42 protein-coding genes (1 of these 42 running past the window's edge) are annotated in these 57,671 nt (G+C 45.2%); 19 read left to right on the top strand and 23 right to left on the bottom strand.

Annotated elements, in window-relative coordinates:
• Positions 1–972: 972 nt before the first annotated feature.
• The 10 genes from VNM22_06835 to VNM22_06880 all read right to left on the bottom strand — a co-directional run bounded on the left by VNM22_06835 (position 973) and on the right by VNM22_06880 (position 10,489).
• Positions 973–2,319 carry an amidohydrolase family protein gene (locus tag VNM22_06835; GenBank protein ID HWP46861.1) on the bottom strand — a complete coding sequence of 449 codons (1,347 nt, stop codon included), beginning with the start codon at positions 2,317–2,319 and terminating at the stop codon, positions 973–975.
• 215 nt (positions 2,320–2,534) lie between these two features.
• The gene (locus VNM22_06840) at positions 2,535–2,948 is read right to left on the bottom strand and encodes a nuclear transport factor 2 family protein (GenBank protein ID HWP46862.1); all 414 of its coding nucleotides are present in this window, start codon (positions 2,946–2,948) and stop codon (positions 2,535–2,537) included.
• Positions 2,949–3,093: 145 nt separating this feature from the next.
• Positions 3,094–3,795: an ABC transporter ATP-binding protein gene (locus tag VNM22_06845; protein ID HWP46863.1), complete on the bottom strand. Its 702-nt coding sequence runs from the start codon at positions 3,793–3,795 to the stop codon at positions 3,094–3,096.
• A gap of 63 nt (positions 3,796–3,858) precedes the next feature.
• Positions 3,859–4,578: an ATP-binding cassette domain-containing protein gene (locus VNM22_06850; GenBank protein HWP46864.1), complete on the bottom strand. Its 720-nt coding sequence runs from the start codon at positions 4,576–4,578 to the stop codon at positions 3,859–3,861.
• A 72-nt stretch (positions 4,579–4,650) separates the two neighbouring features.
• A complete protein-coding gene (locus VNM22_06855; protein HWP46865.1) occupies positions 4,651–5,691 on the bottom strand; it encodes a branched-chain amino acid ABC transporter permease in 1,041 nt (346 codons plus the stop codon).
• Positions 5,688–6,557, bottom strand: coding sequence for a branched-chain amino acid ABC transporter permease (locus VNM22_06860; protein ID HWP46866.1), 870 nt, complete (start codon positions 6,555–6,557; stop codon positions 5,688–5,690). The genes VNM22_06855 and VNM22_06860 overlap by 4 nt, the downstream gene beginning before the upstream one ends.
• A 108-nt stretch (positions 6,558–6,665) precedes the next feature.
• Positions 6,666–7,931, bottom strand: a complete 1,266-nt coding sequence (locus tag VNM22_06865) for a substrate-binding protein (GenBank protein HWP46867.1) — start codon at positions 7,929–7,931, stop codon at positions 6,666–6,668.
• Between the two features lie 98 nt (positions 7,932–8,029).
• Positions 8,030–8,914 (bottom strand): nitrilase family protein, encoded by an 885-nt coding sequence (locus VNM22_06870; protein HWP46868.1) that lies wholly within the window; start codon positions 8,912–8,914, stop codon positions 8,030–8,032.
• A 160-nt stretch (positions 8,915–9,074) separates the two neighbouring features.
• Entirely contained in the window at positions 9,075–9,455 is a 381-nt protein-coding gene (locus VNM22_06875; GenBank protein ID HWP46869.1) for a PPOX class F420-dependent oxidoreductase, read from the bottom strand.
• A 272-nt stretch (positions 9,456–9,727) separates the two neighbouring features.
• Complete coding sequence (locus VNM22_06880) at positions 9,728–10,489, bottom strand: secretin and TonB N-terminal domain-containing protein (protein ID HWP46870.1); 762 nt, start codon at positions 10,487–10,489, stop codon at positions 9,728–9,730.
• A gap of 309 nt (positions 10,490–10,798) precedes the next feature.
• Here VNM22_06880 and VNM22_06885 point away from each other — a divergent pair, with 309 nt between their 5' ends.
• The 5 genes from VNM22_06885 to VNM22_06905 all read left to right on the top strand — a co-directional run bounded on the left by VNM22_06885 (position 10,799) and on the right by VNM22_06905 (position 15,914).
• Positions 10,799–12,418, top strand: coding sequence for a cation:proton antiporter (locus tag VNM22_06885; GenBank protein HWP46871.1), 1,620 nt, complete (start codon positions 10,799–10,801; stop codon positions 12,416–12,418).
• Positions 12,419–12,442: 24 nt separating this feature from the next.
• Positions 12,443–12,577: a hypothetical protein gene (locus VNM22_06890; protein ID HWP46872.1), complete on the top strand. Its 135-nt coding sequence runs from the start codon at positions 12,443–12,445 to the stop codon at positions 12,575–12,577.
• A 146-nt stretch (positions 12,578–12,723) separates the two neighbouring features.
• Positions 12,724–13,149, top strand: a complete 426-nt coding sequence (locus tag VNM22_06895) for an OsmC family protein (GenBank protein ID HWP46873.1) — start codon at positions 12,724–12,726, stop codon at positions 13,147–13,149.
• Between the two features lie 125 nt (positions 13,150–13,274).
• Positions 13,275–13,742 (top strand): (2Fe-2S)-binding protein, encoded by a 468-nt coding sequence (locus VNM22_06900; protein HWP46874.1) that lies wholly within the window; start codon positions 13,275–13,277, stop codon positions 13,740–13,742.
• Between the two features lie 3 nt (positions 13,743–13,745).
• Positions 13,746–15,914, top strand: coding sequence for a xanthine dehydrogenase family protein molybdopterin-binding subunit (locus VNM22_06905; GenBank protein HWP46875.1), 2,169 nt, complete (start codon positions 13,746–13,748; stop codon positions 15,912–15,914).
• Between the two features lie 168 nt (positions 15,915–16,082).
• On the opposite strand, the gene VNM22_06910 is transcribed toward VNM22_06905, so the two are convergent.
• Positions 16,083–16,376: a metalloregulator ArsR/SmtB family transcription factor gene (locus VNM22_06910; protein HWP46876.1), complete on the bottom strand. Its 294-nt coding sequence runs from the start codon at positions 16,374–16,376 to the stop codon at positions 16,083–16,085.
• A 517-nt stretch (positions 16,377–16,893) separates the two neighbouring features.
• On the opposite strand from VNM22_06910, the gene VNM22_06915 reads away from it, so the two are divergent.
• The 5 genes from VNM22_06915 (at position 16,894) to VNM22_06935 (ending at position 24,299) form a co-directional block, all read left to right on the top strand.
• Positions 16,894–17,253, top strand: coding sequence for a nitroreductase/quinone reductase family protein (locus VNM22_06915; protein ID HWP46877.1), 360 nt, complete (start codon positions 16,894–16,896; stop codon positions 17,251–17,253).
• Between the two features lie 251 nt (positions 17,254–17,504).
• Entirely contained in the window at positions 17,505–20,735 is a 3,231-nt protein-coding gene (locus tag VNM22_06920; GenBank protein ID HWP46878.1) for an efflux RND transporter permease subunit, read from the top strand.
• Between the two features lie 87 nt (positions 20,736–20,822).
• Entirely contained in the window at positions 20,823–22,244 is a 1,422-nt protein-coding gene (locus tag VNM22_06925; GenBank protein ID HWP46879.1) for an efflux RND transporter periplasmic adaptor subunit, read from the top strand.
• Between the two features lie 136 nt (positions 22,245–22,380).
• The gene (locus VNM22_06930) at positions 22,381–23,307 is read left to right on the top strand and encodes an aldo/keto reductase (protein HWP46880.1); all 927 of its coding nucleotides are present in this window, start codon (positions 22,381–22,383) and stop codon (positions 23,305–23,307) included.
• Positions 23,308–23,393: 86 nt separating this feature from the next.
• A complete protein-coding gene (locus VNM22_06935) occupies positions 23,394–24,299 on the top strand; it encodes a tetratricopeptide repeat protein (protein ID HWP46881.1) in 906 nt (301 codons plus the stop codon).
• On the opposite strand, the gene VNM22_06940 is transcribed toward VNM22_06935, so the two are convergent.
• The gene (locus tag VNM22_06940) at positions 24,265–26,598 is read right to left on the bottom strand and encodes a long-chain-fatty-acid--CoA ligase (protein HWP46882.1); all 2,334 of its coding nucleotides are present in this window, start codon (positions 26,596–26,598) and stop codon (positions 24,265–24,267) included. The genes VNM22_06935 and VNM22_06940 overlap by 35 nt on opposite strands.
• Positions 26,599–27,029: 431 nt before the next feature.
• Here VNM22_06940 and VNM22_06945 point away from each other — a divergent pair, with 431 nt between their 5' ends.
• A complete protein-coding gene (locus tag VNM22_06945; GenBank protein HWP46883.1) occupies positions 27,030–27,800 on the top strand; it encodes an alpha/beta hydrolase in 771 nt (256 codons plus the stop codon).
• A 95-nt stretch (positions 27,801–27,895) separates the two neighbouring features.
• On the opposite strand, the gene VNM22_06950 is transcribed toward VNM22_06945, so the two are convergent.
• A complete protein-coding gene (locus tag VNM22_06950; GenBank protein HWP46884.1) occupies positions 27,896–28,870 on the bottom strand; it encodes a dipeptide ABC transporter ATP-binding protein in 975 nt (324 codons plus the stop codon).
• 64 nt (positions 28,871–28,934) lie between these two features.
• Positions 28,935–29,912 carry an ABC transporter ATP-binding protein gene (locus VNM22_06955; protein ID HWP46885.1) on the bottom strand — a complete coding sequence of 326 codons (978 nt, stop codon included), beginning with the start codon at positions 29,910–29,912 and terminating at the stop codon, positions 28,935–28,937.
• 731 nt (positions 29,913–30,643) lie between these two features.
• Here VNM22_06955 and mrdA point away from each other — a divergent pair.
• The 5 genes from mrdA to VNM22_06980 all read left to right on the top strand — a co-directional run bounded on the left by mrdA (position 30,644) and on the right by VNM22_06980 (position 39,280).
• The gene (gene mrdA / locus VNM22_06960) at positions 30,644–32,500 is read left to right on the top strand and encodes a penicillin-binding protein 2 (GenBank protein ID HWP46886.1); all 1,857 of its coding nucleotides are present in this window, start codon (positions 30,644–30,646) and stop codon (positions 32,498–32,500) included.
• Positions 32,501–32,570: 70 nt separating this feature from the next.
• Positions 32,571–33,656: a rod shape-determining protein RodA gene (gene rodA / locus VNM22_06965; GenBank protein HWP46887.1), complete on the top strand. Its 1,086-nt coding sequence runs from the start codon at positions 32,571–32,573 to the stop codon at positions 33,654–33,656.
• 123 nt (positions 33,657–33,779) lie between these two features.
• Complete coding sequence (locus VNM22_06970) at positions 33,780–36,653, top strand: TIGR03960 family B12-binding radical SAM protein (protein HWP46888.1); 2,874 nt, start codon at positions 33,780–33,782, stop codon at positions 36,651–36,653.
• Between the two features lie 492 nt (positions 36,654–37,145).
• The gene (locus tag VNM22_06975) at positions 37,146–38,672 is read left to right on the top strand and encodes an Rne/Rng family ribonuclease (protein HWP46889.1); all 1,527 of its coding nucleotides are present in this window, start codon (positions 37,146–37,148) and stop codon (positions 38,670–38,672) included.
• The gene (locus VNM22_06980) at positions 38,669–39,280 is read left to right on the top strand and encodes a molybdenum cofactor guanylyltransferase (protein ID HWP46890.1); all 612 of its coding nucleotides are present in this window, start codon (positions 38,669–38,671) and stop codon (positions 39,278–39,280) included. Before VNM22_06975 ends, VNM22_06980 begins: the two co-directional genes overlap by 4 nt.
• A 303-nt stretch (positions 39,281–39,583) precedes the next feature.
• Here the strand turns inward: VNM22_06980 and VNM22_06985 are convergent, their stop codons facing one another.
• The 9 genes from VNM22_06985 to VNM22_07025 form a co-directional block, all read right to left on the bottom strand.
• On the bottom strand, positions 39,584–41,017 hold the full coding sequence (locus VNM22_06985; protein HWP46891.1) for an Nramp family divalent metal transporter: 1,434 nt from the start codon (positions 41,015–41,017) through the stop codon (positions 39,584–39,586).
• Between the two features lie 582 nt (positions 41,018–41,599).
• The gene (locus VNM22_06990) at positions 41,600–42,592 is read right to left on the bottom strand and encodes a PfkB family carbohydrate kinase (protein HWP46892.1); all 993 of its coding nucleotides are present in this window, start codon (positions 42,590–42,592) and stop codon (positions 41,600–41,602) included.
• A gap of 83 nt (positions 42,593–42,675) precedes the next feature.
• Positions 42,676–47,229 carry a glutamate synthase large subunit gene (gene gltB / locus VNM22_06995; GenBank protein HWP46893.1) on the bottom strand — a complete coding sequence of 1,518 codons (4,554 nt, stop codon included), beginning with the start codon at positions 47,227–47,229 and terminating at the stop codon, positions 42,676–42,678.
• A gap of 300 nt (positions 47,230–47,529) precedes the next feature.
• Positions 47,530–48,552 (bottom strand): dTDP-glucose 4,6-dehydratase, encoded by a 1,023-nt coding sequence (gene rfbB / locus VNM22_07000; GenBank protein ID HWP46894.1) that lies wholly within the window; start codon positions 48,550–48,552, stop codon positions 47,530–47,532.
• Between the two features lie 179 nt (positions 48,553–48,731).
• Positions 48,732–49,256, bottom strand: coding sequence for a DUF1264 domain-containing protein (locus VNM22_07005; protein HWP46895.1), 525 nt, complete (start codon positions 49,254–49,256; stop codon positions 48,732–48,734).
• A gap of 272 nt (positions 49,257–49,528) precedes the next feature.
• Positions 49,529–50,521 carry an NAD-dependent epimerase/dehydratase family protein gene (locus VNM22_07010; protein HWP46896.1) on the bottom strand — a complete coding sequence of 331 codons (993 nt, stop codon included), beginning with the start codon at positions 50,519–50,521 and terminating at the stop codon, positions 49,529–49,531.
• 205 nt (positions 50,522–50,726) lie between these two features.
• Entirely contained in the window at positions 50,727–51,629 is a 903-nt protein-coding gene (locus tag VNM22_07015; GenBank protein HWP46897.1) for an endonuclease/exonuclease/phosphatase family protein, read from the bottom strand.
• 133 nt (positions 51,630–51,762) lie between these two features.
• Entirely contained in the window at positions 51,763–52,842 is a 1,080-nt protein-coding gene (locus tag VNM22_07020) for a hypothetical protein (GenBank protein HWP46898.1), read from the bottom strand.
• Between the two features lie 314 nt (positions 52,843–53,156).
• Positions 53,157–54,146 (bottom strand): hypothetical protein, encoded by a 990-nt coding sequence (locus tag VNM22_07025; protein HWP46899.1) that lies wholly within the window; start codon positions 54,144–54,146, stop codon positions 53,157–53,159.
• Between the two features lie 221 nt (positions 54,147–54,367).
• Here VNM22_07025 and pilM point away from each other — a divergent pair, with 221 nt between their 5' ends.
• The 3 genes from pilM to VNM22_07040 all read left to right on the top strand — a co-directional run.
• Positions 54,368–56,110 carry a pilus assembly protein PilM gene (pilM, locus tag VNM22_07030; GenBank protein HWP46900.1) on the top strand — a complete coding sequence of 581 codons (1,743 nt, stop codon included), beginning with the start codon at positions 54,368–54,370 and terminating at the stop codon, positions 56,108–56,110.
• Between the two features lie 68 nt (positions 56,111–56,178).
• Positions 56,179–56,739 (top strand): type II secretion system protein GspM, encoded by a 561-nt coding sequence (gene gspM, locus VNM22_07035; protein ID HWP46901.1) that lies wholly within the window; start codon positions 56,179–56,181, stop codon positions 56,737–56,739.
• 140 nt (positions 56,740–56,879) lie between these two features.
• Positions 56,880–57,671 carry the 5' portion of a hypothetical protein gene (locus VNM22_07040; GenBank protein ID HWP46902.1) on the top strand. Its footprint extends 186 nt past the window's final position, so the window shows 792 of its 978 coding nt (coding positions 1–792); it begins with the start codon at positions 56,880–56,882; the stop codon falls past the right edge of the window.

Genomic DNA, 57,671 nt, shown 5'->3' on the forward strand with positions numbered 1-57,671 from the left:
ACCACAGCTCTGAGTTCGATAAAGTCAGTCTTGGTAACCTGTAGCTCTTCTTTAAGCGCATCCACCAGCCGGGCCATTGGCACCCGAAGCTCCGGGGGAAAAGATTCTAAAAGCTCTGTAAGGGTGGACATAGGTTATAAATCTTCTTTTTTCTTTCCGAATTTTCAGGATCTCGTGGAAAACATCAACCCTTAAAGCCCCCTTTTTAGGAGTGCACATGCATCAGTAAGGTGCTTTTACGGATCAACTCTCCTTCTTCCAGAGGTAACTTCCAGGGGTAAAATCGAAAGAGTCTAACTCCTGAAATAGGATTATCAGTTATATTATAAATCCGGATTTTGAACTTTAAAAGGGTGAAATTTGGAGGTGAAGGGTTAATATTATCCAGCCATAGATTTTATATTTCTGCTTGAGGTCGCTGAGGAGATCCTGAAATCGATCTTCCATAAGAGCCTCTGCCGAATTATTCAGCGCAAGCGAGAAAGTATCTGGATTATGATTTGAATGACTTAATGAACTCCACGATAGATGGAATAAATCAAGATAATAAAAGCTGCAATACTCCAAAACTCTCCAGAAGGAAACTTCTTTTTTCGTTCCCAGGCAAAGCTCTAATCTTTCATAATACCGGAGAAAAGTACTCGAGCAGTAGAAATTCTTTTGGAAAGTGGTTCGTATGGATTTGCTGCTGCTTGGGTTTATTTATGCCATGTTCTATGTGACGGAAGCCTTATTTTTTCTCAAAGGTTTATCATTCTCGAAACATAATGTGGTTATTTCAACAAGTAAAAGCATCAGGATGTCAAAGTAAAATTACCTCAACTAGATCCTTCCTTCTGCTTAGAAGTTAAACTTTAGCTTTTAATTTTGAGCTACAAGGAGAAGAGGCGGATGCAGAGCCTACTTTATCCTTACAGAAGGAAGGATCATCCTTCAGATTTTTATGCTCTCCAAGTTAAGTTTTTTACATCTTTAGCCCTTCTTCATCTGAGAAATCTTATCCCCCGCATTTTCCTTCTTTGTTGCTTCAACATCGATGTTCCAGAGCCTTGCAGCATTGAGTCCAAGGATCTTCGCTTTGATCTCATCGGTCAACTGAGTATATCCATAGCCCTCTATGAGGTTGTCAGGAATACGAAAGCGTCGCAGAGCTTCAATTTGCCATTGTGGAGACCCCCACCACAGGGAATCGGTTCCCCAGATTACGTAATCGGGACCTAAATAGGTGACGAGTTTTCCGAGCACGTGGGCAGCACGCTCGGGAGCACCAACTACATTCAAAGCGAAGGTACTTCCAAGCTCCCCATACAGGTTGGTGATATGTGGCTTTACATATTTGATATCCGTGATATCATCCACTCGGGGAAAGGCTGAGTGGTAGATGATAAAGTTAAGTTGAGGCCAGTCCAGGACAGCTTTTCCGACATCCAAGGCACGACAATATTCTTCATCTAACAAAGTTACCGCTAAACCTTTATGAATACAAAGATTCTTGATACCTAATTCCTGTGTGAATTTATAGAAGGGATAGGCTACTTTCTCATCATCCATCCACCACCCCCTCTTCCCGGCCATGCCATCGCCTGTATACATCTTCCAGGAATCGACCTTTAGCTTTTCCACCTGCCGCCTGGCTTCATCTTGATAGTTTGGCATATTTGGGGACATCAATCCATGGCAAATCATCCGACGGGATCCGGCCTTCTGGTTGATTTCATCCCGTGCTGAGGCCATATGATCAACGGGGATAAGTGGATTTGGTTCTGGGGGATGTGTTGGAAATCCACTCAGGATAGCTACGTTGGTTTCGCTATCAAGGAAGATTTCCTTAAAGTAGGTGTCTTTGTTAAGGTCTAACCAATTGCTGCCTTTGACAGATTTTTCCCGCCATCCACCCAGTGTGTCTACGATAACCTTGGCAATGGGGTCTTTGTCCTTCACATCCCACAATTGTCGAGGATTATCGATATAATGGGTCTGGACATCCATGATGAACTGATCCCGCGAAGTAGCCTCCGCCGCCGCTGCTTCATCGGCTGCTTCAATCTCCTGCACGTCAAAAAACCGGTTGCCAAAGACTTTGTTAATTGCTAACATGGCTGCAGCCATACCACTGAGCGTCCGAAAGAAGGTCCTGCGGGTCAAACCACGTTTTTTCCCGTATCGATCGGCATATTCTGTCAGCAGGAAGTCGATCTGTCGTTGCTTGTCGGTCTTAGGTAATGGAATATATTCCCCATTGGATACAACCTGAGTAGGAATGGGAGGTTTGGGAGGAAGGTCATCATTTAAATTCTTGCTAGGGGTATGAATAAACATGATAAATATTTTACAAAATCTACCTAAATCGGTAGCTTTTGAAGGACGCCTTTCTTCGTCCTGTTAAATCTCAGCCTAGACATCTCAGGATGAGGGCTTGTAAAATATTTTGCTTGAAAGATTCTCACCCCCCTTCATAAGTCTGGTAGGAGAAACCCTGACCCGGAACGCAATAACTTACCGAAAGGTTAAAACCCCTACAAGAGATAAGATCCCTAGTGTGCTCGGGAGAAATGTTCATGGACTATTCGCCATTGACCGTTTTGGTGCTCTAAAACATGAGTACCTCGACCGGTAATAATGTCTTCCTCGGTTCCTTCCAGAGGTGCCGTTTTCCAATAGAAAGTTGCTATGGCTGCTTCACCCCCTTTAAGCATCTGCACCTCTATATCCTGAATTTCATAATAAATACGTTTACTCTTCTGCAAGTAATACTCAAAGGTCTTTCGTAATGCTTCTCGACCCTTATACCGGTTGTTGTGGGTACTGGAAAAGCCATTAATATTTTCAGCAAAATAGCTCAATACTTTATCCAGATCAGGGATATTAAAAGCCTCTACATGGCCCCGCTCAACCTGTAAAATCTCGTTTACCGCCTCAGAGGTTTGGTTAATTGAAGGAGTACTCATAACTCACCTCCATCCTTACAAATAAAATACTATATTTTAGTTTGATCCTTCAGGGAAAACCTAACCCTTGCAGCAGGATTAGGTTCCCATTCAAAATACCTTTCTAAGTTTAAAATAAAAACACCGTACTCGGATATTTAGTCTCTTAAACTGCAAGATATTCTTTCATAACCGTGGAATTAGAGAGTTCGGCAGGGGTACCTTCGGCGACAATTCTTCCTTTCTCTAAAATGATACAATGATCGGTCATAGTAAAGACCATCGGTACGTTCTGCTCGACGATGATGATCATCATGTTTTCCCGGCGGTTGATTTCTTTGAGAATTTGGGCTATTTTTTTGACCAGAATAGGCATGATTCCTTCTGACGGTTCATCCAGCAACATGATGCGGGGAGAGGTCATAAGGCCACGACCAATAGCCAGCATTTGCTGTTCGCCCCCGCTTAGAGTTCCACCCGGCTGATTAAGGCGTCTGCCTAGTGGCTCAAAATAGTTCAAGACTTCGTCCATCCGATTACGTTGGGCCCGACCTGAGGCGATTCGACCCAGCTCTAAATTCTCCCGTACTGTCAGATCAGGAAAAATTCCTCGTCCTTGAACAACGGTAGTAATACCTAAATAGGCCCGTTCATGAGGAGACAGATGTGTAATATCATGTCCATCAAAAATAATAGAGCCTGTGATCGCCGGTAATAGTCCTGATAAGCAACGGATCAAGGTAGTTTTACCCATCCCGTTACGTCCTAGGACCCCCAAAATCTGTCCGTCTGATACTTGTAGAGAAAGATCCCGTAATACAACGGTACTCCCATAACCTGAAGTAATATGTTTGACTTCAAGACCCATTTTTGTATCTTCCCGATGAATCCTACCTTATGGGCAGGAAACAAATTTTTATGCTAAAAAGTCTTATTCTTCTCCCAAATACACATTACGTACCTGTTCGTTACGTTGTATTTCTTCAAAAGTTCCTTCAACCAAGATTCTTCCGAGATGAAGTACAGTAACCGGAGCTTGCAAGTTACGAATAAAATGGATATCGTGTTCTATGATAATAGCGGATAAATTCATCCCATAAACCAGATTTCGGACCAGTTCCCCGGTGGAGGCGGTCTCTTCTGCCGTCATGCCTGCAGTCGGTTCATCCAGAAGGAGCAGCTCGGCCTCATTGGCCAGGAGGAGACCAATTTCTAGCCATTGTTTTTGACCATGGGAAAGGGTTTGTACAGGTTGTCCAGCCGAGTCTGAAAGGCGTACAAGTTCCAATATCTGGAGGATCCGATTGTGCCGTTTCTTAGGAGGGCAATTTGTCCCCAGCACAGCCAGCTCTACATTTTCATAAACCGAAAGATTTGTAAACAGGCTGGGTGTTTGAAACTTTCGAACGATTCCCATCCGGGCGCGGGAGTAGACTGGGAAATGTGTGATATTCTGGCCTTTAAACCAGATGGTACCTCGAGTAGGTTTTTGGTGACCCGATATCAGACTAATAAAAGTCGTTTTTCCCGCACCATTGGGACCGATAATACAGCGAATGGTTCCGGCCTCCAGGATAAAATTTATATCCTGATTGGCAATCAAGCCCTGAAAGGATTTGGTTAAATTCTCTGTACGTAATAGTTCGGTCATCTTCTAGAAAACAGCTTCAAAATCCTTCTTAAACTTCCAAGGTTTTTAAAGCCTGGATCTGACAACAGATTTTTAATCCACCCGCATAGCTTGTTCGGCTCGAACTTCCTGAATCGATTTAAGGGGGGTCTTTCGATTAAAGAGAGTAAATTGGGTTAAAGCACCGGCAACTCCCCCTTTGAAATAAATGATAGTGGTTACAAATAAAATTCCAAGTACCAGTTGCCAAAATCTGGGTGTAATGGCGCTCAGGTAATTGGAAAGGGAAGCTACCATAACCCCCCCTAAAAACACACCCAACAAGCTAGTCCGACCTCCTAGGGCTGTCCAGACAACCACTTCTGTGGAAAACGAGACCCCTCCCAGGGAGGGAGCCACGAAACCTGCATGGGTTCCATACAAAGCGCCCGCCCAGGTAGCTACGGCCCCTGAGATGGCAAAGGCTGCCGTTTTATAGAGTGAAGTATTGAAGCCCAGTGAAATCGCCCGGTCTTCATTCTCACGAATTCCTATAAGGACCTTACCGAACTTCGAAGTTATTAATTTTCGCAGTAAAAAATAGACAAAGGCAACCAGAGGTAAGACAAAATAATACATGGGAACATCATTGAACAAGGAGATCTCTCTGCCGGAACCCAGGGTCAGGGACATCCGGTCGATAAAAAAACCATTCCATCCTCCGGTAATATCGGACTGACTTACCGCGATTTGCTCAACAATGATAGATAATGCCAGGGTTACAATTACAAAATAGGCGTCCCGCACTCCCGCACTGAACAGAAAATACCCTATTATCGTGGCAAGCCCGGCCCCCATAAAGGCACTGAGGATAATGCCTGCATACGCCGGATTGATACCAAATCCATTATATTTCATGCACAATCCCATTGTGTAAGCACCCAAGGCAAAAAAGCCAGCCTGTCCAAAACTTAGAATACCGGTAAAACCCCATAATAAACCCAGTGACATGGCCAGCGTGCCATATAACATATACTGGGGTAGAATGTAAATGATATAACCAGAAATGAACACGGGAAGCAAACTCAGAATGAGAAAGACTAAAACGGCAAACTTCTCCTCTGACCAGGATTTTTTCAAAAAATGCTTCATCATCTTCTACCTTGAACGGTCCAGAGACCAGAGGGTCGAAACCTGAGAACCACAATTGCCAGTGCAAAGACAATGGTTTGGGCAAAGGTCTGTTTGAACTGCAAGGCAGCAAAAAAGGTCTCTGAACCTCCTATCAAAAAGCTGCCCACCAGGGTTCCACCCAGAATTTGGCCGATCCCTCCCACAATTACAACAAAGAAAGATCGGGCCAGAAAGACCATGCCGATATAAGGATCCACACTTAATAGGGGACTGATTAAAGCTCCTGCCAGGCCTGCTATACAGGAACCTGCTACAAAGACCATCTTATACATGTAAGCAATATTGACACCGAGCAAGCTTGCCATCTCACGATTCTGAATAAGCGCACGGATCTTTATACCCAAAGAGGTATGATAGAAAACCACAGCCAGGGTAAAGATTAAGAATAACGAGATACAGGCCAGTAAGGATTGATAGGCAGGTAATTCGACAATCCCAAGGTTAATACTATCCGGTAGTGGATTTTTTACGTTCCGTAGGTCTGTACCAAAGACAATTTTGATTAACTCGGTCATGATCAAAAAAAAGCCCCAGGTAATCAAAAGAGTCTCAAAGGGTTTATCATAAAAATGTCGGATAACAAGGTGTTCCAACAGAAGTCCTATCACCCCGACTATCAATGCCGCCAAGAGGACAGAGAACACGAAGGGGATACCTCTGGAGGTAGCGGCCCAGGTTAAATAAGCCCCCAGGGTTAACATAGCCCCATGGCCCATATTGATCACGCCCATTAACCCGTAAATAACGGCCAATCCAAGCGCTGCTAAAGCCAATGTCAAGGTCAACAGCGCAGCATCAAAAAGAACACTTACGATTATACTCATCATGTTAGAGGTCTTTTATCGTTTTCTTTAAAAGGAGAAATCCCCCGTCATCCGTTTTTTTCTCCATAATTCGGGGGATTTCAAGTAGGGGCGTAAGGCCTTACGCCCTACTTATTGAGAAAGGGGTAAATCACATCGGGCCGGCACCGGTTCCACGGCCTGAAAGGACTGAATTTCTTCAAACATATCCCCAACCCCTGTCCAACCTTCTCGAACCCTCATAAGATAAGAAGGTACCACCAGTTGATGATCGTCGGCCCGCATCTTAACCGGTCCTTGCGGAGCGCCGTCAAAGGTCATCCCTCTCAGTCCTTTACGAATGGCATCGGTATCAACCGATTTTTCCTGGGCAATGGCTTTAGCAACCATATGCGCAGCATTGTACATGGCAACCCCTACAGTGTTCATCAGGGCATCTTGTCCAAATTTTGCCCGGAAACGTTCTAAGAATGGACCATTGTTGGGATGCTTGATGGTCATGAAATAATCAAAACTCACATAAGTTCCAGCCGAGACCTCAGGACCCAACCCACTGGTTACAACCTCTTCGTCATCCACCGTCCAGAGGATAAAATCTTTATGCATACCAGCGGCATGGAACTGACGGCGGAAGTTAACAGTATCACTTCCTGTCAGGGTATGGAAAATAATATTAGCCCCAGAACCCCGGATTTGCCGTAATACAGATTCGTATTGAGGAGTATTGAAGGGGATATAAACTTCATCGACTACTTCCCCTCCAAGCTCTAAAAGTTTCTTTTTGGTAACCTGGTTGGTCACCCGGGGCCAAGCGTAGTCAGATCCGATCATGAAGAACTTTTTTCCGAATTTGTTCATCATGTATTCCATATGCGGCCAGACTTGTTGGGTAGGTTCGGGTCCAAACATGAAAATGTTTTTGTTACACACTCCAGGATAATATTCTTTTTCCTGCCCCTCGTAGAAGGTTGGATAAAGGAGGATTTTGTTGGAAGCCTTCACTACAGGTCCTGCTGCATTTCGTTCTGCACTGCTGAACGTACCCGCCAGAAAGTCTACTTTTTCCTGGCGAATCAAGCGATTTGCCTGCTCGACCACGATTCGAGGTTCGGTTTTTGAATCCCCTATAATAACCTCTATCTTACGACCCAGCACACCTCCCGCTGCATTAATCTCATCAACAGCCAGTAAAAAGCCGGCTGAATGAGCCTTTCCATATACTGTCCAGGCACCCGTTAAAGGAGAAATCAACCCTACTTTAATCGGAGCTTCGGCGAAAGCATGACGAATAAAAGCCGGTGCTCCAAAACTCATGGCTGCTACACCACTTGCTATCATCCCTTTAAGGGCCGTTCGACGCGTAATTCCATGTTCAATGGGTTTTTCTAGTTCACTCATGAAAACCTCCTTAGTTTTTGGTTATTTAATCCTTAGTTGCTAACAGCAGTTGCTAACAGGTGTGAGTAAGAGAAGTAATCCCAGAAGAATCACCATTTTTAATACCAACCTGGAGAAAGATTAGAACCCAGCATTTCATCATAAACGTCGGTACGACGATCCCGAAGAACTTGATTGTACTCGTTCCAATTTCGTTTACGACGAGCATCGGCAAGGTTCGCCTCGGCATAAATGATTTCTTCGGCGTCTGGACTGGCAGGACCCCCAATCGGCCAACCCGTATAACTTACGATAATACTTTGCCCAACAAAGGGCTGACCCCGTTCTACACCCACACGATCAGCACAAGCAATAAAAACCGAGTTAGAATGGGCAGCTGCCATAACCAGGATATTGGCCATAGCCTCACGATCTTTGGCTTGTCCGGGAATAGGTACCCAATTGGTTGGAATACAGATAATATCAGCACCCTGGAGAGCACAAAGACGATAACTTTCTGGAAACCAACCATCATAGCAAATAAAAGTACCTATACGACCAAGCTTTGTTTTAAAGACAGGAAAACCTAAGTTTCCAGGTTCAAAAAATAAATTTTCTTCATTCCAGAGATGAACCTTACGAAAGGTCCCGATATAACCTTCAGGTCCAATTACAACAGAAGAGTTATATAAAACCTGACCCTCTCGTTCATTGATCCCGGCTACAATATGCAATTCATGCTCCATAGCTGCTTTAATCCAGGCCTGGCACGTTGGCCCAGCCGGTACTTCCTCAGAAAGCTTAAAAGCTTCTTCTCGACTCTGGAATACATAACCCGAATTACAAAGCTCAGGTAGAACAACCAGGTTCGCTCCCCGAGAAGCAGCTTCTTTAATAAAACCGATGGTTTTTTCAATATTCTTCGCCTTCTCACCCACCACCGGCTCCATTTGAATACATGCAATCTTTACCTGGCTTTCTTTGCGGCTTTCCTTCTCCTCCATAACGAATATTCCTCCCTATCTACCGAAACTACTCTTCAGTTGTTGTCCCTTTAAAAGATGAAAAAGAAATTAAAAACCTGCTGTTGATTCCAATTCCTTACCTTCCTCACCAAAACATTGAGCGTTTCAAAAGTCAAGTGGAAAATTAAAAATCTACTGCTTATCCCTCTACATAAATGGCCATCACTACACGCTCTCTTTTCCAGAGTTTACTGAAAAAATCTCCTACCTTCTTCCACCAACCGTACTTCTGATTAAGAAGGTTATGTCCATGTTCTGCTTCCTGATCTTCTACAATCCGGGCCTTACCCTCCACCCAGGAACCCTTTGGTTTTCCACGAATATCACAAGGGACTACTCGCACGCGAGGGTTATTCCTTATTCGTTTAACCTTTCCTGCGTTTGCAAGGGAATATACATACAATACCCCCTTATCTTCAGCAAACCACATGGGCGTCTGTACAGGCTTCCCGCTTTTTCTATAACTCTCCAGATTCAAATAGCTTTGATTTGCAAACTGGGTTAACTTCTTATTACTCATACTTTTTTCCCATCATCACCCGAAGTACAAGGGTAGAGCTAACTTTCTTACTCCTTTATAACCATTCCCCTAATATCCAGGTTCGAGGAATTATACTGTGTGGTTTTAAGATCAGATTTCCTTCTACGAAATGTATTTATCAGGTTTAAACCTGACAGGATCTCCATGGGAGTCGCCTTAAAACCGAAGTTCCAGGAAGCTGTTGCTGTACCCAGACCGGACGAGCAAATCACCCCTCTGGTCTGTTATCTCGCAAACGCCAGTCCCCCCGTTTATTTAACCCCTCGCCGGCCAGCCAAAACTCCTTCTATAATTGTTGCCATTTGATGAGGATCTGCAAAGTTAAGGGGTATTGTTTCCGTTCGTAAGGGCTCAAGCTTTTTCTGGGTTTCAATGGCCAATAAGCGCTGCTTCTGTTCTAGACGTTTAGCTTCTATTTCCCTCTGAAACGTAGCGTGGGATGCTATCCGCAGGATATTCCTTTCTATCTCTACGGCTAAACCATGAAGCTTGAGGATAACATCCAGGGCCTGATCCCAAGGTACATTGATCAGCCTGACCGTCACGCGACCCCTGACTTCGGGATGTAAAACCAGATTAAGGTTGTTGATTTCCGCAATAGCACGGAAAACATCCCGTATGTCCGCATCTTTGAAATCAAGGGTAATAGGTTGGCCACGATATTTAGCTTCTTCGCCGGTTTGAGGAATTCGAATAGAAGGAACCGGTGCAGATTGAATCATTTCTATATCTGTCTTCTCAGAGGGCTTATCTCCTGAGGTAAGAACTTTGGCTGGGAGAGTTAACCCCAGAGGTTCACCTTGAGCAGGGTTACTTTCAGAAGGTCTGGTTTTTAGAGTGGGAAGTTCATTTTCAACTGGACTTCTGATTTTAACGGACTTAGCAGCCTTTTGTTGAGCAACAACCTCAAAACTTTTAATAGCTCCCTTAGATCTGGCACAACCGTTGAGAACAACCAGAACAACGAGGCCGGTAAGAATAAATGAAACATATCTGGCAGGATAATCACTCATTCATTGTGGAGTAAACCCGCCGATAAGCATCGGGGGATAATCCTGGAATCTCGCCTTACAAGATTCGCTCCCCAAGAAAAAATCTCCCCTTAGCTTATCCAACTTACTATTTTTATTGAATTTCAACCCCTTATAAATTTTCCTTTATCTACCTTCTGAATAACTTATAAAGTTTCTACTGTCAAGTACAGTTACGATAGACTTGCATAAGTCCGGATAGGGAATATATTTATCCTATTATTCCATAAAGTTTTCCAAAAATGCAGCTTTATAAAGCTTAATCGGCTTAATAGATTTTGTTCAATAGAAATGTTCGCGGCTGAATTTCTTGCGACCACCCTGGCCCTTATTGGTATTATTATTCTGGTGGCGGCCTTGTTGTCCGGGCTGACTGAGCGGAGCGGTCTACCCCAGGTAGTAATCTTTCTGATCTTAGGGGCCTCTATTGGGCCGGCGGGTTTAGACTTATTGAACCTTACCTTGAATTCACCGGAATTACGCGTGATTGCAACGCTTAGCCTGGTACTGGTCTTGTTTACCGATGCCATTACCCTGGATATCCATGAAATAAAAACCCATCGGGCCCTGGCGTTCCTGGTTTTGGGACCCGGAACGTTGTTATCGGCGGCTCTGATTGCCTTCGCCGGCTGGGAATTGCTTGGCTTAACACCTGCCGCAGCCACCATTCTTGGCGCTGCGCTGGCTTCTACGGATCCTGTATTACTTCGGGGGTTTTTGCATCGCCGGGATCTTCCCAATGCAGTTCGCCTGGCGTTAAAGCTGGAGAGTGGTTTAAACGACGTTGTGCTCTTACCGATTGTGCTTGTGGCGATGGTCTTTATTAACCCAGAAGCCACCCTTCATGCCATCTATTGGGCCCGTCTGGGTCTCGATCTTTTCGTATTAGGACCGGGTGCCGGTGTTGCTGTAGGATTATTGGCCGTGGCGGCACTTGATTTAATAAGGCGACGGATCGGAGTACGACGCGATTATGAGTCCCTCTACTCATTGGGGGTAGCATTTACTGCTTATGCCGCTGCGGAAGCAGTTCATGGAAGTGGTTTCCTGGCCGCATTTGCTGCCGGAATGACCATTATTGTATTAGACGTCGAGCTTTGTGATTGCTTCCTGGAATACGGCGAAACCACGGCTGAAATGGCCTTACTTTTCACCTTTGTATTGTTCGGTAGTTCGCTGATCTGGACCGGTTTTACCGTACTTAATGGAACCATGCTACTCTTTGTGATGATTGCCCTGTTGGGAAGACCGGCGATCTTCCTGATTTTACTGGCCCGTACAGGTTTGGATGGGTGGGGACGGTTTCTAACTTCCTGGTTTGGGCCGCGTGGACTTAGTTCTTTATTGATCGTTTTACTGCCTGTCTTTGCCGGACTACCGGAAAGCGAAAGACTTTTCAGGATCTGCTGCCTGGTAGTCCTGGCGTCGATCTTACTCCATACAGTTTCCTTCATGATGCTAAACCAGGGTTCCCATCGGGCAAAACCCAAACCAACTGTTGCCGTTAAAACCGGTCAGCCCGAGCCATTGCCTGGTCCATCTCCTGTTATAAAGGAACCCATTTCCTCTGTTACCTCTGAAAACAGGTCTATTCTGAATCCTCTTCCCTCCAACGATGCAACCCTATTTACCGATTCCGTAACACCGATAATTTCCGTTGATTCCAATAATTATCCCCGTGCTGATACAAGCGGATCAACCCCTTCGGACCGCATCTCTCTTGAAGACCTCCGTCAACTCTGGCGACTCGGTGCGCCGGTGATCCTCCTCGATGTCCGAACTGAACGGACTTATAGAGATAGTCCTTACCAGGCCCAAGGTGCTATACGAATGCCTCCGGACCATGCTGTGGAACGAGCAATTGAACTTGGCTTACCACGCCATGCCTGGTTGGTCGCCTACTGTGCTTGACGTGGCGAAGCGACCAGTGCCCGGGTGGCACGGGAACTTCGACAGGCAGGCTGGCCTTATGCTCGTAGTCTGATCGGTGGATGGGAGGCCTGGCAGGTGGCCGGTTTACCTGTGGAACCCAAAGCGGATTCAAATCGAGAAGAAAGTAAGGTAGAGTAAATGGGGATGACAAAAAGCGTAAATGGGTATTTATTATAAAGGAAATAACCCTGCACCCATTAAAATAGAAAATAAACGGCAAAGGCCTTAATACGTGGGGTGATAGGACAAAAACTAAAACTGTGATCAAAAGGTAGGAGGAAATTATGAAACGTAAAGCATCGGCCATCTGGAAAGGCAGCCTTAAGGAGGGTAAAGGAACTATCTCAACCGATAGTAGAGTCTTATCCGATACCCCTTATTCTTTCAGTACCCGTTTTGAAAATGGTATCGGGACAAATCCTGAAGAACTCATTGCGGCAGCCCATGCAGGCTGTTTTTCCATGGCTCTCTCGGCTCAACTGGGAGAAGCAGGGATGGTCGCACAAAGCATCCATACCACTGCTACGGTTACGCTGGAAAAACTTGAAACCGGGTTTACTATCACGGCGGTTCATCTCGATGTAACGGCTCAGATTCCAGGTGCTGATCGGGCTGCCTTTGAAAAAGCAGCCCATAAAGCTAAAGAGGGATGTCCGGTCTCCCGGGTTTTGAATGCAAAAATTACCATGGACGCAAAGCTAGAGACTTAAAAATCTGGGGTTTTATCTCATTTCTGATCGGATAAAACTTATCAGGATAAAGGAAGTATGGAGAGATAAAAATCCTGGGATGAATTTTATCTCAATCTTATCCCTGACAAGGAGGAAGAGAAGATATGATCACATTTATTGTAAATGGAAAAGAACAAACCGTAGAGGTTATTCCTGGTACCCCTTTATTGTGGGTGCTGCGAGATAATCTCGGCTTAACCGGCACCAAATTTGGCTGTGGCATGGCCCAATGTGGAGCCTGTACGGTACACCTGGATGGAAATGCCATCCGTTCCTGTGTGACGCCTATAGAAGCCGTCTCTGGGAAAAAAGTTACCACCATTGAAGGACTGTCCCCGGATACCAGTCATCCTTTACAAAAAGCCTGGATTGCTCAAGACGTACCCCAATGTGGCTACTGCCAATCCGGCCAGATCATGGCGGCAGCCGCCCTGCTGGCCCAAAATCCGAATCCTACCGATGCCGATATCGATGAGGCCATGTCCGGGAACATCTGTCGCTGTGGCACTTATCAACGAATTCGAAGTGCCATTCATCAAGCGGCCAAGATGATGAAGGAAGGAGGTCAATAAACCATGAATCAGCCTACAGGAATCACACGGAGAGATTTTTTCAAAGTCGGTTTAGTTGCAGGAGGCGGATGGGTTTTAGGATTTTATCTTCCCAGAGGAGAAGGAGGTTGGGGTAAAGCAGCAACGGAATCTGCAACGATTTTTGCCCCCAATGCCTGGATTCGCATAACTCCCGCTGGGACCGTGACAGTGATGCTTCATAAATCAGAGATGGGACAGGGGATTATGACTTCGCTGCCCATGTTGGTGGCCGAAGAGTTAGAGGCGGATTGGAAGATGATTCGACCTGAATTTGCTCCGGCTGATGAAGCTTACTTTACCTGGATCACCCCCACCTTTGGAGCTCAATTCACGGGAGGAAGTCGTAGTATTCGGGGATCCTGGGAAACCTTACTCAAAGCAGGAGCCGTAGCCCGGGAGATGTTGATAGCCGCAGCCGCTGAGACCTGGGGAGTAGAAGCCAAGACGTGTCAGGCTGAGGATGGCGAAGTGATCCATCCAGCCAGTGGGAAGCGGGCCTCTTACGGTTCCCTGGTCAGTAAAGCCACTACAGTACCTGCTCCTAAAGAAGTTACTCTGAAAGATCCTAAAAACTACAAGTTCATCGGCAAACGGATGGCCCGCGTGGATACTTTTTCCAAAGTCAACGGCAGTGCCGGGTTTGGCATTGACGTGAAAGTGCCCGGGATGTTGGTAGCCACGGTGTTAAGATGTCCGGTGTTTGGAGGGAAATTAGCCCGTTATGATGACTCTAAGACGAAGACCATTCCCAGTGTCAAGCAGGTGGTTCCTATATCCAGCGGAATCGCGGTGGTAGCTGAAGGATACTGGCCTGCCAAGCTGGGATTGGAAGCCTTAGAGGTGCAATGGGATGAAGGAGAACATGCTCAACTCAACAGTGAGAAGATTCGGGAAGAGTTTAAGAAGGCCTCGGAGCAAGCCGGAGCAGTAGCCAGAAGAGAAGGAGATGCCTTGCATATGCTGGCCGTGGTAGGGAAGACGGTGGAAGCCGTATATGAAGTTCCCTTTTTGGCCCATGCAACCATGGAACCTATGAATTGCACGGCGCATGTGCGGGAGGAGGGATGTGATATTTGGGCTCCAACCCAGGCCCAGACGGGAACCCAACAAACAGCGGCAAAGATCACAGGACTACCGGCTGAGTCGATCCGGGTCCATACCACCCTGTTAGGCGGAGGCTTTGGAAGACGATTTGAAATTGACTTTGTAGCAGATGCCGTGGAGATATCCAAGGCCGTAAAAGCCCCGGTAAAGGTAATCTGGTCGCGGGAAGAGGATATGCGCCATGGTTTTTATCGTCCGGCAACCTATAATGTTTTGAAAGCCGGAATCGATGGAAAAGGGAACCTGGTGGCCTGGACCCATCGAATCGTGGGACCTTCGATTCTGTCTCGGGTATTCCCAGATAGAATCAAAGATGGCATTGATAGCAGTTCTGTAGAGGGGGCAGCGAATATTCCCTATTCCATTCCCCATATGTATGTAGATTATGTGATGAAGAATACGGGAGTTCCGGTGGGTTTTTGGCGCTCGGTGGGAAGCTCCCAGAATGCCTTTATTACAGAAAGTTTTATCGATGAAATAGCAGCAGCAGTCGGGAGAGATCCCTATGAATTTCGTCTGGAATTGCTGACCAAGGCTCCCCGTCATAAAAGGGTCTTAGAGTTAGCAGCCAGCAAAGCGGGATGGGGACAACCGTTACCAGAAGGAAGATATCGGGGGATTGCCGTAGCGGAGTCTTTTGGGAGTTATGTAGCGGAAGTTGCAGAAGTATCCGTAGATAAAGAAGGTCAGGTGCGGGTCCATCGGGTGGTATGTGCTGTGGATTGTGGGAAGTATGTAAACCCGGATACCATTGAGGCCCAGATGCAAGGAGGAATTGTGTACGGATTAACGGCGGCGTTGAAGGGAGAAATTACCATTGAGAATGGGCGGGTGAAGCAAAGCAACTTCCATGACTACGAGATGTTACGGATGGAGGAAATGCCAGTGATAGAAGTCTACCTTGTGGAAAGTCAGGAAGCCCCCGGAGGAATAGGAGAGCCCGGAGTACCTCCCATTGCTCCTGCAGTAACCAATGCAATCTTTGCAGCAACCGGAAAGCGAATCCGTAAACTACCCATTCGCGCAGAAGATCTGAAGAAAGCTTAACTATAAATTCGGGGAATAGGGGCAAGAACGGGAAACTCTTTCTTACAAAAACTACCTCGAAAACCCTCAAGAGGTAACCTGACAGAAACCTCAGTCACCTGGATTGGGTGGCTGAGGTTCCTAATCCTTTAGCTGAATCGATCCCTTCCCTTTTCACCCAACCCGGCTCTAGTAAAGCAAACTTTTAGCACAATCCGAGAGTAACTCGCGATTAAGCGAAGTATAAGTCGTCTGACCTTCTTTCCGTTTTTTAATTAACCCGGCTTCCGCTAAGATTTTGGAGTGATGACAAAGTAAGGAATGACTGATATGGGCCTTCTCGGCAATCTCCGATCCGGTCATTTCACTGTGGTTGGCCAGTATTTCTATGATTTGTAATCGTGTTGGATCCGAGAGGGCAGCAAGAATTTTTGCACGCTGCTCCCTTTCAGCTTTTTTGTCTACCTCATGTCTACTTATCATGATCTAATTTTATTCCTCCAGCTTAGGGTTATACCACCAATTTCTCCTTTACCCAATTTCTATTTTATAATAGAAAACAACGGAAAGATTGTCAAATGTTTAAATAATTAAATAATTAATTAACCACTTAATAAAAACTTCCTCCCATCGGTTTTTAAGGGTTTGAACAAATTTACAGGAAAAGCAAAGTTTAAAGTCACTTGACTTTCAAGTTAGTGAATGATTCCAGGGACCACCTGGATTTTCTATTGCCTTCAATTGCTATACTGGTACATAGGGGTAAGCTGAAAATAGAAAAAATTCCATCCCCAAACAATCTTTAGCTATTTACCCTACCTTGACGCAATGAAAGTTTGAAGCTTAACTTATAAAACAACCGGCAAAAAATATTTAAACCAGGATCATCTTATCCTGATTCAAAGCCTGAATTGGGAGAAGGATTGAGTCACATCTTACACCCTGGTCAGGGTGGTTTAGGAAAGAAAGCAAGAAGTATAAAAAAATAAAGGAGGAATCTATGTCACAGGCAGAATTAAAAAAGGCTCTCCATTCAACCCATGAGTTGGAGATAACGGTAACCGGGAGAAAATCGGGCCGGGCAATTTCTTTGCCGGTATGGTTCGTTCAGGAGAACAACAAATTATATCTTTTACCGGTCAAAGGATCTGATACAAACTGGTATAAGAATGTACTAAAAAAACCGGCTATGCAGATTTCTGCCGGAGGAATTAAAATTTCTGTGGAAGCCAAGCCCGTTACTGATGTAGCCAGGGTTAAGGAAATTGCAGATAAATTTAGAGCCAAATACGGTGCCGGAGAGGTTAAAAAGTACTACTCAAAGTTTGATGTGGGAGTTGAAATCGATCTTACCGCGTAGCAGGAAAAGTTTATACCCCTATCAAAGATTTAAATAGTTAAATAGGTACTTGACTATTAAAGAAAACATCCTATATTACACTCATGATAAAATTATCACCTTATCTCCGATTAAGGTAGGCAACAACCCATTGAAAGGATCATCAGAGCGTAAGTGCTGGAGAAACCTTTATTCCTTCCATAACTTAATCCTATTAAACTCTGCAGTATGGCTTGCACTTTGCGTATCTGGGGTTAGAGAAAAATAACTTTATGTGGATTGTTCGACTTGCGCTACGTCGTCCTTATACCTTCATTGTCATGGCTCTGCTTATTATACTGCTGGGTATTGTAACTATAACCCGCATGCCCACGGACATTTTGCCTGAGATTAACATTCCTATTGTGAGTGTCATATGGAGCTATGGAGGCATGGCACCGGAGGAAATGGAAAAACGCGTTGTGACCTTTAGTGAGCGCTCCTTTACGACTACGGTTAATGATATCGAACATATTGAATCCCAGTCCATGAACGGCGTGAGCGTTATCAAGGTATTCTTTCATCCCAGGGCCAAAATTGAGGCAGCAGTTGCTCAAATGGCCTCCATTTCACAAACTGTTCTGCGTGTGATGCCTCCTGGTATGCAACCCCCTTTGATTATCCGGTATAGTGCTTCCAATGTACCTATTCTGCAAATTGGGGTTGGGAGCAAAACGTTGTCAGAGCAGCAACTTTATGATTACGGATTTAACTTTATTCGTACCCAGTTGGCGACCGTTCAAGGGGCTTCGGTTCCTCTCCCTTATGGGGGTAAGCCCCGGCAGATCATGGTGGATATAGACCCCCAGGCCCTTATGTCTAAGGGTCTTTCTGCTATGGATGTCGTAGCTGCCATCAATGCCCAAAATCTGATTATGCCTGCCGGGAATGCAAAAATGGGGGAACGCGAGTATAGCATTCGGCTTAACAGCAGTCCAGAGGTGGTTGATGCCCTCAATAATTTGCCGATCAAGCAAGTCAACGGAGCTACCATTTATATTCGCGATGTAGCCCAGGTGCGGGATGGTTTTGCCGTGCAAACCAATATCGTAAATCAGAACGGGCGACGTTCTACCCTGCTTACCATTTTAAAAAGTGGAGGAGCTTCAACTCTGGATATTGTAAATCGGGTCAAGCAAAGACTCCCCAGCATTCAGGCAACCCTGCCTCCTGAACTGGAGTTAAAGTATCTCTTCGATCAATCCATTTTTGTACGGGCTGCTATCGATGCAGTTGTCAAAGAAGCGGTTATTGCTGCTTGCTTGACGGCTTTGATGATTCTTTTATTTCTTGGTAGTTGGCGAAGTACCCTTATTGTAGCCATTTCAATTCCCCTCTCGATTTTATGTTCTATTCTTGTACTGAGTTTTCTCGGTCAGACCCTCAATATCATGACCTTAGGTGGACTTGCCCTGGCCGTCGGGATTTTAGTGGATGACGCAACGGTTGAGATTGAAAACATCCACCGCAATCTAGGGCAACGTAAGTCTCTTATCCAGGCCATCCTGGATGGGGCTCAACAGATTGCAACTCCGGCGTTTGTTTCGACGTTATCCATTTGTATTGTCTTTGTACCGGTATTTTTCCTGACAGGTGCCGTTCAATCGCTATTTACTCCTCTGGCCATGGCCGTGGTTTTTGCCATGCTGGCCTCTTACTTACTTTCACGAACTCTGGTACCCACCCTGGTGAAGTATCTGCTTCCTGGGGAGCTGCGTCATCATCAGATCGAGAGTGGCAATGGACACCCGACTACTTCCCGTAATCCTATTTGGAGACTCCACTATGCCTTTAACCATCAATTTGAGAAGTTTCGCAACGGATATCGGAACAGCCTCGCCTGGACCCTGAATCATCGGCTGGTGGTTTTTATTTTGTTTACTACTTTTTTTGTAGGCTCTATGGCTTTGTTCCCATTCATCGGGCAAGACTTCTTCCCAAAAGTCGATGCAGGTCAGTTCCGTTTGCATGTAAGAGCCCCTACCGGAACACGAATCGAGGAAACCGAACGTATTTTCCACCAGGTTGAGAATACTATTCGGAATGTCATTCCGGCCGATGAGCTGGAACTCATTCTCGATAATATTGGTTTGCCGGTGGGTGGGGTTAATCTGGCCTTTAGTGATACGGCCACCGTGGGTCCCAGTGATGGGGAAATTTTAGTTGCACTCAAAAGCGATCGACATGGCCCAACCCATGAATATATCAAACAGTTACGTCAGAGACTTAGAAAGGAGTTTCCCCATTTGACCTTCTTTTTCCAACCTTCTGATATTGTTACCCAGATTCTGAATTTTGGTTTACCGGCGCCCATTGATATTCAAGTGGTCGGTCGTAGCCCTAAAAACTATGAAATCGCCAAACAGATTGAAGCCCGGGTAGCCAATATTCCAGGTGTAGTGGATGTACATCTCCATCAAATCGTGGATGCTCCGGAGTTACGGATCAATGTAGATCGAACTCGAGCAGCTCAGGTAGGGCTCACCCAGCGGGACGTGGCAAATAATTTACTCATCTCCTTAAGCTCGAGTAGCCTGATATCTCCAAACTTTTGGTTAAGTCCTCAAAGTGGAGTCACGTATACCGTTGCCGTGCAGATCCCCCCGTATAAAATGGACTCCATGGACGCCCTTCAGGGCACCCCTATCGCTACAACCGGTCAGAACTCTCCTCAACTTCTAAGTAATCTGGCTACCGTGGAGCGACGCAGATCGGTTGCCGTGATAAATCATTACAATGTACAGCCGGTTTTTGATATTTATGCCAATGTTCAGGATCGAGATTTGGGGAGTGTTGCCCGTGAGGTCGATCGGATTATCGAAGAATTTAAACCCAAGCTTCCAACTGGTAGTTTCCTCGTGGTACGTGGCCAGGTGGAGAGTATGAGATCTGCATTTTTAGGTCTGGGGGGTGGGGTATTATTTGCCATTATACTGGTTTACTGCTTAATGGTCATAAACTTTCAATCCTGGCTCGATCCCTTCATTATTATCATGGCGTTACCTGGTGCCCTTTCGGGTATCCTGTGGATGCTGTTTGTTACCCAAACCACCTTTAATGTCCCCTCTTTAATGGGGGCCATGATGAGCATGGGGGTCGCAACGGCCAATAGTATTTTGCTGGTAACTTTTGCCAATGAGCAACGGCAGGCCGGGAAAGATGCCCTTCAAGCCGCCTTAGTTGCCGGATATACACGGCTTCGTCCGGTTTTGATGACGGCCCTGGCCATGATCATTGGGATGTTACCTATGTCCCTGGGTCTGGGTGAAGGTGGGGAACAGAATGCCCCCCTGGGTCGAGCGGTCATTGGCGGGCTGACGGTCGCTACCTTCGCCACCCTTTTCTTTGTACCCATCGTTTATAGCATTCTGCGGCGTAAACAACCTCAGCACGTTGATATAGAGGAGATAGCTTTATATAGAGAGAAGACTTCAACCCTGGATGTGAGTCCTCAATTAAATTAGCAAAGAAATGGTAACGGCTTTAGCCCTCTCCAAATGGAAGAATAACTAAAGTCGTTACCATCATAGGCTGATAGGAAACAAATCCTTATGGATTCTAAACCCCATGAATCTTTACAGTTACCTATAAACCCGACATCGGAGTCCCAGTCTGAAATCTCACCCCTAGATACCCAACAACTTCAGGCACCATACATTCTGGAAGAACCAGCCTCTGAAGCGGGTAAACGCAGCAGTTTGTCCCGTTTTCTTCTGGTTGTCGCCATAATAGGGGTGACATTGGCAGGTTTATTGACTTTGGGTATTTTACCCAGAATGCACCGACAGGCCGAGTTAACGGCTGCAGTAGAGGCTTTAAAAACCGACGTTCCTATTGTTAGCGTAGTTACAGCTCAACAGGCTCCCGCAACCGTAGATTTAGTCCTACCCGGTAACATTCAAGCCCTCCAGGAAACCCCTATTTATGCCAGAGCTACCGGATATTTGAAGAAAAGGTTTGTAGACATTGGGGACCGGGTCCAGGCAGGTCAACTGCTTGCTGAGATTGAATCACCGGAGGTAGATCAGGATTTAGCCCAGGCTCGGGCGAATTTAGCCCAGGCTAAGGCGGCGTTGCAACAAGAACGTGCAAACCTGCAACAAGAACGTGCAAAGTTACAACAGGCCCAGGCTGCTTTAGAATTTTCCCGTAAAACCCTTCAACGCTGGAAACAACTCGGGCAGCAAGCTCTGGTATCCTATCAAGAAGTCGATGAAAAACAGGCTGCCTTTGATGCTGCTCAAGCCAATGCCGAAGCAGCCCAGGCTACCATTCATGCAGCCCAGGCGAATGTGAATGCAGCCCAGGCTCGCGTGGATGCCAGCCAGGCCAGTGTCCAGCGCCTCTTGACATTACAATCTTTTCAAAAAGTGACGGCCCCCTTTGCTGGAACCATTACAGCCCGTTATGTAGATGTAGGGGCTCTGATTACAGTAGGTACCGGTACGAATAATCAGGCCCTGTTTAAAATTGCGCAAAGCGACGTTTTACGGATTTATGTAAATGTGCCACAAACCTTTGTAAACTCCATTCAACCGGATCAGCCTGCAGAGATTTCAGTGCAGGAATTCCCGCAAAAAACTTTTGCAGGTAAGGTGGTCAGTACGGCCGGTGCTCTGGATCCAACCTCCCGTACGTTGCTTGCAGAAGTAAGAGTAACAAATGAAAACAATCTGCTCCTGCCGGGAATGTATGCACAGGTTAAGTTTACGGTCACCCGTTCTAATCCCCCGGTCCTGGTACCCGGTAATGCCCTGGTGATTCGCCCGGAAGGTACCCAGGTCGCCACCGTTACCAAAGATCAAACCGTGCATTACCAAAAGGTCACTGTAGGACGGGATTATGGAACTCAGTTGGAAATTATTTCCGGTCTTGAAGCCAATGAAACGGTCATTTTAGATGCAACCGATGACCTGCAAGAGGGCATGAGGGTACAGGCTGTAACCCTCAAGAAAGAAGAAAAGAAATCCTAATAAAGGACCAGACCGATTTTCAATGAACCGAGGGGGATGATAAAAACACCGGGAGGTTGAAAATAAAGCTGGAAAGTGGTAAATCCCCGGGTAAGGGTCTAAAGTGTGTTGTGAGATAAAGAAAGGAGTGGGGATCATGGAAAAACGGACCCTTGGAAAGACCGGGATGCAGGTCAGTATCCTTGGCTTTGGCGGATCCGAAATTGGTTATGATAAGGTTCCCCAGAAGACTGTAAATGAAATACTCCACAGGGCGTTGGATGCAGGATTGAATGTGATTGATACAGCAGAGTGTTATAGGGATAGCGAAGAGAAGATCGGACGGGCCATAGCAGGGCGTCGGGATCAATGCTATTTGTTCACCAAATGCGGTCATGCGGCGGGTCTCCCTTTTCCAGATTGGGATCCACGTTTACTGGAACAAAGCATTGAACGGAGCCTACGGCGATTGCAAACAGACTATTTAGACCTGGTGCAACTCCATACCTGTTCGGAAAAGATTTTACGTCAAGGGGCAGTTATGGAGGGGTTACAACGGGCACGCCAAGCCGGGAAGATCCGTTATATAGGTTATAGTGGTGACAGTCGAGCGGCCCTCTATGCCATTCAGACCGGTTTATTTGATGTCTTACAAACTTCCATCAACCTTGCCGATCAGGAAGCCATCGATCTTACCCTCCCCCTGGCCAGACAGCAAGGGATAGGTATCATAGCCAAGCGTCCCTTAGCCAATGTCGCCTGGAGAACGTTTGAAAAACCGGAAGACGGGCATACCCCCAGCTACTGGGATTTACGAGGCTATAATGAAATTTACGCAGAACGTCTCCAACAACTGGATTATGACTTCTTGAAAGGTGCTCTGCGTACTGCTATTGGAATTGCCCTGCGATTCACCCTCAGCGTAGAAGGGGTCGCAACGGCCATTGTGGGTACCACCAAGCCCGAGCGCTGGCATCAAAACGCAGAGTTACTGGCAGCCGGACCCCTGGACCCCAAACAATTCGAAGCAATCCGTACACGCTGGAAAGCCGTCGCCAAACCCCACTGGATTGGACAGGGATAAGAGTTTCGTTGGTCATTCAATATCATCTGGAAGGTTAAAATAATTCTCCGGATTCCTCTTGTGAAGAGGAGTCAGGAAAGAGGATAATGGGAATAGAAAAACAAACACAACGCCTCTACCTAAAGGGTCTTAACGTTTCCCGTTCAGGAAACTGGCTACGTGCTCTCCAATACTTCCGACAATGCCTGGAGATCAATCCTGATTTCTCCCAGGCACATTATGAGATCGGTACGTTATATTATAAGAACGGTCATTGGGAACAGGCTCTTTCTCATTTAACAAGGGCGGTAGAGCTGAACGGGCAGAATATTCAGTATCACTTTGCCCTGGCCAATGTTTACCTGGCGCTCAATCAACCGGCACAAGCTTTAGGAATTTACAGAAAACTGGAAAAAATGAATTCAGAAGCCAGTCCGGCCCTCTATTTGAATATGGGAATTGCCTATAAAGCCATGGCAGATTTTGAACGGGCTAAGGAGTGCTTTCATCGGTCTATTCAGTTAGCCCCTCAAAGTCCAGAAGCTCTGGATCACCTTGGGCGACTTTATCTGGAGCAAGGCCAGAATGAAGAAGCCAAAGTGGTCTTCCAAAAGCTGGTTAAGTTGAACCCCAATTACCTGGGAGCTCACCAGGCACTGGGATATTTGTACGCCAAAGAATCGAACTGGCAAAAGGCCCTGGATGAATGGAATTTAATTCTGGCCTTTCAACCCCATCGAGAAGATCTTCTGTATCAGATTAGCAAGGCTCAAATCAGACTCAATCAACCCGATAAAGCCATCAAAACTCTTCGACGGATCCTGAATATCCATCCAGATCATCTCTCTGTCAGGCTGGAGATGATCGCCCTGCTCATCAGCCTGGAAAAGTGGGAGGAAGCCCGATTGGAATTAGAGCATGCTAAAAAACTCGATCCGAAAAATCCAACTTTACAGCAACTACTTCAAGAATTAATAATCAGAAATAAAGCTCCTTCTCAAAAAGAGGAATAACCTTGTTCATTTGTATCCGGGCAAGTCCTAGATTCAATTCTTTAGTTTCTGCAGTAAACGCTAAGAAATATTTATCTCCGATCAATCGAATAATGATGGTGGCTTGCTCCATCATAAAGATAAGCTCCTGAGGTTTTCCTACTCCCAGGCTATCAGAGGTTTTTTTCGCTAAAGAAACCATGGAAGCCAGTTCCGCGTCTGCAACGGCAAGGTCAAAGTCTGGATTGGTATTAAAGGAAGCTATTCCAATTCCATCCTCTCCGGTAACCCCCGCAGCTATCCCTCCAGGTGTTGTGGTAACCAGGTACTTAAGCTTTTCTTCATAACTAAATCCCGATAATCCCAATTCTCCTGCCTCTTCCTCCACTTTACCGTCCTTCGACAGGCTTAAAGCAGGACTTTGGGATAAGCCCGGGCCGGATTCTAAAGTTCGTTGAGGGGAAGTTTCTCCGGTGACCGGTTTGGAGGATCTACCTTCGAGTTGGGCCATTAAGGCGGCCAGGTCTTGTCCCTCTCCGGGAAGTTTTGGGGGGGTACCTCCTCGTTCCAGTTGGGACATGGCTGAAGCCAGATTGTAATCCCCTTTACTTTGGGTTTTTCTAGTTTCTTTCTCTACCTGATCAAATAAGTCCGGCTCTGGTTCCGTTTCTGATATCTCCGCAAATTCTTCCTCATCTGTCACCAACCCCTCTGCTTCTTCGACGGCTTCCAGATCATCGGTAGATAATTCTGTAACCTCCTCCCCTTCTTCCGCTTCTTCAATTTCCCCTTCATCCAGAGAATCCTCATCGATCCCAGCTTCCATGTCCCGCAATTTACGCTTCCAAATTTTCCCGGTAGCCGTCTTAGGAAGTTCATCCAGGATTTCCACTGAACGGGGAACTTTAAAAGCTGCCAACTTTTCTCGGCAAAAAGCAAGTAACTTTTGTTCCTCAAGCCTGGCACCCGGCTTAGGAACAACAAAGGCTTTGGGTATTTCCCCCTTCACAGGATCTGGAATACCGATTACGGCAACTTCCAAAACCCCGGGGTAGGTCGAGAGGATTTCTTCTATTTCCCGAGGATATACATTTTCACCCCCCACAATAATCATATCCTTCTTGCGATCCACAATGTAAACGTACCCTTCTGAGTCCATGCGACCCATATCCCCGGTATAAAGCCAACCATCACGAATCGCTTTATGGGTTGCCTCCGGATCTTTATAATACCCTTTCATCACATTCATACCCCGGACGATAATCTCACCTACTTTACCGGGGGGAACTTCCTGACCTTTCTCATCCACAAGCTTCCACTCGACCCGAGAGACAACCTTGCCGATAGACCCAATTTTTCGCTTATGGAGAGGATTTACCGAAACCAGGGGAGAGGTTTCTGAAAGGCCATAGCCTTCATAGATCTTGGCCGGAAACTTCGATTCAAATTTCTCTACAATGGCTTTGGTTAAAGGAGCACCGCCACAGAAGCAAAGTCGTAGGGAACTCAGATCGTATCGACTTAAATTGGGCATGTTTGCCAGGATGGCATACATGGTGGGAACCCCTACAAATATGGTTACCTTCTCGTCTTGAATCGTCTGAAGAACCGGTTGAGGAAGGAAATGATCCAGAATGACCAGGGTCATTCCCCCAAAAATAGGGGTTAAAACCGTTCCGGTAACGGCCAAAGCATGAAACATAGGAACACAACAAAGGGGGATATCCTTTCGGCTTGCATTGAGGGCATTACCAATGGCTACCACATTGGTTAGAAGATTGACATGGGTCAACATAGCACCCTTTGGAAGACCGGTTGTACCGGAGGTATAATAAATGGCCGCAATATCCTCTAACCCAATATCGGGCTTGTAATTCTCACCGGATTCTTGTTCCAGGATCTCGGAAAACGAGAGGTAATCCCCTTCATCACTTAAACTAATCACTTCTTTCAGTTGAGGAAGTTTAGGTAGGATGAGACTCAGGAGCTGGTCATAAGGAGGGCCTGTGATAATAATCTTACTATCTGAGTGATCAATAATATAGGCCAATTCATCTCCCTTCAGAAGGATATTCAGGGGGACAACTGCAGCCCCCGATTTAAAAACCCCAAACATGCTGATGACAAACTCCGTGCAGTTGGGTAATAAGATCCCGACTTTGTCTTCCCCAGCTTTTATTCCCAAGGCTACCAAAGCTCTGGCCAGTTTATTGGCCCTCGCATTTAACTCACGATATGAAATACGCAAACCTTTATAGACCAACGCAGTCTTATCTGGAAATTGACCTGCACTTCGCTCTAGCATCTCACCTAATGTCATACAGGACCACCTCCCCTTCAGGTATTTACGTTCTTCCCAAAGATTATCAGAAAAATATTTCTAACATAGCCTAAAAAATTTGCAAGTAAAAAATTTACCTCTCACATTTTTTGTAGAGGTCTATGGGATCTTGAAGAATCAGGAATATTTTCTATCAATTTATCATAAAAAGGCTCCTGACCCCTCGAAGTCTGGGCGGTAGCCACCCCTTACACATCCAGCTAAGGAGTGAACCTGGAGGTCTAGACATCCCCAGGGGGAATTGGGTGGGTAACCTTCTAAATCCTCCTTCAAGGGGAGTGTTCAGGCCGAAAATGAGACCTTTCCCTTTCTTAGCTTGATACATAGGGGAGTAACCCCAAAGAACCATCCTTACGGTTTATACAGGGTTTCAAAGGGAGAAATGGTATAACCCCTAAGGGGAGAGAACAATGAATTTTCTAACTCTAAAAGGCATAAACATACTTTACTCTGTTCAGGAAGGAAGTCAAAAAAAAGATTTACCTGCTCTGGTGTTCATCCATGGGGCCGGTGGGGATTTTACTGTATGGTTGAATCAGTTGAACTATTTCAAAGAAAAAACCGACGTTTATATACCTGAACTCCCGGGACATGGCCAATCCAGAGGCTCCGGTGCAACTTCCATTACAGAATATGCAGAAATTGTAAAAGATCTCTTAGATACTTTAGATCTTGCCTCTATAACGCTGATCGGCCATTCCATGGGAGGTGCCATTACCCAGCATCTGGCCTTATCCTACCCGGATCGATTTAAAAGTATCGTTTTGGTAAGTACCGGCGCCAGGCTTCGGGTTTCCCCTGACATTCTAGGTCGAATTAGAGACCATTTTCAGGAAGTTGTGGTAACGATCTGTGATTACGGCTTTGGACCCGAAGCCCCAAGAGATCTTATCAGCCAGACCCAGGAACGGCTCCTGCGAAATTCCCCCGAGGTACTTTATGGAGACTTTGCCGCCTGTAATCAGTTTGACTTGATGGAAAAAGTTCACCATATTACCCTTCCGACCCTCATCCTTTGTGGGGAAGTAGATCGTTTAACCCCGGTTAAATATTCCCGGTACCTCCACGAGCAGATATCGGGCTCTGCTCTGAAACTTATAGAAGGTGCCGGACATATGGTGATGCTGGAAAAACCTGACGAATTCAATCGAGAGTTGGAAATATTTATAAAGCTCCCGTAAGTCCAATATAAAAACTACTCGGAAACTGGAATAAACTTCTTAGGGAAGCCGATGAGAGAGCCGGCATTATTTATTCCTATTTTTTCTATCCCGTTTTACCTGAAATGACAGGCTGATGGATGGCCATTTTTATTCTCCAGCTTAGGTTCGATTTCTACGCATTCAGGAGCTTTCAATTGGGCATACAAGGGGCATCGAGTATGAAAACGGCAGCCGGAAGGAGGATTAATGGGACTGGGAACGTCCCCGGAAAGGATAATCCGTTCTTTTTTCTTTCTCGGATCAGGGACAGGAATCGCCGAAAGCAAAGCCTGGGTATAAGGATGAAGAGGATTTTTATAAATTTCTTCGGATTTGGCAATCTCGACGATTTTTCCCAGGTACATGACGGCCACACGATCACTGATATATTCCACCATACGCAGGTCATGGGCGATGAGGAGATAGGTCAGACCGAATTCTTCCTGGAGATCTTGAAGCAGATTAATGACCTGGGCTTGAATCGAAACATCCAGGGCCGATACCGGTTCATCAGCGATAATAAGCTTGGGATTCAAAGCCAGGGCTCGGGCAATTCCGATACGTTGACGCTGCCCTCCGCTAAATTCATGGGGATAGCGTTTGAGGTGTTCAGGCCTCAATCCAACCTTACGAAGAAGGGAAGCCACCCGATCTTGAAGTTCGGTTCCTTTAGCAACCCTGTGAATTTTAAGGGGCTCTCCAACGATTTTCTCAACCGTCATGCGAGGATTTAAAGAAGCGTAAGGATCCTGGAAAATGATCTGCATATTGCGACGAAGCATTCGCATTTCCTTTTTTCCCAGGGAAAATATATTAACCCCTTCAAACCAGGCTTCTCCAGCCGTTGGTTCAATAAGGCGAAGAATTACACGGCCGGTGGTTGACTTCCCGCACCCACTTTCCCCTACCAGTCCTAAAGTCTCACCCCGTGACAAATTAAAACTAATATCGTCTACGGCATAGACATATCCGATGGTCTTTGAGAGAATCCCTCCCTTGATCGGAAAATATTTTTTTAAATTTTTTACTACCAATAAATCATTCGACATAGGGGGTGTAAAACGTAAAACCTAAAAAGTAGGACGTTGATTTACGTTTTATGTATTACGTTTGTTAATACAACCAGCAACTGACTTTATGCCCGGGTTTAATTTCTTTGAGTTTAGGGGTTTCTTTACGACAGATATCCATTACTTTAGGGCATCTCGGATTAAACGAACAACCCGGAGGAAGGTCGGTTAAACTGGGGACAATGCCTGGGATCTCCTGGAGTCGGGTTTCTTTCGTCATGCCTAAATCCGGTCGCGGAATCGAGCGGAGTAGGCCTTGGGTGTAGGGGTGTTTCGGATCTTCAAAAAGTGTATAAACATCGGCCTCTTCCACCACTTTTCCTGCATACATAACTACAACCCGAGCGGCTGTTTCAGCTATAATTCCCAGGTCATGGGTGATCAATATAACGGCCATGCCTAATTCTCGCTTCAAATTGTTGATTAAATCCAGAATCTGGGCCTGAATTGTCACATCTAAGGCAGTAGTAGGTTCATCGGCAATTAAAAGGCTGGGATTACAGGACAAAGCCATAGCGATCATGGCACGCTGGCGCATACCCCCACTGAGTTGATGAGGATATTCCTTGACACGTCTTTCAGGAGAGGGAATTCCAACAAGTTTAAGCATATCCACGGCCTTTTCAAGGGAAGCTTTTTTAGAGAGACCTTGATGGAGTTGAATGGCTTCTGCAATTTGATTTCCAATGGTAAAGACCGGGTTGAGGGAGGTCATAGGCTCTTGAAAAATCATGGAAATCTCGTTTCCCCTGATTTTTCGCATCTCCGAATTGGAGAGCTTGAGCAAATCCTGACCCTTAAAAAGAATTTGACCCTCGATAATCTTACCCGGGGGATCTGGAATCAGCCTTAAAATAGAGAGAGCTGTTACACTCTTTCCACAGCCGGATTCTCCAACAACTCCTAAAGTTTCTCCTTTATGAATTTCCAGGTCCACCCCATCGACAGCCTTAGCAACCCCTTCATCGGTAAAAAAATAGGTATGTAAATTGATGACTTTGAGTAAGGGTTCTGTTACCACCGTGTTCCTTAGTTTCCAACCGTGTTAACCTATGCCCATTCATGAGCAACTACAGGATTCGTTTTCATTTACGAACCGAATACTGTAAAACAGGTTAGCGAATGACCTGTATAATTAGTTGGGAGCCAAAAGTCAGAATCAGGATAAAAACCATAAAATCCTAGCTTGATGGAACTTCTTTCTCTTCCGGCTCAGGACCTTTAATCCCCGATCCTGCCTGATATTTTGAATTTACCATACATTACATGGGAACTTCCCCATCTGTCAAGTTAAAATTCTAATTGGAAACGATATCCCATACCGATTTCCTATTGAAATGCGATAGGAACGTAGGGTATATTGCACCGTGCCCTTACCATTCAGGGATAATTTCAAAACGAATTTGGTAGAAGCCTTATATTTTGTTTCTGGAAAAAACATTTCCTCAGGGTTGAGTTCTACAGGAGAGCTAACCGAATGGATTCAGAATAAAGGCTTAGGTGAAAATCCTGAGCCTGGAAACTCCAAAAGTATAAATCGAAGGTTATCTATAGATTCAGGAGCCGGAGGAGCTTTGGTGACTTAATAAATCCCTTGACAAAACTTAAAAAATTTGCCAATTAATAGTATTAAAATTTTCTAGCCTTATTTTAAGATCCAAAGTTAGACATCTATCTTTTTATCTTTTCAAAGCTTAAACATAAAGTGACAAATTAACTCATTCTAAAAAAATCTTACTTCCAGTTAAGCCTATGAACTCTGAATCGGTATCTGATTCTCGGCTGTTGTTTATTTTAACCCTTGTATCCCTGCTTTTTATCGTACTCTTTTTAAGACTATGGTACATTCAGATCCTTCAAGGAGAGAAGTTTCTCACACTTTCCGAAGAAAATAGAATTCGACTGGTTCGGGTCAAAGCTCCCAGGGGTCTTTTTCTGGATACCAATGGACAGGTCCTGGTTAAAAGTAGACCGAGTTTTAATGTTTTTATTATACCCGAGGATGCCAAGGATCTAACCTATATAGCCAGGCAACTTGCGGAGTTACTCTCCATGCCCGAGAAGGACATTATTACCAAGGTAAAAAAATCCCAGCGTCCCAAATTTGAACCGGTCTTAATCCAGAGGGATATTCCTTTAAGTAAAGTTGCTTATCTGGAAGAACATAAGATGAGTTTACCCGGGGTTACGGTAGAAGTTGAACCGGTACGATATAACATTTACGGCAGTCTGGCCAGTCATGTTTTAGGTTATTTAGGAGAGATCAACGAAGAGCAGTTGAAGGATCCGGTTTCCTATCCTGGACGACGGTTGGGGGATCTGATCGGTCAATACGGTTTAGAGCGGTCCATGGAAGGATTTTTAATGGGAGAAGATGGGGGAAAACAGGTGGAGGTGAATGCCAGTGGACGAGAGTTGCGGGTCCTTAGTCAGAAGGAACAGAAACCCGGGCATAATATTGTACTGACCATTGACCTTCATATTCAGAGCCTGGTGGAAGAGGCCTTCAAAGATAAAACAGGTGCGGTAGTTGTGATGGATCCTAAGACAGGGCATATCCTGGCCATGTACAGCAGTCCTTCCTTTAATCCCAATTTATTTGCCGGAGGTATCTCGGCGGCAGATTGGAAGAGCCTGGTTGAAAATCCTTACCATCCCTTACAAAATCGGGCCATTCAAGCAACCTATGCGCCCGGTTCGACCTTTAAAATGATTACCGCTTCGACCGGTTTGGAAAAAGGGGTCATTAATCGAAATAGTACGTTTTTCTGTGGGGGTTCGGTAGGAATCGGTAATAACGTGAAGCGATGCTGGAAGGCGGGAGGTCATGGAAATGTAACGGTTATCGATGCCCTGAAACAATCCTGCAACGGTTACTTTTACAGGTTGAGTGAAAAATTAGGGATTTCGGATCTGGCTAAATTTGCCATGAGTTATGGACTGGGTCGAAAAACAGGGATCAATCTTCCCAATGAGGAGCCCGGCCTTATTCCCACAGAGGAGTGGAAACGAAAAACTCTGGGTGAGAAGTGGTATCCCTCTGAAACGGCAGATGCAGCCATCGGTCAAGGGTTTGTTTCGGTCACTCCCCTTCAGTTGGTTAATATGGTCTCTGCCATTGCCAATGGGGGAACTTTATACAAACCGATGTTAGTTAAAGAGATCCGGGACAGTGATGATCGGGTAGTAAAAGTATTTAAGCCGGAAATTATTCGGAAAATCCCAATAAAAGAAGAGAACTTGAAGATTATCCGTAGAGGCATGTGGGCTGTAGTGAATGAAGAACATGGTACGGGATCCAAGGCCCGGATAGAAGGATTAGATATTGCCGGTAAAACCGGTACGGCTCAGGTAATCAAATTAAAGAGTAAAATCAAGCCTAAAATGCTACCAGAAAAATATCGCGATCACGCCTGGTTTGTCTCATTTGCTCCGGTAGATGATCCCAAAATCGCTATGGTTGTTTTTGTCGAGCATGGTTTAAAGGGTGGAGATGCGGCGGCACCCATAGCAAAAATTATCTATGAAGGGATCTTCAACAAAAACAGCGAATTAACCAAGGATATACCAACCGAAAATCGAGGGTCAAGGATGGAGAATCGAGGGTAAAAAATCGAGAATAAAGGATTGGGGATAGAAGATGCAAATCCTCCGTCTTTCCTCTTCGATCCTCTAGAGCGTGTTTTTTTCTATTATCCGAAAAATAGACTGGTTAGTGGTTGTGATAGTCCTTATTCTGCTTGCTTTTAGTCTTCTTAATATTTATAGTGTAACCGCGGAAGATCAAGGTACAGAAAAAGTTCTCAGGCAATTGGCTTGGATCGGAATAGGGCTTGTTATTCTGATTTCCATGACGATAGTGGATTATCACACCTTGAGTGCTTTTGCGTATCCCTTTTATTTTTTAATTCTGGTAGCCTTAACTACCGTTCTTGCCATAGGTCCTGTTGTTTCTGGATCTCAGCGGTGGATCCGTTTTGGGGGTTTTTCCATCCAACCCTCAGAATTTGCCAAGCTGGCCATGATCCTGGTCTTGGCCCGCTACTTTTCCAATAAAAAGCGAGGGACAATCTCTTTTATTGATGTAATCCTGACGGGTATTTTGCTTTGTATCCCTCTAGCTCTTATTTTAAAACAGCCGGATCTAGGAACTGCCCTGGTATTACTCCCTATTTATGCGGCTATTCTGTTTATCATGGGACTGGATTGGAAATACTTTGTCATTGCAGGTATCTTAGGGATCTGTGCGATGCCGTTGATGTGGCAACACCTTAAGCCTTATCAAAAAAACAGGATTATTTCCTTTATTAATCCCAATGCAGATCCTCTCGGTTCAGGTTATCACGTGATCCAATCCGAAATAGCTATTGGCTCCGGGGGTTTCTGGGGTAAAGGTTACATGCGTGGAAGCCAGACCCGGTTAAATTTTATCCCGGAGCAATTTACAGATTTTATATTTTCGGTTGTCGGAGAAGAGTGGGGGTTTGTTGGAACGATTGGGCTCCTTATTCTCTACTTTACACTGATTTATCGAGGCCTATACATTGCCTCTAAAGCCAGGGATCGACTGGGCGCATTGATAGCTATAGGGGTTATAGCCATGCTGATTATGCACGTAACCGTTAACATTGGGATGTGTATTGGTATTATGCCGGTTACCGGGGTACCCCTTCCCTTTATGAGCTACGGGGGATCTGCCATATTGTCCAATCTGGCCGGAATAGGATTACTTTTAAATATCCAAATTCGGAGGTTTATGTTTTGATTAATCCATTGCCTTCAGCCGCTGGGTTCTTTCTGGGTAGTTTACCTAAAAATATAAGGCGGTACCCTATCAGGGTCTTTAACTCAACCCAGGATAGGTAATGGACAACAAATAACAAACAAAATGGAGTTAAGTCTTAAAGACAAAGTACGAGAGATCCTCCCCCTGGTTTCCAAACCTTCACAATATCTCGGTGGAGAGCTTAATGCCATCCATAAAAACTGGGAGGAAACTGATCTCAAAGTAGCACTCTGTTTCCCGGATACTTATGAAATCGGGATGTCGCATATCGGCCTTAAAATCCTTTACCATATCCTGAACAAGCAGCCTGGGATTCTGGCCGAGCGAGTTTATGCTCCGTGGGTGGATATGGAGGCTGAAATGCGAGCACGGGGACTTCCTTTATTCAGTCTGGAATCCCATAAACCCTTAAATCAGTTCGATATTGTAGGCTTTACCCTACAATACGAACTGAGTTATTCTAATATTCTAAATCTCCTAGAGCTGGGTGGAGTCCCTCTGTTGGCTTCCCAACGGGGAGCAAACCATCCCCTGGTAATAGGCGGTGGACCTTGTGCATTTAATCCAGAACCCATTGCGGATTTCTTTGATGCCTTTGTGATCGGAGATGCGGAAGAGGTTATTTTGAAGCTGGCTGATACTTATCGGGATTGGAAGAAAAGCCGTGCTGACAAGGAAAGTCTTTTATTGGCACTTTCCCAGATTGAAGGGGTTTACGTTCCGGCTCTTTTCTCTGTAGAATACCACCCAGACGGGACAATTGCTGCTTTCTGCCCTAAAAACCCACAGGTGGGAGAAGTCAGAAGGGCCCTCATTCAAGATCTGAACCTGGCAGATTATCCCATTGCTCCCGTAGTACCCTATTTCAAACCGATTCATGATCGCCTCGCCATCGAATTGGCGAGGGGTTGCAGTGCTGGATGTCGCTTTTGCCAGGCAGGTTATATTTATCGCCCTACCCGGGAAAGAGATCCCAATAAAATTCTGGAGTTGTTCACCCGGTCTCTGGAAAAGACCGGTTATGAAGAATTCTCTTTGTGTTCTCTGAGCGTGGGAGATTATAGCCAGATTACCCCTCTTCTGACGGCCCTCATGAATCAATGTGAGCGATCTAAGATTGCCGTATCCCTTCCCTCTCTAAGGGCCGGAACCTTAACCCTTGAAATGGCAGGCCAGGTGAGTAGAGGAGGACGTCAAACCGGCTTTACCATGGCACCAGAAGCAGGAAGCCAGCGTTTACGGGAGGTGATCAACAAGGGAATTTCTGAGGCCGAAATCCTTCGAAGTGCAGAAGATGTCTACCGATCGGGATGGGATTTAATCAAAGTTTATTTTATGATCGGGCAACCTACCGAGACCTATGAAGATGTGGCCGCCATTGCAGATCTGGTATATAAGATTCAACAAACAGGGAAAAAGGTTGGGAAGTCCGGAGCCCGAGTTCATGTGGGCGTCTCTTCCTTTGTTCCTAAACCCCATACCCCCTTCCAGTGGGAAGCTCAGGAAAGGATGGAATCCCTGAGGGCAAAACAGGAGTTCCTGAAATCTCGAATCAAACACCGAAATATCCAACTTGGGTTACATGATGTAGAATCTAGCTATCTGGAAGGGGTTTTTTCCCGAGGGGATAGAAGATTGGGTAAAGCCCTGCTGATAGCCCATGAACTGGGATGCCGCTTCGATAGCTGGGGAAGTCAACTCAACTTCAAAAAGTGGATGACAGCCTTTGAACGGGCCGGAATAGATCCTGATTTCTATACTTACCGTGAACGGGCCGAGAATGAAATTTTACCCTGGGATTTCATTCAAACAGATATCAAAAAGAAGTTCTTCTTGCTTGAAAGGAAAAAAGCCTTCGCAGTCCGAACAACCCGCTACTGCAGGGTAGGTTGTCGATGCTGTGGAGTATGCGATGAAGAAATTACCGTCAAATTCCACGATACCGTCCCTATCTTGGTGGAGGGAGTCCCGGTAGAGAATGAACCCAAGGATGCGAAGGAAAAGGATAAGCCGGTTGATAAACCCATGAATGAAGTCAGGATCGGACAGAATATAATCCACCCTGAACAGAAAAATGACGGACTTGTAAATCTTCTTCCAGAAGCCTATGATCTGGATGTAAATTCACTGACTACGGCCCTCAAAACCCAACCGGTATCCCCGGATTCTGAGCCGCCTGTATTCCGACTACGGGCAGAGTTCTGGAAGAAAGGGGATCTAAGATTTCTTTCGCATCTGGAACTCGGCCGGGTTTTCCATCGGGCTCTTAATCGGGCTCAGATCCCCATCGCTTACTCTCAAGGTTATCATGTACACCCGCTGATATCCTTTGGACCTGCCCTACCGGTAGGATATGAAGGTCATCGGGAATTGGTGGATTTCTTTCTCAGGGAACCTGTTCAACCAGATACTTTCCAGGAACTCTTAAATCAACATCTCCCGGAGGATATTCAAATAAGAAAGGTCTATGTTATCCCTGTAAGGGCAAAAGCTATAATGGAAGTTGTAGACCAGGCTGTTTATCAGATCCAGATTCCTGTCGAACTCCTTGGAATAGAAGCACCAAATTCCTTACCTGCTCTTTTAGAACGTTGGAATCAGATCCTTGAAACTTTTAAAGAAAGGAAAGAAGTATGGATTGTACGGGAGAGGGAGAAAAAGACCCAACGGGTAAATATCCGGTCTTCCATTGATTCCCTGGAATGGGTAGTATCTCCTTTCGATGGACTCAAAGCAGGTTCCTTCCATGAGCTCGGACTAAGTTCCTTCAACGAGCTCAGGAGAAACCCTGAAGAATTTCTTGAACTTAGACTGGTACTGAACATGGGACATGGAGTGATAGCCAAACCAACGGAAGTTCTTCAGGTCATATTTGGCTTTGACTCGGAGAAACTCTCTAAAGTAAGAATTATAAGAACGGAAATGCGGTTGAAAGAGTCAAAGCAGACCTTACTCTTGACACCTACTAAGTTTTAATGAATTTTAATTAAAAGGGGCGACTCATGTTGCCTGTACAAAGCGTATTAAAAACCAGTTTTACGATTCTGAAGAATCCTTTTGAGTTGTTGCAGAAAATCACCCTCAATCAGTTTGAATAAGATAAATAAATTGAGTAAAAGTTGAGAGCACCCTAAGACGAAGAATCTTACAATTTGAAGATTATTCTAATTTTAATAAAACCTTAAAGCCTTTTCAAGATGAATCCTTTTATTAAGCTTCACCTTAAAAGGTGGAAATAAACGTATAAGGGGGATGAGCTCTCAATTTTTCCGTAGATCATTTATTAATACCAGGTAATACCAGGAAGTGGGGGATCAGGGAATGACAGAAATTTGAGGAAGTAAGCATATACTTCTCACATCCTACAGCGACACGGCTTCAGCCCAAACTCAACCTAAAGGGGTAAAGTTCTTTTGCAACTGATCATACAGAATAGCGTAAAACTGTCGGGTTTATAGGAAGGTAAAAATGTCTCGGGAGATTATTGTTAACTCAACCCCACGGCAGACGCGCGTAGCTCTTTTAGAGGATGGTCAATTGGTAGAAATCTATATCGAACGAGCACAGGATCGTCGGATCGTGGGAAATGTCTACAAAGGCAGAGTTACAAGGGTATTACCCGGCATGCAAGCAGCTTTTGTAGATATTGGTTTGAAAAAGGATGCTTTTTTATATGTTTTAGATGTTTATAATAACCTGGAAGAATATGAAACGACCGAAGTAGAGGAAGAAGAAGATGCCGGAGTAGATGCCGGAGATGAGGATCTGGAGCCTTTTAAAATGTCTTCTTCCTCCACTTCTATTCAGGAACTCCTCAAAGAAGGTCAGGAAATCGTGGTACAGGTTTCCAAGGAACCCTTGGGAACCAAAGGGGCCCGTGTGACTTCCCATATTACCTTACCGGGTAGATTCCTGGTGTACATGCCGACGGTGGAGCATATAGGGGTTTCCAGACGAATTGCAAGCGATGCGGAACGAAGTCGATTGCGAAAACTTATTAAAAAGTTTAAACCCCCCAATTGCGGCTTTATTGTGAGAACCGTTGGAGAAGGAAAGGGTGAAGAAGAATTCAAAAATGACATGGAGTTTTTGATCAAACTCTGGGAGTCTATCAAAAAAAAGAGTGAAAATTCCACGGCCCCTTGCCTCCTCCATGAGGATTTAGATTTGGTTTTTCGAACCATTCGAGACCTCTTTAACTCGGATGTTGAAAAAATGGTACTGGACTCCGAAAGGGAGTATCAACGATGCCTGGAGTTTGTAGATACCCTCATGCCCCATCTGACCGACCGGGTTAAACTTTTTGTTAAAGATGTTCCTATCTTTGATCACTACGGAATTGAAAGCGAGTTGGAGAAAGCGTTGAGGAAAAAAATTTGGTTGAAATCGGGAGGGTATATAGTTATCGAACAGACCGAAGCCCTGGTAGCCATAGATGTTAACACGGGTAAGTATGTGGGGAAGAAAAATCTGGAGGATACCATTGTCAAAACAAACCTGGAAGCCGTTAGCGAAATCGTCCGGCAGATCCGTCTGAGGGATTTAGGTGGAATTATCATTCTGGATTTTATTGATATGGAGTTGGAAGAGAATAAGAAAAAGGTCCTTAATGCCCTGGAGAGAAAACTGCGGGAAGATCGCTCTCGGACCAATGTACTTCAACTGAGTGAGCTGGGACTGGTGGAAATGACCCGTAAACGGGTTAAACAAAGTCTGGAAAAAACCCTTTGTGAACCGTGTTCATATTGCGATGGAAGAGGGATGATTAAGTCCAGTGCCACGGTCTGTTATGAAGTTCAAAATGCACTTCGGCGCTTAATTAGCAATACCGATAGTCAAGAAATCCTTATCCGGGTTAATCCTTCCGTCGGTTCCTTGCTCCGAGGTGAAGAACGTCCGTTTATCGAGGAAATGATGGAAACCTATAAAAAGAAAATTAAAATTAAGGAAGACCCAAACCTTCATCAGGAGCATTTTGAAGTAACCCCTCTATGACAGGTGTTATTTTAGCAGGCGGAAAGAGCACCCGGATGGGAACGAATAAGGCTTTTCTGGAACTGGGAGGGAAAAAAATTATCCAGCGGGTGATCGATGTTTTTTTAACTCTTTTTGATGAGATCATCCTCATCAGCAATGAACCTGAACTGTATAAAACCTGGGGATTTAAGGTAGTTCCCGATATACTTCCCGGTAAAGGATCCCTCGGAGGGATTTATACAGGCCTTGTTACGGCTTCCCAAGACCAGGCTTTTTTTGCAGCCTGTGATATGCCTTTTTTGAATCAGAATCTGATTCAATACTTGATCGATCAGGCCCCGGGATTTGATGTGGTTATTCCCTATGCACCTACCGAAGAAAATCAATCCTCCGAGGGCCTGCATCCTCTCCATGCCATTTACTCTAAAGCCTGTACCAAACCCATTGAACGCCTTCTGGAGAAGAATTCATTTAAAATCATTGGATTTTTTCCCGAAGTTCGCGTCAGGCGGATCCTTCCAGAAGAAATTCGGCTATTCGATCCGAACTTTCTCTCCTTTTTCAATGCAAATACCCCTCAAGATCTGGAATTTGCTAAAAGCCTGATTAACAGCAACAGGTTGTAGGTACACTTCTCCGGCTATTAAGATAAGGGTTAAAGCCCCTGCGAAAGACCTTCCCACCGATCCCTTTTTAGGAAGAGCAGGTTTTTAAGAACGAAGGGAGGGGTATCTCCCCTCACCCTCGTCCTTCTCCTGCTCTCGCAAGGGAGAGAAAGCACATAAGGGTGTCCTTTTTATCTTGAGCAGTACCCCGTTCCCTGGGTTCTTCGATTAACCTGTCCTGGGCTTATCGAAGGACTTCGATAAGCTGCGTTATTCACTCCCCTTCTACTGACAGTCCCCAGACCCTTATCTTGTCTGCAGTTTTTATAGGTTATAGTACGTTGCATACATGCCTAAGACAAAGGCAATAACCCCGGTAATAAAGGTAAACCAGAGAATAAGCTTTGTGATGATTCCGGGGCGGAAGGGTTCAGGTAAATACTTAGAGTTTACATAGAGAATCTGAATTGCGGCGACCCCTCGGAGTAAAACGGCAGATGTGGCTACAAATAACCAGAGGGCATAGGGGTCTTTAAAGGTAACAAAAACAAAATCTGCTGCTATGACAAGGACTACAATTAAGAAATAATAGAATCGGTAAGGACGCTTTCCTTTAAGCCCTGGGGTAACGGCGATGGCATCGGACACGGTCCTCCCGATAAAGGTATCCAGGAAAGCAAATCCGGCATCGTAGAGGGTTGCAAAGACAAAGATTAGATAGATAGTAAAAGCAATCGGGCCAAAAACCCCTCCAACGATCGTTGCGATCTGAATAGGAATTTCCAGACCGCTTTTTACGATTCCTTGTTTATAGAAATACGCATATCCGGCGGTAGCGTACAGATAGGTCATAAACATGGCACCGAGGATACTCCACCAGATAATCTGGCTCCATTTACCAATACTGATCCAGTCCTTCATTTTCTTAACCTCTCGAGGATCTGAAGTATCCCAGGGAAGGACTTCCGTGTTAATTTCCTCAGGTGGACGGAGAATTCCGGTGACTTTTCCGGTATAGCGGCCCATTGCCCAACCGGCTTCCAGTACCCACAGAGAGACCCACATCAGGCTCCCCCCCGGCTGGTTATAAAGCCCGGCGATGTATCTCCAGGAAATCGGTTTATCGGGTTTAGAAAGCCCAAAATTAAAATAACCCCAAAGGACCGCTTTATAATCCTCCCAACTGGCTGTGATGGCTACGGTAATAATCATACCGATAATATTAATCCACATGAGCCATTGAAAGATTTTGGATATACTCCCATAAACGGTCTTGGAAAAAAGGAAAACCAGTAGGACTACGGTTAGCGCACCCCAGCACCACAGATAGTAAGTTTTAATACCCCAGGTCGTCGACTCAGCAGTACCTCCGGTTACCTTGAGTAAAGCACTAGAAGCCCCGCCTAACCAAAAGGGCCAGGCAAAAGTAAAAAGAGATGCTATGGCCCAAACCCAGGGCCAGAAAATTCCCCGGGGCGGAATATCCTGGGTCATGGTGAAGAAAGATCTCCCGGTGATCATACTGTATTTAATACATTCGATCACGACCACCGTCTCCACGATGGTGGAAATGGTCATAATCCAGAATAAATTAACGGCTCCTTGAGCGGCTAAATTGGGGATCAGCATGGTCTCCCCCCCTCCCACGGAAATACCAAAGTTAATCGCCTGAGGTCCCAGAGCCGCCAGTAAACCTGCCAGGGTAAGCGGATAAGGATCTGGTACCCGAAACAGTTTAGTTTTCTCTGCTTTCGCCATACAACACCTCTCCTCTTCGTATAGAGAACCAGAGAGACTTTCCTAAGGCAAGGTGGTACATGGGGTACAACCGAGAGATTTAAAAAGGGAAATTTTAAATCTTTTTGGAAAAAAGTGAAATTCACACCTCCCTGGAGAAAAGCTGTACCTTTTGTTCCTTACACTGCCCTAAAAAAGAGGTCCCTGGAGTCAATAAGGGTAACAAACATGGTCTCCTGTTTTCCATATCCTACGATATGAGTTTGAAGGTAAAAATTTTTTTTAGTCAAGGAAATTTTCCATCCACCTTAAAGGTTTCTCAGAATTGAGGGATGGTTGTGGGTTAGTTCGCGAACTGATACCATCTTCGCCTTTTGAGTCTCAAGATTAACCAAAAAGGGTAGGAATCTTGTGAATCCTGTTGGTCCAGAGTAGAACTCCGGGTTCATAGAGAGGAAATAGGGGAAGGGTTGGGATGGGTTTGAAAGAAATAAACTGAGAAGGACCTTCCGTTGTGGGTCTCAATGGAAGTCTCGGTGGGTTTCAATAATCGCTTCTCTGGATGGCTCCTTTCAACAGATTAATAATTCCAAAGCCGGAGTTTCAACCAAGATGCTCAAAATCCACCAGGGCCTTAAATTCTCGGAATCTTGTTATAATCTCCTCTTCGCTTAATTTATCGAGCCGTTTTAAGCTAAAATCCTCTACATTAAAGGAAGCGATGGTACTTCCAAAGATAATAGCCTGTCGAAGGCTGGCCTCATCGATCCGATTAACCTTGGAGAGATATCCCATAAATCCTCCGGCAAAACTATCTCCGGCACCAGTAGGATCAAAGACAGATTCTAGAGGATAAGCCGGAGCGGCAAAGACGGAAGAAAGGGAGAATAAAGGTGTAGAAGGAGAGGAGTTTTCTCGCTCCTCTCCCCTTCCCTTCTCCTGTTTTCCCATCCCTTCATTTCTCTTAAACATAAGCACACCATATTCCCCCCGTTTAATAATAAGGGTATGGGGTCCCCAGGAGAGGATTTTTCTAGCGGCTTTGACGATGTTGGGTTCCTGGGCTAGCTGGCGGGTTTCTGCATCGTTGATGATGAGAATATCAACCTCCTGGAGGGTTCGCTTCAAAGCTTCTGGCTTACCTGCAATCCAAAAGTTCATGGTATCACAGGCAACGAGTTTAGGTCGTTCAATTTGATGAAGGACATCTCGCTGCAGGTCCGGATCAATATTGGCCAGGAAAACATACTCGATCTTTCGGTATTCTTCCGGAATTTGGGGTTTGAAGGTTTGCAAAACATTCAGTTGGGTATCCAACGTATGGGCTTCATTTAAATCATAATCATATTGCCCTTTCCATCGAAACGTTTTCCCTTTTTCCCGTTGCAATCCTTTGAGATCAATACGATGGCGCTGGAGGAGCTCCATATACTCTGCCGGAAAATCTTCGCCAACCACCGTAACCAGATGGACCTCTGTAAAATAACTGGCAGCTACTGAAAAGTAAGTGGCCGACCCACCGAGAACTTCCTCTACCTCCCCAAAGGGGGTTTTGACCGTATCCAGGGCAACAGTACCGACGACCAGCAGACTCATTTTTAAAGGTCTCTACAGGATTCCTAAAGTGCCTGAAGTTTTTAAGTATCTCTTAATAGCTCACTTCAGGCACTTTAGACATTTTAGCTACTTAGAACGGGTGCTTTAAAACTCAGTTGTCCGCTTTCGTGACGAGAGAGATAGGGTTTTGGTTTGGCTCCGGACTGTTTGGGAACCACTTTCCAGAATAAAGGTTGATACTGATCCCATTTGGTCAGAATATTTCGGGCATGCTGGCTATGGGTCAGTTGCACGTGGCGACTGATCAGGATCTGAAGGGTAGCCACATCCTCGCTATCCTGAACTTTTTCCAGGGTGACCAATTCCGGGTTGTATTTCTTTGGAAACTCTCCTTTAGGATCAAATACATAAGCCAGTCCACCCGTCATGCCGGCACCGAAATTCCTACCGGTTTCTCCCAAAACCACCACAATACCTCCGGTCATATACTCACAGCCATGGTCTCCAACCCCTTCGATAACAGCTAAAGCCCCACTATTCCGAACGGCAAACCTTTCTCCTGCACGACCCGCTGCGTAGAGACTCCCACCTGTAGCACCGTATAGAACTGTATTACCGATAATGGTGTTTTCATGGCTACTAAAAGCAGCCTCTGAAGGAGGCATAATGGTAATTTCCCCACCGTGCATCCCCTTACCAACATAATCGTTCGCCTCCCCGATGAGGGTCAATCGCAATCCATCGATGCAGAATGCTCCGAAGCTCTGACCGGCACTTCCCTGGAATTCACAGTCAATGGTAATACCATTGGGTAATCCTTTGTCTCCGTACCGGTAGGCAATTTCTCCGGCCACTTTAGCTCCTGTAGCCCGATGCACATTACGAATACGATAGGCAAGCTTGACCGAATTACGGCCATCCAAGGCTTCTTTGGCATCCTGGAGGATCTGGTCATCCAGAGGTGCATCTACTTCGTTATATTCAATGATATGGCGAAGGGGTTTCTTACCTGTGGGATCGGCCGGAGCCAGAATTTTACTTAAGTTGACCAAAGCCGCTTTGGGGTGATCTGTGATTTTTATTTGCTCCAGAAGATCTGTACGACCGATAATTTCATCTAGTTTTCGGAATCCCAAGGATGCCAGGATTCTCCGCACATCTTCGGCCAGGAATTGGAAAAAGTGGACTACCATTTCCGGAGTTCCTTCATACTTGGCGCGTAGTTTGGGATCTTGGGTTGCCACACCCACCGGACAGGTATTGAGGTGACATTGACGAACCATCTTACAGCCGGCTGCCACCACGGCCCCCGATCCAAACCCATATTCTTCGGCACCCAGCATGGCGGCAATTACGACATCTCGTGCGGTTTTGAGTCCACCATCCACCCGCACGACAATTTGATGCCTTAACCCGTTCATGACCAGGACCTGTTGTGTTTCTGCAAGCCCTAATTCCCAGGGGCTTCCGGCATTTTTGATGGAGCTCAGAGGGGAGGCTCCGGTTCCCCCATCATGTCCACTGATCTGAACAATATCGGCTTTGGCTTTGGCAACCCCTGCGGCAATGGTTCCGACCCCGGCTTCGGCCACGAGTTTGACGGATACTTTCACTCTAGGGTTAACCTGCTTGAGGTCGTAGATGAGTTGAGCCAGGTCTTCAATACTGTAAATATCATGGTGAGGGGGTGGAGAAATCAGGGTAACACCGGGAACCGAATGTCGGATGGCGGCAATCTCTGCAGAAACTTTATGCCCGGGAAGTTGCCCACCTTCCCCCGGTTTGGAGCCCTGGGCAATTTTAATTTCCAATTCCTTGGTAGCCGAAGCCAGGTATTCCGGGGTTACACCAAAACGGCCTGAAGCCACCTGTTTGGTCGTACTATTGGCCCAATCTCCATTGGGGCGTCTTTTATATCGGGCAGGATCTTCTCCTCCCTCCCCACTACTCATCTTAGCTCCCAGACGGTTCACGGCAATGGCCAGGGTTTCATGGGTTTCCCGGCTCAGCGCTCCGTGGGACATTCCCGAAATACAAAACCGCTTCCAGATATTTTCGGCAGGTTCGACTTCTTCCAGGGGGATGGGATTACCCGGCTTGAACCTCAATAAATCCCGAAGGGCCAGAGGCTCTCGGGAGTTGACCAGTTCGGTATATTTGAGAAACTCCTGAAAATCCCCCTTCTGCACGGCACTGTGGAGGGCTTTAATCATGGGAGGATTAAAGGCATGGGCTTCACCGCCCTTCTTAAACTTGTATTCTCCTCCATGATCCAATTCTAACTTCTCCACCTTGGCAAAGGCTTCCCGATGACGAGTTATGGCATCCTCGGCCAGTTCCTTTAAGCCGATACCTCCGATCTGGGAAGGGGTCCCTGTAAAGTAACGATTAATCAATTCCTCGCTTAGCCCAATAGCTTCGAAAATTTGACCTCCATGATAACTGTTCAGGGTGGAAATACCCATCTTGGACATGACTTTAAGCAACCCTTTGTTAAGGCTGGTTTTATACCGCTTGAGGGCCTGTTCCTCGTCCATATCTTTGATGACGCCTCGCCGGACCATATCCCGGATCGTCAGCAAAGTGAGATAAGGATTAATGGCGCTGGCACCATACCCTATCAAAACAGCAAAATGATGGACCTCTCGAGGTTCTCCTGACTCGACCAGAAGACTGACCTTCATTCGGGTCTTTTCTCGGAGGAGATGGTGGTGGACGGCCCCCACAGCAAGAAGCATAGGAATAGGCGCATGGGCTTCATCGACCCCTCGATCACTCAAAATAAGCAAAGACTTCCCCTCCGTGATGGATTGACTGGCCTTTTCACACAGGTTATTTAAAGCTTCTTCCATCCCCTGAGGTCCTTTGGCTACTTCAAAAAGGGTTGATAAGGTAACCGACATTAAAGAAAGATTTTTCTCTCCCACCTGTCGCAGGGTCTCCAGTTCGTGATCGAGCAGAATAGGACTGGATAGGTGCATGAGCCGGGCATGCTCTTCGGTCTCTTCCAGCATACTTTTGGTTCCACCCAGATACATGCTGAGGGACATAACCAGCTCTTCCCGGAGGTGATCGATGGCCGGATTGGTAACCTGGGCAAAGAGTTGCTTAAAATAAGAATAAAGCAGTTTGGGCTTTTTGGATAAAACAGCCAGCGGTGTATCGTCCCCCATAGACCCAACCGGTTCCTTTAATTCGGCCACCATAGGGGTTAGAATGAGGTCTAGATCTTCCGTCGTAAACCAAAAGGCTTTTTGTTGCCGGAGGAGCTGATTTCGATCAATGTAAGGGGCTTTATCTTCCGGGGGTTTTATATGTTTATCCAAGCGGAATAAATGGCGCTGGACCCAATGGGCATAGGGATTCCGATCTCCCATCATGGTTTTGATGTCTTTATTGGTCAAGAGTTTGCCTTTTTTGGTATCTACCGCAATCATTTCACCCGGTCCAAGACGCCCTTTCTTAATCACAAAGCGATCTTCCAGTTCGAAGACTCCCACTTCCGAGGCCAGTATGAACAGGCCATTGTCGGTAAGTTTATAACGAGCCGGTCTCAATCCATTCCGATCCAGGGTTGCTCCTACAAAAGTACCATCGCTAAAGGCAATGGCCGCAGGCCCATCCCAGGCCTCCGTGATGCAGGCATGGTACTCATAAAAGGCCCGATGCTGAGGATCCATATTGGGCATATTTTCCCAGGGCTCAGGAATGAGCATCATCTTAGAATGCAAGATATTCCGGCCCGACATGACCAAGAGTTCTAGTACATTATCTAATTTCGCAGAATCACTCCCTCCAGGTTGAATAACCGGTTTAAGTTTCTCAATCCGATCCCCCCATATCGAAGACTCCAGTACGGCCTCTTTGGCATTCATCCAGTTTTCATTCCCTCGCAAGGTGTTAATCTCACCATTGTGGGCCAGCATACGAAACGGCTGGGCCAGGAACCAGGTAGGAAAGGTATTGGTGCTATATCTCTGGTGAAAGACAGCCAAAGCCGTCTCGTAATGGGGATTACGAAGATCCAGATAATAGTGAGCCAATTGAGAGGCTACCAAAAGACCTTTATACACAATGGTCTTATGAGAAAATGAAGGAATGTAAAAATCGTTTATATTGGCCTCTCGAACCCGCCGCTCGATTTCCTTTCGAGCCAGATAAAGGGTCCTTTCATATTCCATGTCATCCAGTGACATGGCAATAGGCCTTCCAATCAGGAGTTGCTCGATATAAGGCTCGGTATTAAAAGCTTTTTCTCCCAAAGCCGATGGATCGGTTGGAACTGCCCTCCAACCAAAAATGTAAAGTCCGTACTGCGCCGCTACTTCCTCGATAATCTGGCGACATTTTCTTCGACTTTCCAGCTCCCTGGGAAAGAAAATCATTCCTACGGCCAGATCCGAGTCTTTGGTGATCCGATATTCCAACCGTCCCAGGTCTCTTTGCAAAAGCTTCGTGGGAATCTGGGTGAGAACACCCGCACCGTCTCCTGTCTTCTGATCGGCATCAACGCCTCCTCGATGGGTGAGGTTGCTCACACATCTCAAGGCATTTTCCAGGATATCGTAACTTCGATTGCCTGAAATATCAGCAACAAACCCGACCCCACAGGCATCATGTTCATAGTCGGGTCTGTAGAGGAGATTTTGGGAGTAATACTCAGGTATTGAATTCATAGTCTGGTGGTTCCTTGCTTTTACAAGCTATTGTAGTAAATACTACCCACGCAATACACACTATGGTGGCGCATTTATTTTTTATAGCGACTAACGAGTAGCCTTTAATTTATAAAATCGCCTACTTTTTGGGATAAGTTCCAAGATGGGGGTTAATTTAAAGCCTGCTACGAGGCCACTCTCTCAATCCAGGAGAGATCCCATCTCGGTTAACTTTTGACAAAAAATAGACGTCTTTCTAAACTAAAATAAAGTTATAAAATTTGTCAAGGGGAATTTCCAAGAAGACCGATCTTATGGTTAGCGATCTTGATACATTTTTTGGTAGTACGCCCGGTATTCTCCCGATTTGATTTTATACCACCAGTCTGCATGCTCGAGATACCATCGGATGGTTAATTTGAGACCCCCGGTGAAGTCATAGCAGGGTCTCCAGTCTAATTCTCTTTGAATTTTGCTGGAGTCTATAGCATAGCGCCGATCATGTCCAGGCCTGTCCTTCACAAATCGAATCAGAGACTCGGGTTTATTCAACTCCTGTAATATCAATCTTACAATTTCCAGGTTGGTTTTTTCGTTACCCCCTCCGATATTATAAATCTCTCCCGGTTTACCCCTCTGCATAACCGCATCAATCGCCCTGCAGTGATCCTCTACGTATAACCAATCCCTTACATGCAGGCCATCTCCGTATACCGGAAGCTCTTTTCCTTCTAAGGCATTGGAAATCATCAATGGGATGAGCTTCTCCGGAAACTGATAGGGACCGTAATTATTGGAACAGCGGGTTATGTTCACATTTAATCCGAAGGTTTTGTAATAAGCCCGTACCAAGAGATCTGCCGATGCTTTGCTGGCAGAATAAGGACTGTTCGGAGCTAAGGGAGATATTTCGGTAAAATAACCTTCTTTGTCCAGGGATCCATACACTTCATCGGTGGATATTTGAATGTACTTTTTCACCCCATATTTTTTTGCCGCCTCAAGGAGAACCTGGGTTCCTAAGACGTTGGTCCGAACAAAAATTCCAGGATCGGTGATACTCCTATCTACATGGGATTCTGCCGCAAAGTTTATGAGATAATCCACACCACCGGCAACGATTTCCTCCACAAGTTTTTCATCACAGATATCCCCTTTGATAAAGGTATAGTTCGGATGATTCTCAACGCTTTTGAGATTATCTAAATTGCCGGCATAGGTGAGTTTGTCTAAATTGATGATGTGAAATTGGGGATACTTTTCGAGGAGATACAATACAAAATTACTGCCGATAAAACCGGCACCACCTGTAACAAGTACGGTTACATCCTGTCCTTTCATCTAATTCAGGGTAAAACATTCGTGGAGACATCAGGTACCAAATCCTGACCTATCTGACACATATCTTATCTTCTCCAGATTAAATTTCATAAACCTACTATCTACCGACAAATGCTTTACCCTTCTATTAATAATCCCGATTAATACCCATAGCAAGTTCCATAAGAAAATATAAACGTCTACTTTAGAATCGAAAGTGTAGGCTTCCCAATTGGAAGGTCCTGTTTGCTGGGATCCCACAGAATATAGACTTTACCGTAGGTTTCTTCGATGCTCTTGACAGTTTTAGCAGCCTCGTCAGCCGAAAGATCTGGAAGTTTGGCATCTACCTTGGGGATCTCTGTTTTATGGTAGTGCCAGAGCTTTTTTTCCTTTGCATCGAACTTATTATAAATCTCCGGACCTACAATCACCTCCGTGGCTACCAGCCTGGCATCTGGATTATCACTATCGTAAATCTGACATTGCGTCAGACCCCCGGCCACAGGCTTACAGTAATGATGGGCAATCATATCGGATTTACCTGGAAAATGCATTTTCGCATCAACGTGAAGAGTCCATCCATCACTGGGTTTGGTTGCCATGGTGGGTTTGTTTTCTTCCATGGCCGCACCCACAGCTATTTGGATAGAATGAATGAGAAAGAAGCTCAGAAACAGAAATAGAATGAACCCGGTGTTTGGTTTGAAAATCCCTATGCCCATAACTTCCCTCCTTCCTCCTTGAATGAAAAAAACAGCTCCTTGAGTAACCCTCAAGGAGCCATCTTCTTCAGAAGATATTCATCTCAGATGACGAAGAGACCTTACAACCCCTTTATCAAACTTTATCAGTTTGTCAATGTCAAGAAAAATCAAGAAAAATTTGGATAATTTTTTACTCGCCTGAACAACAGGCATGGAAAAGATAAGACTTCTCTGCAGAGGAAGAGTTATTCCCTTGAGGGAAGTCGGGGTCTTTGGAATCATTTTGGTATCTATTCCCAGTAGTAGGACTTATATTTTTCATAATATTCAAAGGTCCTCCGAAGACCTTCTTCAAAGGAGACTTTGGGTTCCCAGCCTACCGTTTTCTTAAACTTGGTATAATCGGCTATATAGTCACCGATTTCTATACGCTTGTGCTCTTCTGGAAAGGGAACCAGTTCATAACTTCCTTCCCCATAAACCTCAATCATTTTTTTGACTAAATCTTCCAGGCTGATGGGAAATCCTCCGAGGTTATAAACCTGACCGTTGGTTTCTTCGCTGGCCATGGCCATTAGCATGGCTTCTACCACGTCATCCACGTAGTTGGTATCCCGGATTTGTTTCCCATCTCCAAAAATTTTCACCGTTTGCTTATCCAGAATTTGTCGGATGAACCAGTTAATAACCCCCTGACGGGGGTGTTTCATTTGATGGCGAGGCCCGTAAGTATTGGTAAGTCGCAGGGAAGTTGCCCGCAGGTTGTAGATTTCGTTATAGAGAATATGATACATTTCACCGGCAACATTGTTGATTCCGTTGACATCGATGGGATGTAGCGGGTGATCTTCATCGATCGGCAAATACCGGGCTCGACCGTACTGGCCTCGAGTTCCTGCAAAGAGAATTTTGACTTCGGGATTAAATTTTCTACAAGATTCCAGAATGGATAGCTGACTGACACAGTTAATCTCTAAATCCGTAAACGGATCTTTCATGCTATCGGTATGGCTCAGAGTCCCGGCCAGGTTGAAGATGTAATCTTTCTTCTGAACCAGATAGTTCATACTGGATCTATCTCGCACATCTGAAATATTCACCTTAACCTTGTCTTCTATACCATGGATATTAAAGATATTTCCACCGTATTCAGGAATGAGGGAATCCACCAGGGTTATACGGGCTCCTAAGGCAGCCAGGCGGTGAGCCAGGGTACTCCCAATAAACCCTAACCCTCCGGTGATCATAACCTCTTTGTTACGAAAGGCATTGTCGTAGTTCATGGGAAGAAATAAAACGTAAAAGAGATCTCCTTTAATTTTGGAATTCCCCTTCTATTCTGTGGGCCAGAGGATTTTTAAGCTTTCCCCTTACACCTCTTCTACGTCGGAATAATAAAATGGCATTTCCAGGTCTTCCTCGGTCTAGCTCTTTAACGTTTTACGTTTTGCCCTTTAATTTTGTCAAGGGGATTCTGGAGATTTGGCCTTAAACTTCCAGTTCTACATAAACGGGAACATGATCTGAACCCGGCAAATGCGAGGTATGAGGAAGGGTAATCTTCTTTGCCTGATGGATAGATCTTATACCTTTAGCCAGGATATGATCGGTCTTTTGGCGGAAGTGGAATCCCAGGAATTTACCAAGGGTTAGAAAATGTCTGGAAGGGTCATCGGGATCGATATGGGAGAAAAGGTCACTGGTCCAGTCTATGGTCTCTGAGCAGTCTATATACCCCTGATTCAGGGCTATTTCTAGCACACTTTGCGTATTCTTTCGGGCTTTGGGGGAACAAAACTCGCCTATGGTATTCAAGTCCCCACAGATGATATCCACATCGACTTTTTGCCGAGAATTTAAAAACTTCAGAACGTGTTGAAGTTGGGCTCGCCGGTGGAGGGGACCCCCTGCAAAATCCATATGAACATTGGTAATCCGGATAAAGTAGCTCTTCAAACCTTCCTCTCCTTCCTTCGAAGGGAAGGGAAACGAAGGATCGGGTTGGGGGGATACCCGAAAGGTTTGGACAAAAGCCGATTTGGTATCCGGGGCTCCCCCTTCGGTCTTCTGTTTTTCGTACCACTTTAACCGACTAACCCGGGGAAGGGGAATCACTTCTTCGGCCATAGAAACCCAGTTTTCTTTAAAGATAAATCCATTTCCATACTCTTTATCCGGATAGGTCATCACTTTCCGATAACTCCATCGATATCCTTTTGGAAAACCTCGGAAAAGTCTGGAAAGTGTATTCTCCCCATTTTTAGGTATACAGGCTTCCTGAACAGCAATAACGTCTGCCTGTTGAAACTCCGGAATGGAGGTAAAGTGGGAAAAGAGACTATCGAAAGCAATACCTCGTTGGATGTTATAGGTAATCAATTTGAGAATCATACTCCGGAGTCTGAGGCCGGAAGTAGGTAAAACGCCCTCGTTTAAGGTTATCAGACAGGCTTCTGAGCCGTTCAAAAAAGGTTTCAGGCCCTATCTCCCGGCTTCTCCAACGATCAGAGAAGGGTAAACGGTATTAATAGGCAACAGCCTCTCCGGTTTCCAGAATCTTTACGCGAATACCTTCTAATTTCTGGGGAATGACCCGTTGCATTTCTTGTACAGGTCTTTTGACATACACTTCGATGGCAACCTGGTCGGGTGCGATATCCGAGAGTCCTATTCCTATTCCAACAACGCCATCTTCATTAAGGATAGCCTCTTCATAACGTTCTTTAATCTTTCTGGCTGCTTCTATGAGTTTGGACGGGATTCCATAGGTTGGCTCCCCGGTTTCCGGAGAGGTCCGTGACGTGCTACAAAAACCTCCTACGCCTACCATACTCACATTCAAGGTAGATAGAACGCTTCCGATGGGATTGGCTAAAGTTCCAGTTCGGTCCCCAGCAAATAGAAGGCCTACGGCTCTTGGGGAAGATGAGCAGTTTTCCACGACAAGGGCACCTGAATCCCCACTGGCACTGAAACTCCCCGGGGCAATCCGGATTTGATTGATAAACTTTGCTGATTTAAGAGGAAACCCGAAACAATTTTTAGGGTATGAAATTTTTGCCGTTACATTCACAGCCGTAATCGTTCCGGTAGTCAAACCCGTCGTACGGCCACTTTTTTTAACCGGCATATTCAAAGCCGGGGCCGCAATGTAGCTGCTCACGTTTCCTATCCCGGCAATAGAACCAGATTGATTAACTTTTCCACTTTCAACAGAGGCAATGGCAGCATCTACGGTATTGGGAGTATTTTTTGAGAAGAGAATAGGCACAAACGCCCAAAGGTTAGCGACCTCATCTGAAGAATCTCTGGAGCAGGTAGGCGTCTGGTCCAAAGACCCGGGTTGAATGATTGCCTCACCGGCTAAACCCCGGTTAATTCTCGCCAGAACATGATTGTTACTTAAAATATATTGGCTTCCAAAGATATCCTGGACCAAAGCTCCCAGGGTTCCGGCACCACAACAATCTTTGATATTTGCTCCAGATGTACCCAATAAAATAGGACGGGACTGTTTATTCCTGTCCCCCCAGGCAACTTGAGCAAGGAACAGAATTATCAGAATGGAAAGTGATAAAGTGACTTTCTTACCATATGGTTTCATAGTTTAAAAAAAGTATTGCCTGGACACATGCCTTGGGTTCAATTAGCCAGAACCGGTTCATAGGATCTTGGGATGATAGAGACCTTTATCCGGCTAATCCAACGGAATGCCAGGTCCTGAGTATAAAGTTTTAAAGCAAGAACAGGTCTTGTGCTTGTCCTCAAGGTCTCTCAAGATTATCTGAGATCCTTATCAGATCCCTCCGGGATTTTTAAAAATCTGGAAGGGTATCTGATGGGCATTTTTAGAACCTTCTTGGGTTTGGGATCCGGGAGGTTGAGGACAGTGATAACTCACCCATCCTGTTGGACACTTTACGGTTGAAAATTATCATTCCAATAAAGAATCTTAAATCCGGAATTTGGATTCACATACTCCACCACCGCTTTAATGGTGCGGCCGACGGAATCATTTTTCAACCTGCCGGTAGACAGGATAGTAAAATGGGAAGACTTTACAATACCTGCATACTTAGGTTGCTTGAAATAACCTTCCTTTTTTCTTTCATCCAGGAGAAGGTCTGCAGTTTTTGATTTATACCTGGCACGGATAACGGGCTCACTGGCCGTATTGATGTTAATCTGCCCCGAACTATCCGTGGTAAGATACTGAGCGATTCCCGTATAGGTAGGTTTTTTTTCACCTTTATCCCGGGAAGGACTATTCGGATCGGTCCCATACAGAATTTCCCGGGTCATCCCTTTAACTAAAAGTAATTCCTCGATGGTATCAAAGTTGGCGTCCTTTGCTTCATAGGGAGGATCCAGCGTTTCATAGTAATCATCTTCAGCCCCATTTAGCAGGTGATTATGGTCGGGATCTCGCCAATCAATAATAGAATCGGCAATGGTATCCCGGATCATTTGATCTTCCACCCCCGAAATGGTAAGCAGTTCTACGAGAACCTGACGGCTAACTAAATTAATATTCAATTTTCTCTCCTCATCTTCGATGGTGTACGAAAAAGTTCCCTTCCCCAAGGGAATCTCAGAGGAGTTCTCTGTGGTCTTGACTTCCTGTGATGCGTTCCCGGATTTTTCCTCCGGTTGAGGTTGATCCCGCAGCTTACCAAATTTCAGATGCCCGTTTTCATCCAGATAGTGAAAATCCACTTCCCCGCCGATTTCTGCCAAAGCTCGATGAATTCCGGCTTCGGCTAAATAGTATCGCTCCATTTCCTCTTTAAAATTGGTGACCACATTCAATTCAGTACCTACATAATGGGAGAATTCAGAAGCCATGACCATGAGCAGGACTACCACCAGAAGAGAGATAATTAATGCCACCCCCGACTCAGACTGCATATTTAACACCTCACCTCCCTGTGAGGACGAAAATTTGCAAATTATGTTCCCGGTTATTTACTTTATTTTCGCTTGTTTTGGCAAACAAGGATTTTGGCATAACTTCTGCTAAGGTTATTCTTGACAGATAACTGTTTCATTTTTTATGATTCTTTCTTATATTTTTATTGTTCTCCTCTATAAATATAAATCAGGTTTTGGAAAGTAAATAAATTATTTATATGGCACGTTCTACCTATCCAAATAAAAAGGGTCTCGGGATAAGTCTTGAAGATGGCCTTTTAACGGCCTTTTACTGGAAAAGAAAGGGAAATACCGTTAAAATTATAGATTCCCTTTTCCTCTCCTCTCTTATTCTGGATGAATCGGTTACGCTAGGTCCTGAAGATTACCAGAAATTAACCGAATTCTTGCACCAATATGGGTCTAAATCTGAGGAGGTTATTGTGGAGATCCCAAGGAATACCGTCCTGGTTAGATATCTTAAACTTCCCTCACTCTCTGATCAAGATCTCGAACAAATGTTGAGTTATGAAGTCGAGCGGCATATTCCTTTCTCCAAATCGGATATCTATTATGATTCTCAAGCTTTGAATCGGGATGAGAAGGAAGCCCGGGTTCTTTTGGTTGCGGCAAAAAAACACCTGGTGGATGCCTGCCTGGACCTTGTTAAAACTGATAAGGTTAAACCCACGGCGGTTTTTGTTTCTTCCTTTTCCCTTCTGAATCTCCTGCTAACTCAATATGCAGGCGAGATAAAACCCGTTGATGGATCATTCTCCCCTTCTCCCATAGGGATTGTAGATATTACTCCCCATCATATAGAAGTTAATTTCTTGTGTGGTAAAAATCTGGAAAATTCCTTTATCCTTCCGATCCGGGAAAAACCCTGGCAGGAACTTCTCAAGAAGATGCCCGGTAAGCCGGAGAAAATCGATGAAGAATTTGATCATTGGATCAACCTGGGAGATGTCCCTCCATTGTCTGAATCCCAGGAAACCACCGGATTACCTGCAGAAAACGGGGATTATCTTCTTCAAAGTTTTATAAAATGGGTGATCAGCGAAGTGGGTAAAGCTTTATTAAAGCACGAATTCATGGGAAAGGGGCGGGTTGAAAAATTAATCCTTATTCAATCGAGAATCCTGGATGTAGAACTTGAACCTGTCTTTAGGCAATACCTGGATATTCCCGTGGAGGTTGCAGACTTTTCTCGGATTCTTAAAGTTAAGAAGAGTCCTCAAATGGCTCTCCTCTGTTCTAAGGCAGGACTTACCTTAAAAGATACAGAAGCCGAGTATTTTAGGTTAGACCTCTTTCCTCGATTTCTAGAAGTTGCGAAACCCCCCAAACTTTATCTGACGGCAACTCTGGTTACTCTCATATTCCTTCTGCTGGGAGGAACTTATCTGGGTAAGTGTTATAAAGATAGAAAAGCGCTTCATTGGGTTCAACAAGAAATAATCTCTATGGAACCTCAAGTAAAATCTGCCATTGAGATGAAGAACCAATTCAGGGGTTTAAAGGAGCAGATCGAAACATTGGCCAATATAGAAAACCAGGGCCCCAGTATGCTGGATATTTTAAAGGAGTTGACTTTGAAAACTCCGGAATATGCCTGGCTAAAAGGGATCAAAGTTGTAGACACCAAGGTTGATATCTGGGGATATAGTAATCATAGCAAAGGAGGTCAGGCTTCGGATCTTATTCGTCTTTTCTCAGATTCGGTTCTTTTTGAAAAACCCAGCTTTTCAGAACCCATTCAAACCATCCGGCAGGATACAGAAACTTTTAAAATGACCATGGAAATCAGTAAACTCAAACAGCGGCAAAAGACTTCAGAAGAAACCTCCCATGAAAAATCCAGTAAGAAAGTTGAAAAAGATAAGGAAGATCGATCCGTTACCCTGACTTCTAATCCGGTGAATAAACCGAATACTTCACCTGCCCGCCTGACGGAGTAGGAACCTGAAATTTACGGTTAAATTCACCGAGGTTTTACCACTTTCCAGGGGGTTTGATACAAGGTAGAATGAAAAAAAGAACTTATATCCTGAGAGAAAAATTATTTATTCTGGCCGGGATCCTGGCTGTAGGATATTTTGGCTATACCTATTTCCTGGAGCCGTTTTTAACTAAGCAACAGGAAGTAGAACGGGAATTGAAGGCCAACATGGAGATTTTGACCCGATACAAACGGATGGTTGCAGAGAAACCAAAATTAGAAGCAGAGATTAAAGCGGCGGAAGATCAGTTAAAAGATCTGGATAAACGCTTTCTCTCCGGTTCAGAACCGGCTCTAGCTGCTTCAGAACTTCAAAAGCTGTTAAGGGAAGTAGCCGCTAAAGTTGGTATAGAAATACAACGGGAGAATCCTATCAAAAAGACTGAAGACGTAAAGATGTACCTCAAAATTCCCGTTAATATTCAATTCACCACCGATGTAAACAAACTCATTCGTTTCCTTTATGAGGTGGAGAATCATACCAAGTTATTAAAAATTTCCGAAATGCAGATTCAAGTCCATGATGAAATTAATGCACGGGCTATCTTTGTAGATTTGACCATAGCGGGAATAGCCAAAAAAACCTAGATCTGAAAACCAGGAAGACCATTTTATAGGCTAGGCACTTGGGGCTACAAAGACCCCGAGGTCGGTGACAAAAATAAATTTTAATTTGAAATGGTCGGGTGTTTTTGTGGCTACAGAAAGGTTATCCAAATAAAAATAAGATGTTAAAGAAAAGTTACATCACTTTATTGAATCTTTTTCTTCTTGTTGTCTTTTCCTATGCTGCCGTTAAAGCCGCTCAAGTATGGTGGCCCTCTGAGCTTATTAAAGATGAAAAGTTAGAAGAGAGGAACCTTCCGACCAAGATAGAAAAAACGGAAATAGCCAGAAAGGTTAAACTGGCCCTTTCAGATTATGAAGTGATAGAGGAGCAAAATTTATTTCACCATACCCGGAAAAAACTTGCAGAGGCCCCTCCACCAACTCCGGCTCCTCAGGTTGCTACGTTTCCGACCCCTCAACCGACTCCTACGCCTCAACCGGAGATTATCAACCCTCCCAGCGTGGTTTTTTATGGGACGAGTCGAGAAGATGGAAATATGTATGCCTTGATTCAGAGTAAGTCCGAGCAAAAACCTCGAAAATACAACCTGAATGAAGAAGTCGACGGGTATAAGATTACCGATATTAAACGAAGTCAGGTGACGTTATCCCGGCAAGGGAAGGACTTTTCCATTAAACTCTGGGAACCCAATCCCAAGAAAAACGCTGGAACACCTCCTATCCAACAACCGGTAATGCAACAACCGGTAATGCAACAACCGAATATTCAGCAACCCATTATACAGCCAGGTGTTATACCCACTCCCATTATGCCCGGGGTGACTCCCAACCGAATTAATAGAGGAAGACCGTTGCCTTATCCCAATCCAGGGCAGCAAATTCCTCAACCGGCAAATCCCTATATCATTCCGCCGGGACAGGAAGGATATAACATCCAGCAACCTCAGCCG

It is taken from the genome of Candidatus Limnocylindrales bacterium (genome assembly GCA_035559535.1).
Lineage (GTDB): Bacteria > Moduliflexota > Moduliflexia > Moduliflexales > JAUQPW01 > JAUQPW01.

Coding starts and splice junctions, on each gene's coding strand:
- VNM22_06860 (HWP46866.1), bottom strand. CDS start 6,557: ATGATGAGTATAATCGTAAGTGTTCTTTTTGATGCTGCGCTGTTGACC.
- VNM22_07020 (HWP46898.1), bottom strand. CDS start 52,842: ATGAAACCATATGGTAAGAAAGTCACTTTATCACTTTCCATTCTGATA.
- VNM22_06905 (HWP46875.1), top strand. CDS start 13,746: ATGAATCAGCCTACAGGAATCACACGGAGAGATTTTTTCAAAGTCGGT.
- VNM22_06895 (HWP46873.1), top strand. CDS start 12,724: ATGAAACGTAAAGCATCGGCCATCTGGAAAGGCAGCCTTAAGGAGGGT.
- VNM22_06870 (HWP46868.1), bottom strand. CDS start 8,914: ATGGAGGAGAAGGAAAGCCGCAAAGAAAGCCAGGTAAAGATTGCATGT.
- VNM22_06920 (HWP46878.1), top strand. CDS start 17,505: ATGTGGATTGTTCGACTTGCGCTACGTCGTCCTTATACCTTCATTGTC.
- VNM22_07005 (HWP46895.1), bottom strand. CDS start 49,256: ATGGGCATAGGGATTTTCAAACCAAACACCGGGTTCATTCTATTTCTG.
- rfbB (HWP46894.1), bottom strand. CDS start 48,552: ATGAAAGGACAGGATGTAACCGTACTTGTTACAGGTGGTGCCGGTTTT.
- VNM22_07010 (HWP46896.1), bottom strand. CDS start 50,521: ATGAACTACGACAATGCCTTTCGTAACAAAGAGGTTATGATCACCGGA.
- pilM (HWP46900.1), top strand. CDS start 54,368: ATGGCACGTTCTACCTATCCAAATAAAAAGGGTCTCGGGATAAGTCTT.
- VNM22_06925 (HWP46879.1), top strand. CDS start 20,823: ATGGATTCTAAACCCCATGAATCTTTACAGTTACCTATAAACCCGACA.
- VNM22_06985 (HWP46891.1), bottom strand. CDS start 41,017: ATGGCGAAAGCAGAGAAAACTAAACTGTTTCGGGTACCAGATCCTTAT.
- VNM22_06880 (HWP46870.1), bottom strand. CDS start 10,489: ATGAGTGATTATCCTGCCAGATATGTTTCATTTATTCTTACCGGCCTC.
- VNM22_06990 (HWP46892.1), bottom strand. CDS start 42,592: ATGAGTCTGCTGGTCGTCGGTACTGTTGCCCTGGATACGGTCAAAACC.
- mrdA (HWP46886.1), top strand. CDS start 30,644: ATGAACTCTGAATCGGTATCTGATTCTCGGCTGTTGTTTATTTTAACC.
- VNM22_06845 (HWP46863.1), bottom strand. CDS start 3,795: ATGGGTCTTGAAGTCAAACATATTACTTCAGGTTATGGGAGTACCGTT.
- VNM22_07025 (HWP46899.1), bottom strand. CDS start 54,146: ATGCAGTCTGAGTCGGGGGTGGCATTAATTATCTCTCTTCTGGTGGTA.
- VNM22_06900 (HWP46874.1), top strand. CDS start 13,275: ATGATCACATTTATTGTAAATGGAAAAGAACAAACCGTAGAGGTTATT.
- VNM22_06855 (HWP46865.1), bottom strand. CDS start 5,691: ATGATGAAGCATTTTTTGAAAAAATCCTGGTCAGAGGAGAAGTTTGCC.
- VNM22_06940 (HWP46882.1), bottom strand. CDS start 26,598: ATGACATTAGGTGAGATGCTAGAGCGAAGTGCAGGTCAATTTCCAGAT.
- VNM22_06840 (HWP46862.1), bottom strand. CDS start 2,948: ATGAGTACTCCTTCAATTAACCAAACCTCTGAGGCGGTAAACGAGATT.
- VNM22_06915 (HWP46877.1), top strand. CDS start 16,894: ATGTCACAGGCAGAATTAAAAAAGGCTCTCCATTCAACCCATGAGTTG.
- VNM22_06945 (HWP46883.1), top strand. CDS start 27,030: ATGAATTTTCTAACTCTAAAAGGCATAAACATACTTTACTCTGTTCAG.
- VNM22_07015 (HWP46897.1), bottom strand. CDS start 51,629: ATGATTCTCAAATTGATTACCTATAACATCCAACGAGGTATTGCTTTC.
- VNM22_06950 (HWP46884.1), bottom strand. CDS start 28,870: ATGTCGAATGATTTATTGGTAGTAAAAAATTTAAAAAAATATTTTCCG.
- gltB (HWP46893.1), bottom strand. CDS start 47,229: ATGAATTCAATACCTGAGTATTACTCCCAAAATCTCCTCTACAGACCC.
- VNM22_06910 (HWP46876.1), bottom strand. CDS start 16,376: ATGATAAGTAGACATGAGGTAGACAAAAAAGCTGAAAGGGAGCAGCGT.
- VNM22_06865 (HWP46867.1), bottom strand. CDS start 7,931: ATGAGTGAACTAGAAAAACCCATTGAACATGGAATTACGCGTCGAACG.
- VNM22_06835 (HWP46861.1), bottom strand. CDS start 2,319: ATGTTTATTCATACCCCTAGCAAGAATTTAAATGATGACCTTCCTCCC.
- VNM22_06980 (HWP46890.1), top strand. CDS start 38,669: ATGACAGGTGTTATTTTAGCAGGCGGAAAGAGCACCCGGATGGGAACG.
- VNM22_06970 (HWP46888.1), top strand. CDS start 33,780: ATGGAGTTAAGTCTTAAAGACAAAGTACGAGAGATCCTCCCCCTGGTT.
- VNM22_06975 (HWP46889.1), top strand. CDS start 37,146: ATGTCTCGGGAGATTATTGTTAACTCAACCCCACGGCAGACGCGCGTA.
- VNM22_06885 (HWP46871.1), top strand. CDS start 10,799: ATGTTCGCGGCTGAATTTCTTGCGACCACCCTGGCCCTTATTGGTATT.
- VNM22_06875 (HWP46869.1), bottom strand. CDS start 9,455: ATGAGTAATAAGAAGTTAACCCAGTTTGCAAATCAAAGCTATTTGAAT.
- VNM22_06850 (HWP46864.1), bottom strand. CDS start 4,578: ATGACCGAACTATTACGTACAGAGAATTTAACCAAATCCTTTCAGGGC.
- gspM (HWP46901.1), top strand. CDS start 56,179: ATGAAAAAAAGAACTTATATCCTGAGAGAAAAATTATTTATTCTGGCC.
- VNM22_06935 (HWP46881.1), top strand. CDS start 23,394: ATGGGAATAGAAAAACAAACACAACGCCTCTACCTAAAGGGTCTTAAC.
- VNM22_06930 (HWP46880.1), top strand. CDS start 22,381: ATGGAAAAACGGACCCTTGGAAAGACCGGGATGCAGGTCAGTATCCTT.